This is a genomic window from Tateyamaria algicola, from assembly GCF_047715485.1.
GTDB lineage: Bacteria > Pseudomonadota > Alphaproteobacteria > Rhodobacterales > Rhodobacteraceae > Tateyamaria.
Window position 1 is genome coordinate 667130 of the sequence record NZ_CP180422.1, and the last position, 56895, is coordinate 724024.

53 protein-coding genes, 3 pseudogenes and 1 riboswitch (2 of these 57 only partly in view) are annotated in these 56895 nt (G+C 64.2%); of the genes and pseudogenes, 15 read left to right on the forward strand and 41 right to left on the reverse strand.

What is annotated here, in order from left to right; all coding sequences use genetic code 11:
- The 11 genes from ACMHLQ_RS05725 to ACMHLQ_RS05775 form a co-directional block, all read right to left on the reverse strand.
- Positions 1-452 carry the 5' portion of an MOSC domain-containing protein gene (locus ACMHLQ_RS05725; protein ID WP_415403832.1) on the reverse strand. 160 nt of this gene lie to the left of the window's left edge, so only the first 452 of its 612 coding nucleotides appear in the window; its start codon is at positions 450-452; the stop codon falls past the left edge of the window.
- 104 nt (positions 453-556) lie between these two features.
- A complete protein-coding gene (ftsH, locus tag ACMHLQ_RS05730; protein ID WP_415403833.1) occupies positions 557-2476 on the reverse strand; it encodes an ATP-dependent zinc metalloprotease FtsH in 1920 nt (639 codons plus the stop codon).
- A 78-nt stretch (positions 2477-2554) separates the two neighbouring features.
- On the reverse strand, positions 2555-3802 hold the full coding sequence (gene tilS, locus ACMHLQ_RS05735; RefSeq protein WP_415403834.1) for a tRNA lysidine(34) synthetase TilS: 1248 nt from the start codon (positions 3800-3802) through the stop codon (positions 2555-2557).
- A gap of 3 nt (positions 3803-3805) precedes the next feature.
- Positions 3806-4630, reverse strand: a complete 825-nt coding sequence (locus ACMHLQ_RS05740) for a tetratricopeptide repeat protein (protein WP_415403835.1) — start codon at positions 4628-4630, stop codon at positions 3806-3808.
- A 24-nt stretch (positions 4631-4654) separates the two neighbouring features.
- Positions 4655-5176, reverse strand: a complete 522-nt coding sequence (gene pal / locus ACMHLQ_RS05745; RefSeq protein ID WP_415403836.1) for a peptidoglycan-associated lipoprotein Pal — start codon at positions 5174-5176, stop codon at positions 4655-4657.
- An 88-nt stretch (positions 5177-5264) separates the two neighbouring features.
- Entirely contained in the window at positions 5265-6587 is a 1323-nt protein-coding gene (gene tolB / locus ACMHLQ_RS05750; RefSeq protein ID WP_415405235.1) for a Tol-Pal system beta propeller repeat protein TolB, read from the reverse strand.
- Positions 6588-6598: 11 nt separating this feature from the next.
- The gene (locus tag ACMHLQ_RS05755; RefSeq protein WP_415403837.1) at positions 6599-7705 is read right to left on the reverse strand and encodes an energy transducer TonB; all 1107 of its coding nucleotides are present in this window, start codon (positions 7703-7705) and stop codon (positions 6599-6601) included.
- A 3-nt stretch (positions 7706-7708) separates the two neighbouring features.
- Positions 7709-8179: a protein TolR gene (gene tolR / locus ACMHLQ_RS05760; protein WP_415403838.1), complete on the reverse strand. Its 471-nt coding sequence runs from the start codon at positions 8177-8179 to the stop codon at positions 7709-7711.
- 1 nt (position 8180) lies between these two features.
- Entirely contained in the window at positions 8181-8876 is a 696-nt protein-coding gene (tolQ, locus tag ACMHLQ_RS05765) for a protein TolQ (RefSeq protein ID WP_415403839.1), read from the reverse strand.
- A gap of 99 nt (positions 8877-8975) precedes the next feature.
- A complete protein-coding gene (locus ACMHLQ_RS05770; RefSeq protein WP_415403840.1) occupies positions 8976-9368 on the reverse strand; it encodes a YbgC/FadM family acyl-CoA thioesterase in 393 nt (130 codons plus the stop codon).
- A gap of 145 nt (positions 9369-9513) precedes the next feature.
- Positions 9514-10314, reverse strand: a complete 801-nt coding sequence (locus ACMHLQ_RS05775) for a hypothetical protein (RefSeq protein WP_415403841.1) — start codon at positions 10312-10314, stop codon at positions 9514-9516.
- Between the two features lie 393 nt (positions 10315-10707).
- Here ACMHLQ_RS05775 and ACMHLQ_RS05780 point away from each other — a divergent pair, with 393 nt between their 5' ends.
- Positions 10708-11154, forward strand: coding sequence for a universal stress protein (locus tag ACMHLQ_RS05780; RefSeq protein ID WP_415403842.1), 447 nt, complete (start codon positions 10708-10710; stop codon positions 11152-11154).
- Between the two features lie 174 nt (positions 11155-11328).
- Here the strand turns inward: ACMHLQ_RS05780 and ACMHLQ_RS05785 are convergent, their stop codons facing one another.
- From ACMHLQ_RS05785 to ruvC, 4 genes are read right to left on the reverse strand one after another with little or no spacing between them, the layout of a single operon-like run.
- Positions 11329-11952: a hypothetical protein gene (locus tag ACMHLQ_RS05785; protein WP_415403843.1), complete on the reverse strand. Its 624-nt coding sequence runs from the start codon at positions 11950-11952 to the stop codon at positions 11329-11331.
- Positions 11953-11964: 12 nt separating this feature from the next.
- Positions 11965-12999, reverse strand: coding sequence for a Holliday junction branch migration DNA helicase RuvB (ruvB, locus tag ACMHLQ_RS05790; protein ID WP_415403844.1), 1035 nt, complete (start codon positions 12997-12999; stop codon positions 11965-11967).
- Positions 13000-13002: 3 nt separating this feature from the next.
- On the reverse strand, positions 13003-13662 hold the full coding sequence (ruvA, locus tag ACMHLQ_RS05795) for a Holliday junction branch migration protein RuvA (protein WP_415403845.1): 660 nt from the start codon (positions 13660-13662) through the stop codon (positions 13003-13005).
- Positions 13659-14201 carry a crossover junction endodeoxyribonuclease RuvC gene (gene ruvC, locus ACMHLQ_RS05800; RefSeq protein ID WP_415403846.1) on the reverse strand — a complete coding sequence of 181 codons (543 nt, stop codon included), beginning with the start codon at positions 14199-14201 and terminating at the stop codon, positions 13659-13661. The genes ruvA and ruvC overlap by 4 nt, the downstream gene beginning before the upstream one ends.
- 361 nt (positions 14202-14562) lie before the next feature.
- Between ruvC and ACMHLQ_RS05805 the strand changes: the two genes are divergently transcribed.
- Positions 14563-14772, forward strand: coding sequence for a DUF1127 domain-containing protein (locus ACMHLQ_RS05805; protein ID WP_415403847.1), 210 nt, complete (start codon positions 14563-14565; stop codon positions 14770-14772).
- 93 nt (positions 14773-14865) lie between these two features.
- Here the strand turns inward: ACMHLQ_RS05805 and ACMHLQ_RS05810 are convergent, their stop codons facing one another.
- From ACMHLQ_RS05810 to ACMHLQ_RS05825, 4 genes are all read right to left on the reverse strand, one after another.
- Positions 14866-15216, reverse strand: a complete 351-nt coding sequence (locus ACMHLQ_RS05810; RefSeq protein WP_415403848.1) for a hypothetical protein — start codon at positions 15214-15216, stop codon at positions 14866-14868.
- 113 nt (positions 15217-15329) lie between these two features.
- A complete protein-coding gene (locus ACMHLQ_RS05815) occupies positions 15330-16196 on the reverse strand; it encodes a 50S ribosomal protein L11 methyltransferase (protein ID WP_415403849.1) in 867 nt (288 codons plus the stop codon).
- A complete protein-coding gene (locus ACMHLQ_RS05820; protein ID WP_415403850.1) occupies positions 16196-17593 on the reverse strand; it encodes an MATE family efflux transporter in 1398 nt (465 codons plus the stop codon). Before ACMHLQ_RS05820 ends, ACMHLQ_RS05815 begins: the two co-directional genes overlap by 1 nt.
- A gap of 1 nt (position 17594) precedes the next feature.
- Positions 17595-18827: an MFS transporter gene (locus ACMHLQ_RS05825; RefSeq protein ID WP_415403851.1), complete on the reverse strand. Its 1233-nt coding sequence runs from the start codon at positions 18825-18827 to the stop codon at positions 17595-17597.
- Between the two features lie 118 nt (positions 18828-18945).
- Between ACMHLQ_RS05825 and ACMHLQ_RS05830 the strand changes: the two are divergent.
- Positions 18946-19400, forward strand: a pseudogene (locus ACMHLQ_RS05830) (methylated-DNA--[protein]-cysteine S-methyltransferase).
- Between the two features lie 107 nt (positions 19401-19507).
- Here ACMHLQ_RS05830 and ACMHLQ_RS05835 read toward each other — a convergent pair.
- From ACMHLQ_RS05835 to fsa, 5 genes are all read right to left on the reverse strand, one after another.
- Entirely contained in the window at positions 19508-20197 is a 690-nt protein-coding gene (locus ACMHLQ_RS05835; protein ID WP_415403852.1) for a CDP-alcohol phosphatidyltransferase family protein, read from the reverse strand.
- Between the two features lie 104 nt (positions 20198-20301).
- Positions 20302-20883: a cytochrome P460 family protein gene (locus ACMHLQ_RS05840; RefSeq protein WP_415403853.1), complete on the reverse strand. Its 582-nt coding sequence runs from the start codon at positions 20881-20883 to the stop codon at positions 20302-20304.
- A 112-nt stretch (positions 20884-20995) separates the two neighbouring features.
- On the reverse strand, positions 20996-21916 hold the full coding sequence (locus ACMHLQ_RS05845; protein ID WP_415403854.1) for a tyrosine recombinase XerC: 921 nt from the start codon (positions 21914-21916) through the stop codon (positions 20996-20998).
- A complete protein-coding gene (locus ACMHLQ_RS05850; protein ID WP_415403855.1) occupies positions 21913-22620 on the reverse strand; it encodes a DUF484 family protein in 708 nt (235 codons plus the stop codon). Before ACMHLQ_RS05850 ends, ACMHLQ_RS05845 begins: the two co-directional genes overlap by 4 nt.
- 280 nt (positions 22621-22900) lie before the next feature.
- Positions 22901-23554, reverse strand: a complete 654-nt coding sequence (gene fsa, locus ACMHLQ_RS05855) for a fructose-6-phosphate aldolase (protein ID WP_415403856.1) — start codon at positions 23552-23554, stop codon at positions 22901-22903.
- Between the two features lie 90 nt (positions 23555-23644).
- Here fsa and ACMHLQ_RS05860 point away from each other — a divergent pair.
- Positions 23645-25836, forward strand: a pseudogene (locus tag ACMHLQ_RS05860) (primosomal protein N').
- Between the two features lie 166 nt (positions 25837-26002).
- Here ACMHLQ_RS05860 and ACMHLQ_RS05865 read toward each other — a convergent pair.
- Together ACMHLQ_RS05865 and ileS are read right to left on the reverse strand one after the other, a co-directional pair.
- Positions 26003-26257, reverse strand: a complete 255-nt coding sequence (locus ACMHLQ_RS05865; protein WP_415405236.1) for a DUF3253 domain-containing protein — start codon at positions 26255-26257, stop codon at positions 26003-26005.
- A 35-nt stretch (positions 26258-26292) separates the two neighbouring features.
- The gene (ileS, locus tag ACMHLQ_RS05870) at positions 26293-29199 is read right to left on the reverse strand and encodes an isoleucine--tRNA ligase (protein WP_415403857.1); all 2907 of its coding nucleotides are present in this window, start codon (positions 29197-29199) and stop codon (positions 26293-26295) included.
- Positions 29200-29452: 253 nt separating this feature from the next.
- Between ileS and ACMHLQ_RS05875 the strand changes: the two genes are divergently transcribed.
- Entirely contained in the window at positions 29453-30628 is a 1176-nt protein-coding gene (locus ACMHLQ_RS05875) for an FAD-dependent oxidoreductase (protein WP_415403858.1), read from the forward strand.
- On the opposite strand, the gene ACMHLQ_RS05880 is transcribed toward ACMHLQ_RS05875, so the two are convergent.
- The 5 genes from ACMHLQ_RS05880 to ACMHLQ_RS05900 form a co-directional block, all read right to left on the reverse strand.
- Entirely contained in the window at positions 30625-33306 is a 2682-nt protein-coding gene (locus ACMHLQ_RS05880) for a DUF2339 domain-containing protein (RefSeq protein WP_415403859.1), read from the reverse strand. The genes ACMHLQ_RS05875 and ACMHLQ_RS05880 overlap by 4 nt on opposite strands.
- 216 nt (positions 33307-33522) lie before the next feature.
- Positions 33523-35139, reverse strand: a complete 1617-nt coding sequence (locus tag ACMHLQ_RS05885) for an FAD-dependent oxidoreductase (protein ID WP_415403860.1) — start codon at positions 35137-35139, stop codon at positions 33523-33525.
- Between the two features lie 4 nt (positions 35140-35143).
- On the reverse strand, positions 35144-36154 hold the full coding sequence (locus ACMHLQ_RS05890; protein ID WP_415403861.1) for a YcjF family protein: 1011 nt from the start codon (positions 36152-36154) through the stop codon (positions 35144-35146).
- On the reverse strand, positions 36154-36603 hold the full coding sequence (locus tag ACMHLQ_RS05895; RefSeq protein ID WP_415403862.1) for a GNAT family N-acetyltransferase: 450 nt from the start codon (positions 36601-36603) through the stop codon (positions 36154-36156). Before ACMHLQ_RS05895 ends, ACMHLQ_RS05890 begins: the two co-directional genes overlap by 1 nt.
- Positions 36600-38012, reverse strand: a complete 1413-nt coding sequence (locus ACMHLQ_RS05900) for a YcjX family protein (protein WP_415403863.1) — start codon at positions 38010-38012, stop codon at positions 36600-36602. Before ACMHLQ_RS05900 ends, ACMHLQ_RS05895 begins: the two co-directional genes overlap by 4 nt.
- Positions 38013-38191: 179 nt before the next feature.
- Between ACMHLQ_RS05900 and truA the strand changes: the two genes are divergently transcribed.
- Complete coding sequence (truA, locus tag ACMHLQ_RS05905) at positions 38192-38965, forward strand: tRNA pseudouridine(38-40) synthase TruA (protein WP_415403864.1); 774 nt, start codon at positions 38192-38194, stop codon at positions 38963-38965.
- Here truA and ACMHLQ_RS05910 read toward each other — a convergent pair.
- The 6 genes from ACMHLQ_RS05910 to ACMHLQ_RS05935 all read right to left on the reverse strand — a co-directional run bounded on the left by ACMHLQ_RS05910 (position 38962) and on the right by ACMHLQ_RS05935 (position 45061).
- The gene (locus tag ACMHLQ_RS05910; RefSeq protein WP_415403865.1) at positions 38962-39483 is read right to left on the reverse strand and encodes a hypothetical protein; all 522 of its coding nucleotides are present in this window, start codon (positions 39481-39483) and stop codon (positions 38962-38964) included. The genes truA and ACMHLQ_RS05910 overlap by 4 nt on opposite strands.
- Positions 39462-41102 (reverse strand): hypothetical protein, encoded by a 1641-nt coding sequence (locus ACMHLQ_RS05915; protein WP_415403866.1) that lies wholly within the window; start codon positions 41100-41102, stop codon positions 39462-39464. Before ACMHLQ_RS05915 ends, ACMHLQ_RS05910 begins: the two co-directional genes overlap by 22 nt.
- A 159-nt stretch (positions 41103-41261) precedes the next feature.
- Positions 41262-42497: an acyl-CoA dehydrogenase family protein gene (locus ACMHLQ_RS05920; RefSeq protein ID WP_415403867.1), complete on the reverse strand. Its 1236-nt coding sequence runs from the start codon at positions 42495-42497 to the stop codon at positions 41262-41264.
- A gap of 134 nt (positions 42498-42631) precedes the next feature.
- The gene (locus ACMHLQ_RS05925; RefSeq protein WP_415403868.1) at positions 42632-43462 is read right to left on the reverse strand and encodes a 3-keto-5-aminohexanoate cleavage protein; all 831 of its coding nucleotides are present in this window, start codon (positions 43460-43462) and stop codon (positions 42632-42634) included.
- A gap of 88 nt (positions 43463-43550) precedes the next feature.
- Positions 43551-43910 carry a sulfatase/phosphatase domain-containing protein gene (locus tag ACMHLQ_RS05930; protein WP_415403869.1) on the reverse strand — a complete coding sequence of 120 codons (360 nt, stop codon included), beginning with the start codon at positions 43908-43910 and terminating at the stop codon, positions 43551-43553.
- The gene (locus tag ACMHLQ_RS05935) at positions 43847-45061 is read right to left on the reverse strand and encodes a sulfatase-like hydrolase/transferase (RefSeq protein ID WP_415403870.1); all 1215 of its coding nucleotides are present in this window, start codon (positions 45059-45061) and stop codon (positions 43847-43849) included. Before ACMHLQ_RS05935 ends, ACMHLQ_RS05930 begins: the two co-directional genes overlap by 64 nt.
- Before the next feature lie 151 nt (positions 45062-45212).
- On the opposite strand from ACMHLQ_RS05935, the gene ACMHLQ_RS05940 reads away from it, so the two are divergent.
- From ACMHLQ_RS05940 to ACMHLQ_RS05965, 6 genes are all read left to right on the forward strand, one after another.
- A complete protein-coding gene (locus ACMHLQ_RS05940; RefSeq protein ID WP_415403871.1) occupies positions 45213-45617 on the forward strand; it encodes a MarR family winged helix-turn-helix transcriptional regulator in 405 nt (134 codons plus the stop codon).
- A 1-nt stretch (position 45618) separates the two neighbouring features.
- Positions 45619-47880, forward strand: coding sequence for a sulfatase-like hydrolase/transferase (locus ACMHLQ_RS05945; RefSeq protein WP_415403872.1), 2262 nt, complete (start codon positions 45619-45621; stop codon positions 47878-47880).
- 95 nt (positions 47881-47975) lie between these two features.
- The gene (locus tag ACMHLQ_RS05950; RefSeq protein WP_415403873.1) at positions 47976-49403 is read left to right on the forward strand and encodes a circularly permuted type 2 ATP-grasp protein; all 1428 of its coding nucleotides are present in this window, start codon (positions 47976-47978) and stop codon (positions 49401-49403) included.
- A gap of 4 nt (positions 49404-49407) precedes the next feature.
- On the forward strand, positions 49408-50349 hold the full coding sequence (locus ACMHLQ_RS05955) for an alpha-E domain-containing protein (protein WP_415403874.1): 942 nt from the start codon (positions 49408-49410) through the stop codon (positions 50347-50349).
- Between the two features lie 9 nt (positions 50350-50358).
- Entirely contained in the window at positions 50359-51159 is an 801-nt protein-coding gene (locus tag ACMHLQ_RS05960; RefSeq protein WP_415403875.1) for a transglutaminase family protein, read from the forward strand.
- A gap of 41 nt (positions 51160-51200) precedes the next feature.
- Positions 51201-51938, forward strand: coding sequence for a peptidase (locus ACMHLQ_RS05965; RefSeq protein ID WP_415403876.1), 738 nt, complete (start codon positions 51201-51203; stop codon positions 51936-51938).
- A 6-nt stretch (positions 51939-51944) separates the two neighbouring features.
- Here the strand turns inward: ACMHLQ_RS05965 and ACMHLQ_RS05970 are convergent.
- The 4 genes and pseudogenes from ACMHLQ_RS05970 to cobO all read right to left on the reverse strand — a co-directional run bounded on the left by ACMHLQ_RS05970 (position 51945) and on the right by cobO (position 54917).
- Positions 51945-52336 (reverse strand): annotated as a pseudogene (locus tag ACMHLQ_RS05970) (5-carboxymethyl-2-hydroxymuconate isomerase).
- Between the two features lie 23 nt (positions 52337-52359).
- Positions 52360-53805, reverse strand: coding sequence for a cobyric acid synthase (locus tag ACMHLQ_RS05975; RefSeq protein ID WP_415403877.1), 1446 nt, complete (start codon positions 53803-53805; stop codon positions 52360-52362).
- Positions 53802-54260, reverse strand: a complete 459-nt coding sequence (locus ACMHLQ_RS05980; RefSeq protein ID WP_415403878.1) for a metal-dependent hydrolase — start codon at positions 54258-54260, stop codon at positions 53802-53804. The genes ACMHLQ_RS05975 and ACMHLQ_RS05980 overlap by 4 nt, the downstream gene beginning before the upstream one ends.
- A 45-nt stretch (positions 54261-54305) precedes the next feature.
- Entirely contained in the window at positions 54306-54917 is a 612-nt protein-coding gene (gene cobO, locus ACMHLQ_RS05985; protein WP_415403879.1) for a cob(I)yrinic acid a,c-diamide adenosyltransferase, read from the reverse strand.
- Positions 54918-55006: 89 nt separating this feature from the next.
- Positions 55007-55221: riboswitch (cobalamin riboswitch) on the forward strand.
- 100 nt (positions 55222-55321) lie between these two features.
- Here cobO and ACMHLQ_RS05990 point away from each other — a divergent pair.
- The 3 genes in view from ACMHLQ_RS05990 to cobN are tightly spaced (at most 12 nt apart) and all read left to right on the forward strand, a layout consistent with a single transcriptional unit that may run on beyond the window.
- The gene (locus tag ACMHLQ_RS05990; RefSeq protein WP_415403880.1) at positions 55322-55696 is read left to right on the forward strand and encodes a DUF1636 family protein; all 375 of its coding nucleotides are present in this window, start codon (positions 55322-55324) and stop codon (positions 55694-55696) included.
- A 3-nt stretch (positions 55697-55699) separates the two neighbouring features.
- Positions 55700-56755: a cobalamin biosynthesis protein CobW gene (gene cobW / locus ACMHLQ_RS05995; protein ID WP_415403881.1), complete on the forward strand. Its 1056-nt coding sequence runs from the start codon at positions 55700-55702 to the stop codon at positions 56753-56755.
- Between the two features lie 12 nt (positions 56756-56767).
- Positions 56768-56895, forward strand: partial view of a cobaltochelatase subunit CobN gene (gene cobN, locus ACMHLQ_RS06000; RefSeq protein WP_415403882.1) — the start only. The gene runs 3106 nt beyond the window's last position; 128 of the gene's 3234 nt are visible here — the first part of the coding sequence; the start codon lies at positions 56768-56770; its stop codon lies beyond the right edge, outside the window.

Genomic DNA, 56895 nt, shown 5'->3' on the forward strand with positions numbered 1-56895 from the left:
CCAAAGCCAGCCGCCTCCTGCTCGATCTCCTTGCCGGGAAAGATGCAGGGGCGGTTTTCCATGTCGATCGCGATGCCCACACCGCTGTCCGACATCAGCCGCGAAGAGGGCGGCACATGGGTGAAATCGGGAATGCCCTCGATGATCATCGAGGCCCCGACCCATTCCGGCGCAATGGTTTCAAGCCCCATCGCCTCGGCCGTTGCCGCCAGCTCTTCCGCGCTCAGGATCGTCAACTGGCGCACATTGCGTATCTCCGTACCCACAGGGTACTGCGTGCGCACCCGGCTGCACGAGGGACGGGTCGGCCCGCCATGGGCCTCGTGCGGAAAACCGTCCAGCGTCGCCTCAACCCGCTCCAGCGGTTCGGACCGTAGCGTGCCGCCATCCTGCTGGACCCGGCCCAGCCAGGTGATGCGGGCCGTATATGATGTGGGCGTCAATGCGGGCATGCGTCTCTCCGATCATGTGTGAGTCGTTCTGCGGATATAAAAAGGCCCCGCACGCGGCGGGGCCAATGACTTTTTGTGACCGTGAAGTCAGGAATGTGAATGGATCAGGCCGTCGGCTCCGGCTCCATGCCGCCATCGCCCGATGGGCCAGACTTCTTCTTGGCCTTGGGAATGGCTGTCAGGCTCGGCTTCTTGTCTTCGACCTTCGATCCGCCATCCTCATCATCGGGGCTGTGGGGCGGGTCACCGCGCATCACGCGCTCGATCTCTTCACCGGTCAGGGTCTCGTATTCCAGCAACCCTTGGGCCAGGCGCTCGAACTCTTCTTCGTTTTCGGTGATGATCTTGAGCGCCCACTCATACCCGTCCTGGATAAAGCGCTGCACTTCCTGTTCCACCAATTCCTTGGTGTTGGCCGAAACGGAGAAACCCGCCGTGTTGCCCTGATAGCCCTGGGCCGCTTCGGAGTAGTCGATATTGCCGACCTTGTCGGACATCCCCCACTGCAACACCATCGCACGCGCCAGGGCACTGGCTTGCTGGATATCGCCAGCCGGGCCGTTGGACACGGAATCGGGGCCGTATTTGTGGATCTCTGCCGCCTTGCCCGCCATGGTCATGGCCAGACGCTGGTGGCATTCGTCCTTGAACATGTTCAGACGGTCCATCTCCGGCAGGCTCATCACCATGCCAAGGGCGCCGCCGCGCGGAATGATCGTCGCCTTGTAGACAGGGTCACATTTGGGCAGCAGGTGGCCGACCAGCGCATGCCCGGCCTCGTGATAGGCGGTCATTTCCTTCTGCTCGGTCGTCATGACCATGCTGCGGCGTTCAGGCCCCATCATCACCTTGTCCTTGGCGCTTTCGAAATCGAGCATCGTGACAAAGCGCCGCCCGATCCGGGCCGCCATCAGTGCCGCCTCGTTCACGAGGTTCGCGAGGTCCGCACCCGAGAAACCGGGCGTTCCGCGCGCGATGATGCGCAGATCAACATCAGGGCCTAGCGGTGTCTTGCGCGCATGTACGCCCAGGATTTTTTCACGGCCTTTGATGTCTGGATTGCCCACGGTGACCTGACGGTCAAACCGGCCAGGGCGCAGCAGCGCGGGGTCCAGCACGTCCTTGCGGTTGGTCGCGGCGATGATGATCACGCCCTCATTCGCCTCAAACCCGTCCATTTCGACCAGCAACTGGTTGAGGGTCTGTTCACGCTCATCATTGCCGCCGCCATATCCGGCGCCACGGTGGCGACCCACGGCGTCAATTTCGTCGATGAATACGATGCAAGGCGCGTTCTTCTTGGCCTGTTCGAACATGTCACGGACACGGGACGCGCCCACACCCACGAACATCTCGACAAAGTCGGAGCCCGAAATGGTGAAGAACGGCACACCCGCCTCGCCCGCAATGGCGCGGGCCAGCAGCGTCTTACCAGTACCGGGAGGGCCGACAAGCAGCGCGCCCTTGGGGATCTTGCCGCCAAGGCGCGAGAATTTCTGCGGGTTGCGCAGGAATTCGACAATCTCTTCCAGCTCTTCCTTGGCCTCGTCGATGCCAGCCACGTCGTCAAAGGTCACGCGGCCATGCTTTTCCGTCAGCATCTTGGCCTTTGATTTGCCAAAGCCCATGGCGCCGCCTTTGCCGCCACCCTGCATCCGGTTCATGAAATAGACCCAGACGCCGATCAGCAGCAGGAAGGGCAGAAGCGAAACGATGAATGTCTGGAAACCCGATTGCTGTTGCTGTTCGGCGCGGACGGGAATGTCGTTGGCGATCAGCAGGTCGGTCACTTCGGCATCTTCGGGCTTGATGGTCACGAAATCCTCGGACCCACGGCGGAACCGCACCTGTTCGCCGTCCAGCGTGACGTTGCTGACCGATCCGTCCTCGACCGCGTCCACGAACTCCGAATAGCTGATTTCGCGGCTTTGGAGCGTGTTTCCTGACCCGCCGAACAGGTTGAACAGCGCCAGAATCAGCAGAAACAGAACAACCCAAAAGGCGATATTACGTGCATTTCCCAAGGAAATTCTCCCAATACAGACAGCCGTCAGGCCAGAGCCTACGGCGTTACCCTTAAGATAGAGAGGATGGCCGCAGGTTCAATGCGATAAAAGTGCGGCGAAAAAGGCATCATGCCCCCCATCCACTTCGGCGCGCCATTCCGGATCATTCCCGATGGCAGGGGCCGCGACGAGTTGCCCATCATACCACACTGCGGGCGATGCGGCGAGGGCCGCGCGCGGCAGTCCGACAGCGCGCCAGTTCTCGATCTCGGTCAGTGCGTCATAGCCAAGGGCACGCACTTCCAGATCGGGGTCATCCTCGGGGCCTGTGACGAGCCAGCGGTCGTCCCACAAGTCACCCACTTCGCAAATCACGTCCTCCAGCGCGCTCAACTCGCGAAAGACCCAGACGATGTGATCCTTGACCTGGATCTGGCAGCCATCAAGCGTGGCGCCGCGCCCCGCGCGCACAGCCTCGAGCGTGCGGGCGACAGCCGGTCCGCGGGGCGGATAGACGCTGCTGGAGGTCCAGGTCAGGGCATGGACCAGCAGGCGGCGCCCGATCTCTTCCGGCAACATGCGAAACTTGCGCAGATCAAGTGCGACGACGCCCTGCACCATCGTGGTGATGTCGCGCGCCGCCAGAAAGGTCTGCCAATCCAGCGCTTCGCGGGCCTGGCTCATGTGGTGGGCGACATCGACCAGCGTGTCGGTATGCACCCCGAGGCTGCCCAGCACGGTCAGGGCGTCGCGCACGCGCACCCGCTCGAAATCGCGGTTCTCGTTGCTGGGGTCCTCGCACCATTCCAGCTGCGCGGCGCGCAGGTAGCTGCGCAGGGCCGAGCGTTCGATGCGCAGGAACGGACGAATCCAGGTGATGCCAAAGCGCACGGTGCGGGGGGCCATGGCGCTCAACCCGTCGACACCGGACCCGCGCGCGAGACGCATCAGAAACGTTTCGGCCTGATCGTCGGCAGTGTGGCCCAAAGCGACATGCCCGATCTGGTTGCCATAGGCCCAGTCCGCGATCAGCTCATAGCGCGCGTCGCGCGCCGAGGCCTGCAAGTTCCCCTCGCCCTGCCAGCCGGTCCAGTACTCGACGTGATGGGGCAGCTCCCAGCGGGCGCACATGTCGGTGACCAGCGCGACTTCCTCGCGGGCCTCCGCGCGCAACCCGTGATCCACGGTGATGACATGCAGCTCGATCTCGTGGGTGCGGGCGTATTCGACCATCACAGACAGCAATGCCACGGAATCCCCGCCCCCCGACACCGCAACGCCCAAACGCTCCGGCGGCCGCCCGGACAGCTGCGCTTCGACAGCCGCGATCAGCGGGGAAATCATGTCTTAAACGCAGCCGATATTGCGCATGGCCGCATCCGCATCCGGGATCGAATCCGACCCGGGAAAGCGTACGGCAACTTCGCTCAGGGTCACGCAGGCCTCGGTGGTCTGGCCCAGACGGCCCAAAGCGGCCCCAAGGCGAAACAGCGCCTCGGCAGCGTTCTCGCCCTGCTGTTCCAGCGAAAAGGCCCGCAAATAGGCGCGCGCGCCCTCACGCACATCGCCCAGCCCCTCAAGGGCCTCGCCCCGGCGCAACTCGGCCTCGACGGCTAGCGGTCCGCCCGGGTAGGTCTCATTAAAGGTCGCAAACTGGTCCGCGGCGGCGCGAAAGTCACCGGATGCGAGCGCCTCCTGCGCCCGCTCGAAATCTGCCTGCTCCTGGGTCGCCAGTTGCGTTTCGGGTTGGGGGGTCGGGTTGGCAGCCGGGGCCACCGCGGGGGCCGCACCACCGCCCAATGTGGGCGTGTCGCCCAGGGTGGCAATGTCACAGCCCGCCTCCAGTTCACACAGGCGGAACTCCAGATCGCCCACACGGTTGGTGCCATCACTCACCACGCGGTCAATGCGAAACTCCAACTGCTCGGTCTTGCTGGTCAGACGCTGCAACTCGGACTCGATCGCATTGAGACGATCCAGCGATGTCGCACCGCCCACATTCGATCCCGCGCCACCGGTCGTGGACAACTCGCGCCGCAGCTTCTGAACCTCGACATAAAGCACGGTCAATTCCTGCCGGATGTCAGCCAATGTGCCCGCATCCTGCGCGACTGCGACACGCGGGCCCACCAGGGCCAGCGCCACCGCAAAAACGAAACCAAAGCGCACCATATACCGTTCCCCTTACCTTCTGACCTAGCTGGTCAGACCGCCCGCCAATACCGTGACCGCGCGGCGGTTCTTGGCATAACAGGCCTCTTCGCTGCACACCTCGATGGGGCGCTCCTTACCGTAGCTGACAACCTGCAAGCGGCTGGGCTGGACGCCCTGGCTCAGCAGATAGGCGCGGGCCGCATCGGCGCGGCGGGCGCCCAGCGCAAGGTTGTACTCGCGCGTGCCCTGCTCGTCCGCGTGGCCTTCGATCACGGCCGTGAAATCGGCGTTCTGCAACAGCCACACGGCCTGCGCATCCAGTGTCGCGCGGCCCTCGGGCGTCAGCGCGGATTGATCAACGGCAAACAGCACCCGATCGCCAACCGCCTGCTGGAAATAGGCAGGCGAGGCCGGATCGGATGCGCTGCCGGGCACGATGCCGCCGTTTGCGCCCAGCGCGTCGGTGCCGGCACCGGCCTCACCTCCGCCAAAGCGATCAGGGTTGGTACAGGCGGCCACGCTTAGGGCCGCACACAGCATCAAAATGGAAGATTTCAGTTTCATGGGCTCATGCCTCTCTTGGGTTATCGCGCCAAATTTCTTGGTCGTTAACGAATATGTATCACGAACGCCGCGCTATGAAAACGCATGCCTAGCGCTGCAATGGGCCCCAGGACGGGTCAGACCCGCCATCGGGGGTACGCACGGGGCGCAGATTGCGGCCCGTGATGTCGACGGAATAGAGGGTCGAGCGGCCAGCGGCCCCTTGGGTCTCGCGGGCGAACATGATCACGCGACCATTGGGCGACCAGGTCGGCCCCTCATCAAGGAACGAGGCGGTCAGCAGACGTTCTTCCGACCCGTCCACACGCATCACACCGATATGGAACCGGCCCTTGGACTGCTTGGTAAAGGCGATCAGATCGCCCCGCGGCGACCACACGGGCGTGCCATAGCGCCCCTCGCCAAAGCTGATGCGCCGCGCCTCACCGCCGCTGGATGCCATGACATAAAGCTGCTGTGTGCCCGACCGGTCGCTTTCAAACACGATCTGACTGCCATCGGGGCTGAAGCTGGGGGCCGTTTCGATCGAGGGCGCATTGGTCAGACGGTTCGCCGCGCCACTGGCAATGTCCATGGAAAAGATGTCGGTATTGCTGCCCTGGCTCAGCGAATAGACCACCGTGCGGCCATCGGGCGAGAACCGGGGGGCAAAGCTCATCACGCCCTGCTGGCTTTCCAGCACACGGCGCTGCACGCTGCCCACGTCCAGCACATAGATGCGGGGAAAGCCTGTTTCGTAAGAGGTATACAGCACACGGTCGCCCGTGGCCGAGAAACGGGGGGCCAGCACGATGGCTTCCGACCCCGTCAGGTACTGCACATTGGCCCCGTCATAATCCATGACGGCCAGACGCTTGCGGCGCTCGGCCTTCGGCCCGCTTTCGCTGACGAACACGACGCGGCTGTCGAAATACCCGCCCTCGCCCGTGATGCGGCTGTAAACGACATCCGCAACCTTGTGCGCGATGCGCCGCCAGCCATCGACGGTGCCTGCAAATTGCAGCCCCTCGCCCAGTTCGGCCCCGGAAAACACGTCATAGAGGCGGAATTTCACGTTGATCGTATTGCCCGACACGGTGACGGCACCCGTCACCAGCGCCTGCGCGTTGATCGCCTTCCAGTCGGCATATTGCACGGGCGCGCCAAAATCGCTGACCTGACTGATAAAGGCGCTGGCGGGCAATTCGCGGAACAGCCCGGTGCCGGTCAGGTCCGCGGCAATGACGCGGGCCAGTTGCGCACCCATCTCGGCGCTGCCGGGGGTTTCGGCCACTAGGTCGGGCACCGCCACGGGCAAGGGTTCGATCACCCCTTCGGTGATCTCGATCCTGAGGGGCCCACCTTGCGCCAAAACGGCGCTTGGGGTGGCGGCGGCCATCAGGGCCAGCACGGCGGCGACTATCGGGAACATCATGCGATACATCATTTGATACGCATCCTTTCGGGATTGAACGTCATCTCGATCTCTTTCCATTGACCGTATTTTTCAGCCGGCAGGCCATAGCCGTCGCGCGTGCAGCGGATAATGGCCCGGCGCGCGGCCTCGAATGCCTGCTTTGCCGCCGCTGTCGAACCGCCAGAGCTGGACAGCATGCGGATGGACGCGGTGATGGGTTTGGAGTCCTGGGTCATGTCGACGGCAACCACGACGGTGGTCTGCAACGCCTCCGACGACAGCGATCCGACATTCCAGCAGCTTGAGACGGCCACGCGCAACGCGTCCTTTTCCCCAGCGGACAGGGGCGGGCCTTGCGGCACCTCTTCCTCTCCACCACCCAAGGCTTCGCGCAGGGCGTCATTGACGGCGTCCGCCGTGGTGTCTTCGGGCTGGGCTGCCGGAGTCGGTTCAGGGGTCTCTTGCTCCGGTGCCTCAGCGGTGCGTGTCGGTGCGCTCGGGCGGCGCGCAGGCGGGCGTAGCGAGGTGTTGGGCGCGTTTGCAGGTTCTTCCGCCTCGGTCACGATCTCCGTCGCAGCTTCCTCGGGCGCGGTCGCTTCCTGCTCTTCGGCCGGGGTCTCTGCGCCCTCGTCCGGGGTCACGGCCTCTTGCTGCACGTCATCCGGCGCAGCTTCGGGTTCGGGCGGGGTCACGGCCTCGGGCGCGACACGCTCGGACGGGCGCGGGATCGGGCGCGGCGCGATCTCGGGAACCAGCACGACCTGCTCTTGCGGCTGGGGCTGTTCGGGGGCGACGTCCGCCACATCCGGGTCAGGCTGCGGTGCGGGCGGTTCGGGCAATGTCTCGGGTTCCGGTTCAGGCGCAGGCTCGGGCGTCTCCACCGCCACCGTCTCATCCGGCACAGGGGTGTCTACAGGATCAGGGGCCACCTCGGGCTGGGCGGGCAAGGCCACCTCGGTCGAGGGATCAAGCGTGGGCGCCGGGCTCAGCAACGCCTCGAACGCATCGGTCGAGATCACCGACACCTCGGTCACCTCGAACGGCAGCGGCTCGGACTGGAAGGTCCCGCCAAACAGGACCCAGCCGATCAGACCCACATGGCCGATCCCCGATATGACCTGCCCGGTGTTCACGAGCTACTGCCCCTCGCCGTCCAGCGTCGGCCCGCCAATATCCGTCACCAGACCGATGTTGGAAAAGCCACCCGCGTTCAGGGCACCCATGACCTCCATCACCTGCGCATAAGGCACCGCGCCATCGGCACGCAAAAACACCTGGTCACTCGCGCGCTCGGCGGCAATGGCGCGCAGACGGACAACCAACTGGTCGCGCGCCACATCCGTGGTCTGGATCTGCACCGCGCCCGCCCCGGTGATGGTGACAGTCAGCGGCTCCTCCTGATCGGCGTGCAAGGCACCCGCAGCCGTTTTGGGCAACTCGACAGGCACGCCCACTGTCAACAACGGGGCGGCCACCATGAAGATGATGAGCAACACCAGCATCACATCGACAAAGGGCGTCACGTTGATCTCGGACATGGGCCGCGTGCGCGCACCGCCTCGACGCCGCCGCTTGCCGCCCTCTTTCTGGATGACACCCGCGCCCATGTCAGCCGTCCAACTGGCGGCTGAGGATGGTGGCGAACTCGTCGGCAAAGGCCTCATACCCCGCCACGATGCGATCACTGTCCGCGCTCAGCTTGTTGTAGAAGATCACGGCAGGAATGGCAGCCAACAGGCCCAGCCCCGTGGCCAAGAGCGCCTCGGCAATGCCGGGGGCGACAACGGCGAGGTTGGTGTTCTGCTGCTCTGCAATCTCGATAAAGGCGTTCATGATGCCGATGACCGTGCCAAAGAGACCAATGAACGGGGCCGAGGACCCGACAGTGGCCAGCACAGTCAGCCCACCCTGCAAACTCTCAGCCTGCTTGGTGATGGCGACATCCATGCTGCGATCAATCCGGCTTGTGGCACCGGCAATCAAACCACCGTCATCGCGGTGCGACCGCTGCCACTCGATCATGCCGCTGGCAAAGACCTTCTCGGCCGCGCCATTGGGGTCCGGCCCGATCTGCTCGAACAACCCGTCCAGGGGCTCGCCCGACCAAAAGGCGCGGTCGAACCGCTCCGCCTCGGCCCGGGCGCGGCGATAGACGATCAGTTTCTGAATGATGATGCCCCAGGCCCAGAACGAGGCGACGATCAACATGATCATCACCAGCTTCACGACGAGGGTGGCACGTGCGAAAAGCCCCCACAGCGAGAAATCAATCTCCTGTGCCAGGGCGAGGGTTTCTGCTTCCATCTGCCTGCTCTTTGCTATGGGCCATTTTTGAGGCCCTTATTGCGCGCCAGCATAGGGCACGGCAAAGGGGAAAGCTATCACTTCGGCGTCAGAATCGCCTTATTTTGCGAAGATTGCGCGGATTTCCGCGGGAAGACGGGTGGGTTTTCCCGCCGTTGTCATGGCCACGGCAACCACATGCGCCCGGAAAATCACGGCCCCGTCGCGCTGCACCTCCTGATCAAAGGTCCAGCGCACCGGACTGGCCGCGCGGTGGGTTGTGACCACCTCCAGCCGATCCCCTAACCGGGCCGAACCGATGTAATCCGCCTCGACCCGCGTGACGGCAAAGACGATGCCATCGGCGCGCATCGCATTCTGATCCACGCCCACCTCTTCGACAATCTCGGACCGGGCCCGCTCGATATAGCGCAGGTAATTGGCGTAATAGACGATGCCCGCCATATCCGTGTCTTCGTAATAAACAGTCAGCGGAAAACGATGTGGGGTCATGATGGCCTCGCAACAGGGACGTGGCCTGTTAACCACGCGCTCACCCGCTGGGCAAGCCGGGGCGGCCGCAACACCGAATGTGCCTGAATGCGGCGCACATGCACTCAGGACGTCGTGGCCATCGCAGACCGATCATGCCTACCGATCAGGGCAGCACATCCGCGTCCAACCCATATGTTTCAACAACGTCCACCCAGTCCTGCGCGCGTTTCAAATCCGAAACGGCACCGCTGACAAAGGCATGCACAGCCTCCAGCTGCGGCTGCACCATGACATGACGTTGATAGCGGGCATGGAACATATCCGAGAAATGGACCCGGTCCTCCAACTCCAGCTCCTGCACGAAATACCGCGCGGCAGACTCTGCAACAATGGCAACGCGCCCACGCCCACTGGCAATGAACTGGACCAGGTTGCGTTCGGCGCGCACGTCGATCCGTTCGACAGACCCGTCTTCGATCAACCCCTCCACACCTTGATACCGGTGGCCCCTGACCCCAACCATGGTCATGCCCGACAGCGACTGCGGCCCGTCATATTCAAATGCATCCGCCTTCGGGGAAATCACCACGTTCGTGTCGCCCAGGATCGGCGTTGTCCATCGAAACCTGGTTCGGTCCATATCCGCAAACCAGGCCGGGTTGGCCCACAGGACAATCCCCGGTTCCCCCGACGACAAGCGCTGGTTCAGCCTTTGCCGTGGCAGCATGACAACGCGAAAATCATACTGACCGTCCGACATCTCGGTCAGCATCCGCGCAAGATCATAACTCAGCCCGCGCTGTTCGGATGCATCGACAATATAGGGGGGAAAGTTGTGATAGACCCAAACCGAAACATCCTCGGCCAATGCGCGGGACTGCCCTGAAACCGTTGCCAGAACACACAATGTGAGGCCAAACAGGAACCGGGCCACGGGGTTTCCAGAGCACTTGCCGATTTTCAAGCCCTCCAGATGAACCGCCCGCACTCTGGTGTCAGGTGCCATTCGGGATAGACCGCCAATCCTAACAAATCGTTTAAACAAGTAGAGGGCATGCCCGACCGCCTCCGGCATATTGCGCCTCTGCGCATCCCCGACATCCAGGGAACAGGAAACATGCGCCATGCCGTTGCAGAGGCCCGGTGGGGTGCGCCGATTTGCTTTCATTCGTCTCTATGTCCGTTTTTTGCGCCAAAAACAAAGCACAAGCGCCATGCCGGGGCATTTGACAGTCGGAAAAGGCGCGCCTGTTGCGCAGGCACCCAGTCGACCTCGGATCAGCCATTGACCCAGATCAAGCCCCCATTCCCATCAAGTCGTTAACGTACGACCCTCTCAATCAACGGAGGACTTGAGATGTTTCACACTATTGTCGTCGGTCTTGACGGGTCGCAAACATCTGACACCGCGCTGCGTCTGGCATGCGATCTGGCGGGGAAATATGGCTCGGATCTGCACCTCGTGCACACGCCCCAACCCCAGACAGTGGCCTTTGCGCTGGGGGCGGTGGCGGGATACCACGCCGTCAGCACCATGCCCTCGCCGCAAGAGGTGCAAACCGCCGGCAACAAGATCCTCGATGCGGGCAAAGCCATCGCGGGTGAATATGATCAGACCATCACGGGCACCCATATGGAGGTCGGCGATCCCGCGGATCACATCGTGGCCTACGCCAAAGAGGTCGGGGGCGACCTGATCGTGACCGGGCGGCGAGGTCTTGGGACCGTGGGCGCGCTGGTGCAGGGCAGCACCACGCAGCGGGTCAATCACCTTGCCGAATGCGCCTGTCTGTCCGTTGTCTGAAGGGTTGGGGGCGGGCCGGATCGACCGCCCGTCCTCGGCGCCAGCTTACGGTAACATGTCTTAAGATCGCCCTGCCCCACCGTCCCGCCACGCATCCCCTTGATTGGACGCGCGGAAGTCAGACAGGCTAATTTCCCGTGACGATAGCGCACAGCCTGTCCCCGCGGGGACAGATCACACCGTACGCCCCACCCGCGCACTCAACCGCAGCGCATGAGAGGCATCATCCGCCTGCCCCGGCATCACCGGATCATAGGCCGCGCGGATCAGCGCCGCGATGTCGGGCCGCAGCACCGTCGCCTCGCCCGCCACGGCAAGGGGGGACCGGTCGCGAAAGGCAAGGTCAGACCACAACAAAATGGACTGCACCACCTGGCTCAACGCAAGCGTTTCCGCAGGCACTTTGGACAGGTGCTTGTCCATGCGCAGGAATACGAAACAGGCCTTGATCGCGCCTGCCTCGTCAAAGCGGAAGATGCGGTACTGGTTCGCATCCGCTTGCCTGAGACGGTCCACCAGCGGGCCGAGGTCCGGCACCAAGCGGTCCAAGCCTGGCACCTCGGGCAGCTCCGTCCAGTCCTTGAAAAAGAACCACATGAAGTTGCTGCCGAGCTCCGGGTCCGTCTCGGCCACCTCGTGCCCGGCCAGTTGGCACACGGCCTCAACCGCGCCCTTGATCACCCCCAGCGTCGCGTCTTCAACGCCGAACACCACGGGCGCCAGCGGGCGTCCCCAGCGGGCGAAGGCATAGTCGCCGCCCGAACGGGTAAACAGCGCTTCGATGTCGTCCGCCGTCATGGCCCGGCCCCTTCAGTCAAACAGATCATCGCGCGTGCGGGGGGCGTCCAGCCCCAGATGCCGCCACGCGCGCGCGGCCAGCATCCGTCCCCGCGGGGTCCGCTGGATCAGGCCCTGCTGCAGCAGGTAGGGCTCGATCACCTCTTCCAGCGCGTCGCGGCTTTCCGACAGCGCGGCACTCAACGTCTCCACACCCACGGGTCCACCGCCATAATGCTCGCCCATCAGCGACAGGTAGCGCCGGTCTGCGCCATCGAGCCCCAGATGATCCACACCAAGCCGTGTCAGCGCGGCGTCAGCGAGGTCACGGGTGACGCGGCCATCGCCGTCCACCACAGCAAAATCAACGACCCTGCGCAGCAACCGTCCGGCGATCCGGGGGGTGCCGCGGGCGCGTTTGGCGATCTCGCGGGCGCCGCCCTCGTCGGCGGGTGCGCCGAGCTTGCGTGCGTTGCGTTCAACAATCGTGAACAATTCATCCTCGGTGTAGAACTGCAACCGAGTCGGGATGCCGAAACGGTCGCGCAGCGGCGTGGTCAAAAGGCCCATCCGGGTCGTGGCACCGACCAGCGTAAAAGGCTGCAATTCGATGCGCACGGTGCGCGCGGCGGGCCCTTCTCCGATCACGAGGTCCAGTTCGAAATCCTCGAGCGCGGGATAAAGCACCTCTTCGACCGCCGGGTTCAGACGGTGGATTTCGTCGATGAACAGCACATCCCGCGCCTCGAGATTGGTGAGGATCGCGGCCAGATCGCCCGCTTTGGCCAGCACGGGGCCGGAGGTCATGCGGAAATTCACCCCTAACTCGCGCGCCATGATCTGCGCGAGAGTCGTCTTGCCGAGGCCGGGGGGGCCATGAAACAGGGTGTGGTCCATCGCCTCGCCGCGCTGCTTGGCGGACTGGATAAAGACGCGCAGGTTGGCGCGCGCCTCGGCCTGACCCACGAAGTCCTCAAGAAGCTGTGGACGCAGCGCACGGTCAAAGGCGGTGGCGTCATCCTCGGGCAAGGCATCGGCGCGCAATGTGGGGTCGGAGGCGTCGCTCATCCCCTATCCTTTCGGGGCCAGCAGCTTGAGCGCTGCGCGGATCAGGGCGGGGGTGTCGGCATCGGGCGCTTCGCCCGCGGCCTGCGCCACGGCAGAGGCGGCGTCGGACGGGGCATAGCCCAGATTACCAAGGGCGGACAGCGCATCGGCCTGGGCCGAGGATGGGGGTGCGGCAACAACCACCGGTTCGATCACGGCGTCGTCGACAGCCGCCGGGGCATCCCCAAGCGCCTGCGCGACTGTGCCGCCCATGGCCATGACGCCGGGGGCCTTGTCCTTGAGATCGAGGACGATGCGCTGAGCGATCTTGGGGCCGATCCCCTTGGCGGCCTTGACCGCGTTCCAATCCCCCAGCGCGATGGCGCGGCTGACACCATCGGTGCCGAGCGTGCCTAGAATGGCCAGCGAGGCCTTGGCCCCCACCCCCTGCACGGACATCAACAGGCGATGCCATTCCTTTTCCGCCAGCGTGGGAAAGCCAAAGAGTTGCATCAAATCCTCGCGCACCACGAGGTCGGTAAACAGCGCGCAGACCTGGCCGACACCGGGAAGGGTCGCCAATGTCCGCTCAGAACAATAGACGAGGTATCCGACCCCCTGCACGTCGATCAGGATGTGATCGGTTGCGCGGTAGTCGATGCGCCCGGTGAGCTTGCCGATCATGCGCGCGCCCGTGCTTCGGCCCGCGCGATGGCCGCGGCAAGGCCGCCTGTGGCGACGAGATCATGGGTGCGTTGGCCCGACCCGTGATGCGCGTGACAAATCGCGATGGCCAAGGCGTCAGCCGCATCCGGTCCTGCGATATCAACGCCGGGCAGTTGCACGGCGACCATGTGCGCCACCTGCCGTTTGTCGGCATGGCCCACGCCCACGACCGTCTTTTTCACCGCATTGGGTGCATATTCCCCAACACTCAGCCCCGCCTGCGCTGGCGCCAGCATCGCGATGCCCCGGGCCTGCCCGAGTTTGAGGGTGCCTGCGCCGTCCTTGTTCACGAATGTCTGTTCGACGGCGGCGGTGTCGGGGCAATGCGCGCGAATGACAGTGCTGAGTTGATTGAACAGGCTGAGCAGGCGTTGGGCCAGATCATCGCCTGTCGAGTTGCACACACCATTGGCCACATGGCGCAATCGCGGGCCATCGGCGTCGATGATGCCCCAGCCCATATGGCGCAGACCGGGGTCGATCCCTAAAATTCGCATGTTTTCTGCCCTCGCCCGCTGCCTCCGCCTGATGCGGTTATGGCTTTTTCAACGGATTAGCACGAAAGGCGAACATCCGCCAAGTGTTAACCGCGACATGTCGTTTACGACATGGGCTGTCCCTTGCGCGACGATGGCGCGCGGATCAGGGAGGAAAACGCCATTGAGATGTCGAAAATCGACATGACAGAGGGCAAGATTTTGCCATATTTTACGGCGGGTTAACCACGAATTCGAGTCATGCAAAAACTGCATAGCACATATGATTTTTCACCGCTTGTCGGATGTTCTTTTGCTGCCTAAATGCGCAGCACAACGCCGAATGGTTCGGCGCTGACACATCGATAAAAGGACTGCTGCAATGGCTGCTTTCGACACCACCCGCCCCGCATATGGCGCTGCGCCCGTTGCAGGCCAATTCAAAGGCTTCGTTGCCAAACTGGTCGCCCAAGTTGTGGCCTGGAACGACGCCCGCGTGACCCGCAACGCACTCTCTTCGCTCACGGATCGTGAACTGGACGATATCGGTCTGGTCCGTGGCGACATCGACGACGTGGCCAACGGCCGCTAAGCCTTTCCAGCATGGAACGGTGCCCGTGAAACGGGTAAAGCCGCGAGACCGTACGGGTCTTCGCGGCTTTTTCATTTGGAGGGTCGTGTGGTTTTACTTGGTCAGCGGCTCGAGGAACCCGGACAGGAAGGCCGTGGCCGGGTCGATCTGCATCAGGTAGGCGCCGCCCTGTTCGATCTGCGTGCCTTGCTCCAGCTTGGCGACGCGTTCGTTATAGGTGATCTCGCCCAGCGAGGCGAGCATGAACGCCTTGAAGACGAAGAACCCCAGCACCAGCCCGGCAAAACCTTTGAGCGGGAAGAAGCGCGAACGCTTGGAGCGTTTGGCCTTGACGACGATCAACCCGTCGCGCCCCACCTTGGTGGAGTAGCCGTTGGCAAGAGCCGCGTGCTTGCGGCCAAGCGTGCTCAGACGCTTGTTAAAATGAGCTTGTGTTTCAACCATGGCAGCCTCGTTAAATCTCGAAACGGCCCCCACCAGTTTCGAGGATCACGGTGCGCCTGAAATGTGGCGAAATCTGGGCAATTGCGTCAAATACCCGTAAAAAACGCGCCTAATTATGGCTTTTTCTGAAGCGTCAGTGTGGTCCAGTCACCAATCTCTTCGCGGTGGGCCAGATTGTTTCCAAGCTGTGTATAAACACCGGCCACTTCGTCGGCCTGTTCGTTCAGGATACCGGACAGAATCGCGTAGCCCCCGGTTTCCAGCCGCCCGGTGACGTCTGGGGCCAGCGCGATCAAGGGCCCTTTGAGGATGTTGGCAAAGATCAGGTTAAAGGGGCCTGCGAGGTCGGGGTGGTCGAAGCCAGCCGCCTCGACCACGTCCACAGCCCCGCTCATGTTGTTGGCGGCGAGGTTGGCCTGCGCCACCTCGACCGCTTGTGCGTCGATGTCGCTGGCGATGGTGGTGCCGGGCCACAGGATCGCCGCCCCCATGGCCAGCACGGCGGTGCCGCAGCCAATATCGGCGACTTTTGTGCCGGTGAACCCCTGATCCGCCAGCCGGTCGAGCGCCTTGAGGCAGCCAAGTGTTGTGCCATGGTGGCCGGTGCCGAAGGCCATTGCCGCCTCGATCAGAAGCGGGTGTTTGCCGGTTGGCACCTTGTCCGCGTCGTGGCTGCCGTAAACAAAGAAGCGCCCGGCCTCGACCGGGGCGAGTTCGCGCCGCACATGGGCGACCCAGTCGGTTTCGGGCAGTTCGGAAACGGTGAAGGGTTTGGCATCGAGCGCGGTGGACAGCAGCAAAAGCGCGGTTTCGTCGGGTTTGTCGGTGAAGTACGCGCCAACCTCCCAGAGGCCGGAGCCGTCTTCGACCTCGAACACGCCTACGCCGGTGGGCGCGGGGTCGAGGTTTTCGAGGGCTGCGCCGATGGTTTCGCCAGCGGCTTTGCCGGGTACGGTGGTCAGGGCGGTCCAGGTGGGCATCAGCGGCTCCGATATCTGTCAGGGTTGGGCCAGGGGCGCGGGCGTGGCGGGCGCAGATCGCTGTCAGGCCCCAGGCGCGCCACATAGCGCCAGCCCCAGAGCGCCGCAAGGGTGCCTATGAGCACACCGGCCGCCGCCTGCCCGTAGATCACACCCGCCGCGCCGAACGGTGCAGCCATCAGCGCCGCCAGTGGCCAGCTGAACACGCCGTCCTTGAGCCAGCCGAGAAGGGTGGAGCGCATGGGCTGGCCAAGGTTGTTGAAGGCCGCGTTCGCCACGAACAACGCGCCCACGAAGATGAACCCGCCTGCCCCCACGAAGGTGAAGGCGCGCAGCACCTCGGCCCCCTGCCCCGTCAGCCCGAAGGCGTCGATCACAAGCGGTGTCACCGCCACCAGCACGCCCCATGTGACCACCGAGTAGACCCCGCAAAAGATCAGCGCGTCACGATAGGCGCTGCGCAGCCGGTCATAGCGCCCGGCGCCGAAGTTCTGCCCGAAGATGCCCCCCGTCGCACCCGACAGCGCAAAGATGCCGCCAAAGGCCAGCACGGTCAGCCGCCCCACCACCGCCCATGCCGCAACAGCATCATCGCCGAACCGCGCCATCACGATGGTCAGAAAGTAGTTGCCCGCAGGCGTGGCCAGTTGCGTTGCGATGGCGGGCAAAGCCACGGCCAGGTAGGGGCGCAACGTAGTGCGGACACCGGCCCAGTCGGGCCGCGCGATCAGGTCAAGCTGATAGGCGGCGAAGTACAGGGCCAGCCCCATCAGGCTGAGCCGGAACAGCACCAGCACGAACGCCGCCCCGTCGAGCCCCCAGCCCAGCCAGATGATGAAGATCGGATCGAGCACCATCAGCACAACGCCCGAGAACAGCGTCACATACATGGCCTTGGCCGCGTACCCTTCGGCGCGCAGCGTACCCGAGGCGGTCAGCGCTATGGCCATGGGCACCAGCGACAGGATCGTGGCGGCCAGATAGCGGGCGGCGAGTTCCGCGGTCTCTCCCGTCGCACCCGCGAGGGCCAGCAGTTCATGGCGAAAAGTGAGGACAGCAAAAGCGACGACTGTCTGGATGATGGCTGCGATGGCTGTTGCGGCCCCTGCCTGACGGCGCGCGGCGGCCTTGTCGCCCTCACCGATGCGGCGCGACACAAGGGCCGTCGCCGCGATCATCAGCCCCACACCGGAGGAGACGGAGAAGAACTGGATCGCATAGGCAAAGCCGATGGCCGCGACCAGTTGCGGCTGGCCCAGTTGGGAAATCCACAAAAGGTTGGCGGCGTCCACCAGAAAGACAAAGCTGACGCCGAAGGCCCCCGTCGCCGTCATCCGCACCACGTGGCCCATGGTCGATCCGGTGAGGAAGCGCCCTTGGGTCGTGAGCGTGGCCACCCTATTCCGCCGGGGCGGGCATGGGGCGCACAAGCCGCGTCTCGTATCCCGGCACCGGGTGACGCGGGATCAGCAGGGACAGGGCCAGCGAGGTCGCTGCCATGCCGGCGGCAAGGAAAAAGACAGCACCGGGCGAGACCAGCCACAACAGACCCAAAGGCAGCGGCAGGCCCACGGCGGCGATGTGGTTGATGGTAAAGGCCACGGCGGCGGTGGGTGCGATATCCTGGGGATCGGCGATCTTCTGGAAATAGGTCTTTAGCGCCAGTGCGAGACCAAAGAAGATATGATCAATCACATAAAGCGCGGCGGCCACCATCAGCCCCCAGCCGAGGAAATAGACCCCGCCATAGGCGAGGAACACCAGCACAAGGCCGGTATATTCAAAGGCCAGCGCCTTGCGTTCACCGTAAACCGCAACGATGCGGCCCAAAAGCGGGGCCACGAGGATGTTGACCATCAGGTTGATGAGGTAGAGGGCCGTCAACTCGTGCACCTCGAACCCGAATTTCTCGACCATCATGAAGCCTGCAAAGACCATGAAGATCTGACGCCGCGCGCCGGACATGAATTGCAGCGCGTAATAGAGCCAGTAGCGTTTGCGCAGCACGAATTGCTTGAGTTGGGGGTGCGGGGCCTCGAACTGCGGATAGGCGAGCATGGCAAAGACCGCGATGGCCGCCGTGATGCCGCCGCCTACCATGTAGACGGTGTTGTAGGTGAGGCCCAGCGGCTCCCACAAAACCATGATCACGAAATAGACGATGAAGGTGGCGGTGGACCCGGCGGCCAGCAGCCAGCCGAGCATTTGGGGCGCGCGGTCCTTGGCGATCCATTGCAATTGCAGGGATTGGTTGACCGTTTCGTAATAGTGAAAGCCGACCGAGCTGAGGAATGTCAGTATCAGGATGCCGCGCAATTCGGGGAATTGGGCGGTCACGGCGGTGGCAAGGCCCAGCAGTATAAGAGAGATCAGCCCCAGCACCTGCTCGCGCATGAACATGATGACGACGATGACACCCACGGCGAGAAAGCCGGGAATTTCCCGGATCGCATGCAACAGGCCGATGTCGCGCCCGTCGAAATTTGCCGCCTCGACCACAAAGTTGTTCAGCAGCGCCAGCCACACCGAAAAGCCGATGGGCATGGCAAAGGCCATGAGGAACAACAGGGCTGTCGGGCGGCGCCATTTTGGCAGGGTGCCGGCGTCAGCGAGGGGAACGAAGCGGGCCATGGGGATGCTTTACGCCTTTTGGCGGGCGCTGACGAGGGACCAAAATGCACATGTGCCATGACCCGGATGCACAGGTTCCGGGTTGCATGGGCGGGGTGGGGTCAGTCAGGATGTGGCCATGAGACAGCGCGATGTTCATACGCAATTTGGGGATCTGACCCTTGTTGAGGACGGCGGCGCGATTGTGCGCCTGACCTGGGGGTTTCGGGCTGCGCCGATGCCTCGGACGTGCTGGATGCGGCGGCGGCGCAACTGGCCGAATATGATGCGGGCACGCGGGAGGAATTTGACCTGCCGCTGGAGGTGCGCGGAACGCAGTTGCAGCGCGATGTCTGCGATGCGATGTCGGCCATCCCCTTTGGAGAGACGGTGACGTATGGCGATATCGCCAAGGCCCTGGGCGTGCCTGCACAGGCGATTGGACAGGCCTGTGGCGGCAATCCCATCCCGATCATCATCCCCTGTCACCGGGTGATGGGCGCCAAGGGCCTGACCGGGTTTTCGGGCGCGGGCGGGGTCGAGACCAAGGTGGCGCTGTTGCGCCATGAGCGTGCGGGTGGTTTCCTGATCTGAGGGGGCGGAAACCGACGCGGTTTCCGGCTGGTTTTCGACGCGAAAACCGGCGCGACGGTGGTGGAAACTGCGTCAGTTTCCAGCCGTTTTCCGCGTCGGAAAACGGATCAGCGTGGTGGGAAAAGCTGTTGCAGGATGCCCGCAAAGACGAGGTAGAGCGACGTGATCACCAGCCCCCAATGCGCCCAGCTTTCGGGATGGAAGTCGACCCAGGCCGCCCAGCCCGCAAAGAATGTCCAGGCCAGCGCCATGGGCAGGGTGATCAGCCGCCAGCGTTCCGTGCGCACCGGGTGGACGAATTTCAGTGGCAGGAACATCCCCACCGCCAGCACGCTGACCAGCGCGAGGCTGACCCAGAAGTTGGGTTCCAGCGCAAAGATCACCAGCACCACCATGTTCCAGCAGCCGGGAAAGCCTGAGAACGAGTTGTCCCTGGTCTTCATCCGCGTGTCGGCGAAATACATCGCCGAAGCAAAGGTGATCAGGATGATCGCCACCCAGCCCGTCCACCCCGCCATGAGGCCCGAAGCAAAGAGCGCGAAGGCCGGGATGAAGACATAGGTCAAGTAGTCGATGATCAGGTCGAGCAGGACGCCGTCAAACTCGGGCGCATTGGTCTTGACGTCGTATTTGCGCGCGAGCGGTCCGTCGATCCCGTCCACGAAAAAGGCGACGACGAGCCAGAGGAACATCAGATCCCATTTGGCATCAACGGCCGCCAGCATCGCCAGCATGGCAAACACCGCGCCCGTGGCGGTAAAGAGATGGACGCCGAGCGCGCGCAGTTGGACAGTCATGGCACCGTCATGCGGCATCGTGCGGGTGGTTGCAAATGCAAAACCGCGCCGAATGTATCGACGCGGTTCCAGTGGTGCAACGACGCCCGGTCCTGGTGGCGTCGTTATTGGCCGAGGCGGACTTCTTCCAGAGGATAGCCGAGATGGTCCTGCGCCTCCCACCCCACGTGGCAATCATGGCAGAAGGACTGTTTGACCTTCATCACCTTGCCGTTGGGCTGCAGCCCGGCATAGAGCCATCCGGCGGTGTCGGGCGCTTCCTCGAGGCCCACCTTGGTCATGATGAACAGCGGACCCGGGCGTGCGGCCTTTTTCTTGATCGAGACGGTGATCGATTCCTTGGCGAGGACGGAACCGACAGGCATCTCGACCCCTTCCTCTTCGAACTTGAGGTACTGTTCGGCGGCGATGTCATTGGCGAATGTGTTCAACAGGCGGTTGCCGTGGGGGCCCGCCACGCCGGGGCGTGTCGCTGTCGCGGCCCAGTTGCGGTAGTTCGCGCCGACCTCGTCGCCTTCCTTGGCGTAGCCGGTCGCCATTTTCTCTTGCAGGCAGTCATAGAGCACGTTGATTTGTGCCTCATCCAGATCAAAGGCGTCTTCGACGGTGATGGCGGTGCAGTCCTGCGCGTGGGCGGCGCCTGCGGCGATGGTGAGCGCGGCGGCGAGCGCGAATTTGCGGATCATTGTTGGGGTCCCCTCGGTCGTGTCATTTTGTATGCGGCGGTATGCCGTACGGCACCGTCGCATAGCATCCATGACAAGCCTCATCACCTTCGTGCACGTTTGCGTGAAGCGCTCAGGCCTTGGGGTGGGCCTTGGCGTAGACGTCCATCAGGCGGACTGTATCCACCGCCGTATAGGCCTGCGTGGTGGACAGGGACGCGTGACCCAGCAATTCCTGGATCGCGCGCAGATCCCCGCCGGCATTGAGCAGGTGGGTGGCAAAGCTGTGGCGCATCGCGTGCGGCGTGGCCGAGGACGGCAGGCCAAGCTGCATGCGCGCGCTTGCCATCATCTTCTGGATTGCGCGGGGGGCCAGTGCCCCGCCCCGGATCGCGCGGAACAGCGGCCCATCATCGGGCAGATCGTAAGGACAGGCGGCCATGTAGGCGTCAACCGCCATGCGCGCGGCATCGACCACCGGCACGATCCGTTCCTTGCCGCCCTTGCCCACGATCCGCAGCACCTGCGGCAAGGGCGCCTGCCCCGCTGTCAGCCCCAACGCCTCGGATATCCGCAATCCGCAGCCCCAGAGCAGGGTCAGCACAGCCGTATCGCGCGCACCCACCCAAGGTTTGTCCGATTGCAGCGATGCAATATCTAGCAGATCGCGCGCCGCATCCTCGGCAATGGGGCGCGGCAGTTTCTTGGTGAACTTGGGCGCGCGGGTGGACAACACGGCCGTGGGTTCGAACCCTTCCCGCCCGCTGAGCCACTTGTAGAACGCCTTGACCGCCGACAGCTTGCGCGCGAGCGAACGTGCGCCAACCCCGCCTGATCGCGTGCGGGCCATCCAGGCGCGCATATCCTGCGTGCTGATCCGGGCCAGCGCACCCAAACCCTGGGTCTGGCCGGAATGTTCGGTCATGAAGGCAAGAAATTCGGTGATGTCGCGGCCATAGGCCGTGATCGTGTTGTCCGCCGCCCCCTGAATGCTGCGCTGATGCGCCAGAAACTGTTCCAGCGCGTCACGAGCGGCAGGGGAAATCAGGCTCATCCCAGCCAGCGCCGCATGGCCCGTTCGAACACGCCGGTGAAAAAGGCCAACAGGTCCGTGCCCTGTTGCGGGCCGAACATGTGCGGATCTTCGGCGCCCATGACCAGAAGGCCGGGCAAGCGCCCGTCGCCAAAGTCGAGTTTCAGGCAGGCCTCGGACCGGATCCAGTTGCCATCGTCGCCGTAAACTTCTTCATCCGCGTCCTGCACCTGGCGCAAGGTGACCTGACGGACTGTGCCGCCCCGCCCCTGGGTCAGGTAGTCGTCGATAAAGCCGGGTTCGGCCACGTTCAGCACATCACCCAGACGTTGCACGGCGGGGTTGGAATCGTTCTGCACCGATTCAAGCACCAGTTTGACCGTATCCACGCGCAGGATTTCGGCCACTTCGCCGCCCAGATCACGTAGGAACGGTTCGAATTCGAGCGGGTCGAGCATGCGCAGGATCGCGCGGTGCACCTGATTGGTGCCTGCGAGGTTTTCGTAGGCCGCCGCAATGACCGAGCGGTGCGTGTCCTCGAGTCGGTCAAGCCGCGCCTCGAGACGTTCCATCGCAAGGCCGCGCAGGTCCACGATATTGCCGCCCATGGCCCGTTCATTGGCCGCAATCAGAGCGTGCATCAAATCCTTGTCGTCGAGGATGACATCGGGACGGGTAATAATCGCCTCTCGCAAGGCGTCGTCGATTTTCGGCTGGCTGCTCATACCGTACTCTTTTTTATTTGGTGCTTCTTAGCATGGCGGATCGTGAAAATCTGCCCCGAAGTTCGATAAATTGCATGCGTCTGCGCGGGCTGTTGCGCATCCGCGTCAGAGAGGGGGAAGGGCCTGCGTCTTCTCCCCGTGATCGGGCTGGGCGGCGCTGGCATATCGGGCCCATGAACACGACCGCGCAAGCCATCACTCACGGATCGGAGCCCCGGATTTTTCCTCTGGGGCCCCATGCTTTGCGCGACATGTTGAGGCGGGCTGGAAGCGCCTGATTTTACAGGATCTTCTGGCCCGTCTTGGCCCAGTCTTTCATGAACTGATCAAGGCCCGCATTGGTCAGCGGGTGGCCCGCCAGTTTTTTGATGACCTCTGGCGGTGCGGTGATCACGTCGGCCCCGATCATCGCGCATTGGGTGATGTGCCCGACCGAGCGGATTGACGCCGCCAGGATCTCGGTTTCAAACCCATAGTTGTCATAGATGGTGCGAATGTCCTCGATCAGGTCCATCCCGTCGATGTGGATGTCATCGAGCCGCCCGATGAAGGGCGAGATGAAGGTCGCCCCCGCCTTGGCCGCCAGCAGCGCCTGATTGGCGGAGAAGCAGAGCGTGACATTGACCATCCGTCCCTCGCCCGACAGGACCTTGCAGGCCTTGAGCCCGTCCCATGTCAGCGGCAGCTTGATGGTGATGTTGTCGGCGATCTTGGCCAGTTCGCGCCCTTCGGCGATCATGGCGTCCGCCTCGAGTGCGACAACCTCGGCGCTGACCGGTCCGTCGACCAGATCACAGATTTCCTTGGTCACTTCCATGATGTCGCGACCGGATTTCAGGATCAGCGAGGGGTTTGTCGTGACCCCGTCGACCATCCCGTAGTCGTTCAGTTCGGCAATTGCGTCGATCTCGGCTGTATCTACGAAGAATTTCATGTGCGGCCTCTCTTGATGGCTTGGCGTTTGCTTGATCAGCGTTTACCTCATGGCGGGTGATGCTGGAACCCCTGATATGTTGGCGCTAACATGAGCCCGTCCTTTTTCGACGAAGGGGCGTTGGTGGGCGTGCTGACCACGCAGCCCCTGGATCGTGCGCTGGATTACAAGGCGCCCGAGGGCGGCTGCCATCTGGGGGCCTTTGTCGAGGTGCCGCTGGGCCCGCGCAAGGTGCTGGGCGTAGTTTGGGGACCGGGCAAGGGCGATTACGATTATGCCAAGGTGCGCTCGGTGTTGCGTGTGCTGGATGTGGCCCCGATGCGCGACGAGATGCGTGTGTTTCTGGAAAAGGCGGCGGCCTATACCCTGACCCCCATGCCCGCGATGCTGCGCCTTGCGACCCGCGCGCCGGGGCTGGGCGATCCGCCGTCCATGCGCAAGGTGTACCGGCGGGGGCCTCCGAACCCGACCGCATGACCGATGCCCGCCGTCGGGTGCTGGAGTTTCTGGCCGAGTACGGAGATTTGTCATTTACTTTGAAAGAGTTGGCGGAGTTGTCCGGTGTGACGTCATCCGTCATCAAGGGGTTGGTGAAACAGGGGGCCGTGGCGGAAGAGGACAGCCCCCGCGATCTGCCCTTTGCGCCGTTGGATCCGGAGCGCCCGAGCAAGGAGTTGACCCCCGATCAGGCGCGTGCGGCAAGCCATATTGCTGGCGCAGTCAAGGCGGGGGCCTATGGCACCACATTGCTGCGCGGCGTGACCGGGTCGGGCAAGACCGAGGTTTACCTCGAGGCCGTGGCCGCCTGTCTGCGCGCCGGTCGTCAGGCGCTGGTGCTGCTGCCCGAGATTGCGCTGACGGCCGAGTTTCTGACCCGGGTCGAGGCGCGGTTCGGCGCGCGGCCCGCCGAGTGGCATTCCGGTGCCACCATGACCGAGCGCCGCCGCATCTGGCGCATGGTGGGTCAGGGCCAGGCGCAACTGGTGATCGGGGCGCGGTCGGCCTTGTTCCTGCCCTATCAGAACCTCGGGCTGATCGTCGTCGATGAGGAACACGACACCTCCTACAAGCAGGAAGACGGGGTGCTGTACAATGCGCGCGATATGGCGGTGCTGCACGCCTCGCTGCTGGGGGCGCAGGTGGTTCTGGCCTCGGCCACACCGTCGCTGGAGAGCTGGGCCAATGCCGAGAGCGGCAAGTACACGCGCCTTGATCTGGAGGCACGGTTTGGCCCTGCCGTGATGCCCACGATGAAGACCATCGACATGCGCGCCGAGAAGCTGCCCTCGGATCGCTGGGTGTCGGAGACGCTGAAACGCGCGGTCGAGGCGCGGCTGGAGGCTGGTGAGCAGGCGATGCTGTTCCTGAACCGGCGCGGCTATGCCCCGATCACGCTGTGCCGGGCCTGTGGCCATCAGGTGGGCTGCGATCAGTGTGACGCGCGCATGGTCGAGCATCGTTTCCTGAAACGTCTGATGTGCCATCAATGTGGTGAGACCAAGCCGATGCCGACCGTCTGCCCGTCTTGTGAGGCCGAGGATCGGATGGCCCCTGTCGGCCCCGGGGTGGAGCGGTTGGGCGAGGAGGCGGTGAAGCTGTTTCCCGACGCCCGTGTGGCTGTGCTGAGTTCGGACATGTATGGCAGTGCTCGCGCGCTCAAGGCCGAGATCGAGAGCATCGCGGCGGGTGGAGCGGATGTGGTGATCGGCACGCAGCTGGTCGCAAAGGGCCACAACTTTCCCAACCTGACTTTGGTCGGCGTTATTGATGCCGATCTGGGCCTGCAGGGGTCGGATCTGCGCGCGGCAGAGCGGACTTTTCAACTGATGCGGCAGGTGGCAGGCCGTGCGGGGCGCGCAGAAAAGCCGGGCACGGCGATGTTGCAGACCTTTCAGCCCGAGCACCCGGTCATCCGCGCCATTCTGGCGGGCGACGAGGAAGGGTTCTGGCGCGCCGAAGCCGCCGAGCGGGAGGCGGCCGGTGTGCCGCCCTATGGCCGCATGGCCGGGATCATCCTGAGCGGGCCGGATGTGGCGCAGGTGTTTGATGCGGCCAATGCGCTGGCGCGCAATCCGACCCCCCTGACCCGCATCGGCGCGCAGGTCTTTGGCCCGGCCCCGGCGCCCATCGCGCGGGTGCGCGGGCGGCACCGGGTGCGGTTGCTGGTGAAGGCGGGCAAGGGCGTGGCCCTGCAGGGCGCGATTGCGCAATGGGTGGGGCAGTTGCGCCTGAAGGGTGACTTGCGCCTTGCCGTCGATATCGATCCGCAGAGTTTTTACTGACAGGCGGGGCGCACCACAGGTGCGCCTTACGGGCGACATTTGCATGTGTAAGGCGGAGGTGTCCTCCGCCCTGCCCGACCGATGGGCTGGGCGCAGCAAGCTGCGCCTTACATTGGCAGTGGTGTTGGGGCTTTGCCCCCGTCTTGCGGACCCCCCCATGGTATTTTCAGTCAGAAGAAACGGGCAAGCCGAAGCGGATGGGACCTTTGGCCCGGGTTGCATCCACCGTCTGGCGCCTTTGCGTGACCGCCAGCTGCCCCTCGTCCGCCAGGATCTGGCCGATGCGGCGGATGTCTTGCATCAGGTCGCGCCAGTCATCGCGCAATGCGCGCGCAACCTCGGACGGGCAAATGGTCTTGCCCGCCCCGCGCGCGTGGACCGCGTCGAGGATCGCGGCCCGTATCTGCGCATCATCCATCATCACGGGCCGTGGCCTGGGGCGCACAGGCGCGCTGCCTAGGTCAGTGCCGCCTCGCACCGCCCGCACACGCCGTCATGACTGTGGGTGCCGACATCCGGCAGCACTTTCCAGCAGCGCGCGCATTTGTCACCAGAGGCCTTTTCGAACACCACGCCGATGCCCGCCACTTCGGGCAGGCGGAATGCCTCGGCCGGGGCCGGATCGCTGGTCACGCTGATCTGCGAGGTGATGCAGATATCCTCGAACGGCACGGCGCGCAGGGTTTCGGCAAGCTCCGTGTCCTCCACATGCACCACAGGTGCCGCCTCAAGCGAAGCGCCGATCACCTTTTCCGTGCGCTGAATTTCCAGCGCCGCCGTCACCGCCCGCCGGGCGGCGCGGATGCCGGACCATTTCGCCGCCAGCGCATCATCGCGCCATAAGCCAGGTGTTTCGGGGATGTCGACCAGATGCACCGAACTGCCCTCGCCCGGGAACCGTTCGAGCCAGACCTCTTCCATCGTGAAGACCAGCACCGGTGCCAACCAAGTGGTCAACCTGTGGAACAGGATGTCGAGCACCGTGCGCGCCGAGCGCCGCTGCAATGTATCGCCGTCGCAATAAAGCGCATCCTTGCGGATGTCGAAATAGAAGGCCGAGAGGTCCACAGTCGCAAATGTGAACACAGCCGAGAACACCCGCTGGAAGTCGAAGGCGGCATAACCGTCGCGCACCACCTCGTCGAGTTCCGCGAGGCGGTGCAGCACCCAGCGTTCCAGCTCGGGCATATCTGCGGGGTCCGTGCGATCCGCATCCGTGAAGTCCGCCAGCGAGCCCAGCATATAGCGCATCGTGTTGCGCAGCCGGCGATAGCTGTCGGCGACCCCTTTGAGGATTTCCGGCCCGATCCGCTGATCAGCGGTATAGTCCGTCTGTGCCACCCAGAGCCGCAGGATGTCGGCCCCGTATTGCTTGACCACTTCTTCGGGCACGATGGTGTTGCCGATAGATTTCGACATCTTCATGCCCTTGGCATCGAGCGTAAATCCGTGTGTCACCACATTGCGGAACGGCGCTTGCCCTGTGGTGCCGACAGATTGCAGCAGTGAGGAGTGGAACCAGCCGCGGTGCTGGTCTGTCCCTTCCATATAGACGTCTGCGATGCCGTCCTCTGTCCCGTCCGCGCGGTCGCGCAGGGTGAAGGCGTGGGTGGAGCCGCTATCGAACCACACATCGAGGATATCCGTCACCTGCTCGTAATCATCCGGGTTCACGATCCCTTCGAGGTAGCGCTGTTTGGCCCCTTCCTCGTACCAGGCATCGGCCCCTTCGGCCTCGAACGACGAGGTGATGCGCCGGTTGACCTGCGGGTTGCGCAGCAGGAAGTCGTCATCCGTGGGCAGCGCGCCCTTCTTGGTAAAGCAGGTGAGCGGCACACCCCAGGCGCGCTGGCGCGAGAGCACCCAGTCGGGCCGCGCCTCCATCATCGAATGCAGGCGGTTGCGCCCGGATTTGGGCGTCCAGTTGACGTTGTCGATTTCGGTGAGCGCGCGTTCGCGGATGGTTTTACCGTGCTGATCCAGCCCGTCGCCGACGGGTTTGTCGATGGCTGCGAACCATTGCGGCGTGTTGCGGTAGATCACCGGGGCCTTGGAGCGCCAGGAATGGGGATAGCTGTGCTTGATCTTGCCGCGCGCCAGCAGCCCGCCCACCTCGGCCAGCTTGTCGATGATGGCGGCGTTGGCGTTCCCTTCCTTCCCGTTGGGTTTCAGGATCGCCTTGCCGCCAAAGAACGGCAGGTCGTCGCGGAAACGCCCGTCGGGGTTCACGTTGTAGGTGATCACCTGTTCCAGCATGCCGAGGTCGCGGTAGAGCTCGTATTCCTCAAGCCCGTGGGAGGGGGCGCAGTGGACGAACCCGGTGCCTTCGGTGTCGGTGACAAAGTCGGCGGCGCGGAAGTCGCGGATGTCGTCCCATTCGCCGTTTGCACCTTCGGCCCCGCTGAGCGGGTGGGTCAGCGTGATCTTGGCCAGATCCTCTTGCGTGATGTCGCAGAGGCGGCGGTACATGGTGTCGTCAAGCCGTGCACGGCCCATGACATCCGCGGCCAGATTGTCGGCGAGGATGTAGCGTTCGCCGATGCGGGCCCAGCATTCCACGGGCCGCCCTGTCACTTCGTAGAGGCCATAAGAGATGTCGGGGCCGTATACGACGGCCTTGTTGGATGGCATGGTCCAGGGCGTTGTGGTCCAGATGACCACTTGCGCGCTGTCGAGGGTCATATCCCCCGTGCCGACCACCTTGAACTTCACCCAGATGGTGAAGCTGTCCTTGTCGTGATACTCGACCTCGGCCTCGGCCAGTGCGGTCTGTTCCACGGGCGACCACATCACGGGTTTGGAGCCCTGGTAGAGCGTGCCGTTCATCAGGAACTTCATGAACTCTTCGGCGATCACGCGTTCGGCGTGGAAATCCATGGTCAGGTAGGGCTGATCCCAGTTGCCGGTGATGCCCAGCCGCTTGAATTCCTCGCGCTGGATGTCGACCCAGCCGGCGGCAAAGTCGCGGCATTCGGCGCGGAATTCGTTGATCGGCACGTCGTCCTTGTCGCGCCCCTTCTTGCGGTACTGTTCCTCGATCTTCCATTCGATGGGCAGGCCGTGGCAGTCCCAGCCGGGGATGTAGCGCGCGTCATAGCCCATCATCTGGTGGGAGCGCACGATCATGTCCTTGATCGTCTTGTTCAGGGCGTGGCCGATATGGAGGTGGCCGTTGGCGTAGGGAGGGCCGTCGTGGAGGGTGAACGGCTTCCGCCCTTCCTTCTCGCGCAGGCGGTCATAGACCCCGATCTGCGCCCAACGCTCCAGCCATTCGGGCTCGCGCTTGGGCAGGCCTGCGCGCATGGGAAAGTCGGTCTTGGGCAGGTTCAGGGTGTGTTTGTATTCGGGGGTGTCGGCGCACATGGGTGGCGTCCTTTGTCGGTCGGTCTTTTTGGTCAATGGCATGGTGCGGTGCGAGTGGTCTCAAGCACCTTTACCCGGCGGCTCGAAGGTCTGTCAGAGCGCCGGGGACATAATTCGCTGAATGATGATCACATGCATCATGGCCGCCTTATAGGCGCGGGTTTCGGAGCCGTCCAGTGGGCCAAGATGCCTCATTTTCGCCAGATGGGGCATGTCTAAGGTGACGCATGGGGGCGTCAGATCGGGGCAGGACATGAAGATTGCAATTGCAGGGGCCGGGATCGGCGGGTTGGCGGCGGCAATCCTTCTGCGCGCGCGCGGGGCCGAGATCACCCTGTTCGATCAGTTTGCAGCCCCCGAACCCGTGGGATCGGGGCTTGTCATCCAACCTGTCGGACAAGCCGTGCTGGGGGCCTGCGGCGTGCTGGACACCGTCATGGCGACGGGCAACCGCGTGCACCGGATGCTGGGCCACGAGGCACAAAGCGGGCGGCGGGTGCTGGATGTCTGGTATGATCGCCGCGATGGCCAGCGGGTCGGGCTGGCCGTGCATCGCAACGCGCTGTTTCAGGCGCTGTGGGACGGGGCCGTGGCCGCAGGGGTCACGTTGCAGCTGGGCACGGCCGTGTCCGGCGCGGAGGACGGCGTGCTGGAGTTGAAGGACGGCACCAGGGTCGACGGGTTCGACCTGATCATCGACGCTTTGGGGGCCAAATCCCCCCTGACCCCGCTGCGGTCCAAGGACCTGCCCTATGGCGCGCTCTGGGCCAATGTGGATTGGCCTGCGGACACCGATCTGCCGATGGATGAGTTGCGCCAGACATACCGAAAGGCCAGCAACATGCTGGGCGTTCTGCCAATCGGAACACCGCCCGGTGCAGCGGGTCCGATGGCCGCGATCTTCTGGTCCCTGCCCCGGGACGGGTACGCGGCGTGGCGCAGTGCCGGGCTGGAGGCTTGGCGCGCGGATGCCGCAACCCTGTGGCCGGAATTTGCGCCCTTTGTCGCGCAAATCACCGACCCCGATCAGATGACCATGGCCCGCTATGCGCACGGAACGCTCGAAATTCCCTATGAGCGTGGCGTTGTCCACATCGGGGATGCGGCGCACAAGGCCAGCCCTCAATTGGGTCAGGGCGCGAACATGGCCCTGCTGGATGCCTATGCGCTGGCCCGCGCGCTGGAGGTCAACGGCCCTCGGGACGCCCTGCCCGCCTATGCCAAGGCGCGGCGCTGGCATGTGCGGGCCTATCAGGGGATGAGTTGGGCGTTCACGCCGCAATACCAGTCCGACAGCCGCTGGCTGCCTGTCTTGCGCGATCAGGTGCTGTTTCCCCTGTCGATGATCCCACCCGTGCCGCGCATTCTATCTCACCTTGTTTGTGGCACTTTGCTGCCTGCCTTTGCCAAGGGCGATCCGCTGCGCTAGCCCTCGGCGGCGGCCTTGCCCTGTGCCCAGCGGTTGAGCCAGGCCAGCGCGGCCAGCGACAGGCCCAGCACCACCAGCGAGAGCACGCGCGTCAGCCCGTCGAGCCCGGAGATGTCGATCAGGAACACCTTGGCCACCGCCAGCCCGATCACCACGAGGCCAGCGCGCCGCAAGGGCACGGAGTTGCGCGCCAGCGACTGGTAGAACAGAGCCGCCCCAGCAATCAGCAATGCAACAGTGTAGCTGTAGAGTTCGCCTTGCAGGAAGCCGTCCGACAGCTCCATCCCGTCTGGCCCCTGCCACAGATGGCGCAGCGCCATAAATGCCCAGAACACGGCCAGTGCCGCCGCAGCGCCGCCAAAGGCGCGGCGCACAATGGGGTGGCGCAGGCGGTAGGCGGCCAGCGCCAGCACGGCGGCGGGCAGCAGATAAGCAACCAGCAAGGTGTTGAGCAGCGGTGGCCCCGCCACATCCGGCCCCCAGCCCGTCAGCAAGGGCGAGAGCAAGGTGAGCGCCACGGCCAGCGCGCCGAACCCGATCAGGCCAAAGACAGCCGCCAGTGCCATACGCACCCAGTTCAGCAGCCCGCTCAACCGCTCGAGCCGTACCAGTTGCGCCAGCATCAGGCCCAGCCAGATCACGGCATACAGGCCAAAGCCCCAGTGCGAGAACGTCCCGTCCTCGCCCAGCAGCGCATCCAGTGCACGGAACAGCAAGAGTGAGACCAGCACGCCGCCCGTCGACCACGCGGCGGTGTCCAGCATCAGTTGCGCGGTGGGGCGCCCCTTGCCGCGCAGCGCCCAGAGGCTGGCGCAGAACGCGCCCAGCGCTCCGGCATAGGCCAACAGCATTTCCCAGAGCGGCGCATCCAGCGCCCAGCCGAGCCCCGGATCAGCGATCAGGCGGGTGCCCACGGCCGCGACCCCGATGGTGATGAAGATCTGCATCAGCGGCAGATCAAAGCGCCGGTCGAGAAGGGCCGCCACCAGCACCGTCACAGCCAGCGCCACGGTCAGCGCGGCCAGCGACAGGATCAGCACGAGGCCAAAGGTGATTGCGGCCAGCGCCGACAGCACAAAGAGCGAGGCGCGCGTCTTGTCCGCCTTGTCCGCCTGAGCAAAGCGCAGGGCAAGTCCCACCATCACTGCCGCCATGACCATGGCGTGCAGGGCCCAGGGGTAGGCGCCGATCACCTTGGCCGGGGCCCATGTCACCTCGAGCGCCACGGCCATGACCGGCGCGATCAGTGCGGCGGCAATTGTCCAGGCCAGCGTTGCCCCGTCCCGCATGGCGCGCCCCGCAGCCATCAGGCTGAGGCCCAGCCCGATGCCCCAGAGCACGCTCACCGCGATGGGAAAATTGGCCTCGGGGTTCTGGGCGTAGGCATCGGCAAAGGCACGGACAACCGGCCCGCCCTGCACGCCCTCGAGCACCACGCTGACGCCCAGCGCTAGTGCGGGCAGAATGGCGAGGTCCTGTAAGGCGCGCGCCGAGACCGACCAGAGCGCAAGGGCCGCCGTCAGGATCACGAGGCTGAGGATCGCCATCCAGAACTGCTCTGTCCCGATCACGCTGGTCCAAGCCAGCCCGATCGAGGCAAGCGCCACCGAGGCCGCTGCCAGATATGTGGGAAAGCCGGGGCGGTCGCCCTTGATCCGCACCACCCACCGGGACAGCATGACGCCCCCATGATCGGGCCAGAACGACCGGGCCGGGATCAGGATCGCAAGCACGGCCATCACCATCACATGCGCCTGAAAGCCGAGCGTCAGATCGACCCCTCCGCCCTGCACGACCGCCCAGCCTGCGGCAAAGCCGAGGCCGACGCTGAGTGCGGACACCCAGGCCCAGCGGCGCAGCGTGTCGATGCCGAGGCCCAGCGCGGTGATCACCGCGAAGTAGAGGTAAAGCCACGCGCTTGCGGGCACGGTCGTGCTGACCAGAAACGGCGCTGCGAACGCGCCCACAACCCCGATGGTCGCCAGCAGCGGGCCGTGCAGCCAGCCAAGCACGACGCCGATCACGCCGACTGCGGCCATGCCGATAAAGGCGGCCTCGGGCCCGACCAGATCATAAAGCAGGTGCGCCGCCGCCACGCCCCCGAACAGGGACACGAGCCCCGCCCCGGAAAAGACCGACGGCAGGTAGGCGGTGCTGTGCTCCGGCGTGTCGCCGAACCGGCGGCGGATCACCTCGCCCCCCACGATCAGCGCGCCGCCAAAGCCCAGCGCTGCCAAGACCCGCGCCGTGGGCGGGAACAGGCCGTTTTCTACCCCGTATTGCACGAGGAACAGACCGGCCAGCGCGAGGGACACGGCAGAGACCGCGTAGAACCAGTTGGCCATCAACCACGGGATCAGGCGTGCCAGTGCAGAGGGTTCGGCAGGGGGCGCCTTCGCCACCTCTGCCTGTCGATTTGCAATCACGCGCGCAGCAGCGGGCGCGGGCTTGGGCGTCTCTTTCGGCTTTGCCTCTGCCTGCGTTTGCCAGGGGGCGTCCTTGGCCGGTGGAGCCTTGGCGGGCTCTGCTGTGGGGGTCGGCCCGCTGCGCAATTGGGCAAGCTCGCTCTCCAGCGTGGAGACCCTGGTGCGCAGGCCGGATTGAGAGACCAGCAGGTAGATCACGGCAACGGGAATGGCCAGAACCACCACACCCAAGAGCACCAACATCGCTTCCATCGCCTGTCTCCCTACTCTGCAGGTAACTTAGTTGCGCGGAGGCACCGGTAAAAGGCAAGGTATTCCAGACCCTTGCGGGAATGAGCGGAGATTGGAGCAAGACAGGAGGCGCACCTCCGCACACTCCGGCGCAGTTTTCTGACGCAGATGAAGGCGCGGAACGTCGCGGAAACCGTGTCGGTTTCCTGCCGGTCTTTGCATCAAAGACCGCAGCGCCTAGCTGTTGATGTGGTTCCAGACGGCGGACATCACAACCGACCCTTCGCCCACGGAACTGGCCACCCGCTTGACCGATCCCGCACGCACGTCGCCCACGGCGAATATGCCCGGACGCGAGGTTTCATAGGCGTCCCGCCCGCCCACATCGCGACCCGTGCGCACAAATCCCCGGTCATCGAGTTCGACCAGCCCTGACAGCCACTCGGTGTTGGGGGCGGCCCCGACCATGACGAACAGCGCCTTGGTGTTGATCTGCCAGTCCTGCCCGCCCTTGCGATCCCGCACCGTGATCGCCGTCAGGGTGGTGTCGCCGTGCAGTTCCTTGACCTCGGTGCACAGGTGGATCGTGATCCTTGGATGGCTTTCCAGCCGTTGCAGCAGGTAATCCGACATCGACGCCGCCAGCCCCTCGCCACGCACCAGCACGTGCACATGTTTGGCAGTGCGGGTGAGAAACATGGCCGCCTGACCGGCCGAGTTGCCCCCGCCGATGATCGCGACCTCGGTATCGCGGCAATAGCGCGCCTCGACATCTGTTGCGGCATAGTAGACGCCCGAACCCTCGAGCGCTTCGAGGTTGTCGAGCGGCAGGCGGCGGTACTGCACGCCTGTGGCCACGACCAGGGCCTTGGCCGACACCCAATCCTCGGTATCGAGCTGGATGTGAAACAGGTGCTTTTCGCATTGTTCGAGGTGCTGCGCACGCACAGGCACGGCAAATCGTGTGCCGAACTTCATCGCCTGCACTTCGCCCCGCCCCACGAGGTCGCCGCCCGAGATGCCGGTGGGAAAGCCCATGTAGTTCTCGATCCGGGAGGAGGTGCCCGCCTGCCCGCCGATGGCCAGATCCTCGAGCACGACGGCGCAGAGCCCTTCGGCCCCGGCATAGACGCCCGCAGCGACACCCGCCGGGCCGCCGCCCACGATGGCCACGTCATAGACGTCTTCCTTGCGCAGCGCCATGTCGAGGCCCAGCGTCTGCGCCACGCCGCGCGGGGTGGGCGGGTCGATCACCTGATGCTTGGCAAAGACGACAGCCGGATGGGCGCGGTTGATACTGCATTGGGCGGCCAGATCGTTGCCTTCGCTGCTGTCGAGCCCAACCTCGACAAAAGGGATGCGGTTGCGCGCGGCAAAGCTGGCGATGCGGCGGACATCCCGGTCGACCTCGCCCCCGATCAGGGTCAAGCCACCCTCGGACAGATCCAGCATCCTGCGACGGCGCGCGGCAAACACGGTGATGATGATATCGGACATCTCCGGCATGTCGGACATGAGTTTCAGCATGTCATCGCGGCGTACGCAGAGCAGTTGCGTGTCCTGCACCGCCCGCGCGCCCATGAACGCCCGCCCGCCAGTGAGAAAGGCCAGTTCGCCAAAGAACTGCCCCGGCCCCAGCGTGGCATTGCCATAACGTTTGCCGGTGGCCGCATTAACCGCTTCGGTCTCGCCCGAGAGCAGGTAGTGGAACGTGTCGATACGCTCGCCCGCCTTCTGGAACCACTCCCCGGCCTTGACGTCGATGATGGTGCCTACGCGGCGCATGGCGGCGACATGGTCCGGGGTCAGGGGTGTGCGCACCATTGTGGTGAGGTCGGCGGCGAATGTTTCCATCAGATCACTCCTGTGCTTGGTTGCTTTGGCTTTGAAATAGTCCACCCAGCGCCTGTTTCACCAGTCGCCGCGCCTTGGGCCGTTTGCCGGGTGCAAAGGCGAGCGGGCGGCAGACCTCGATCGCGGCGACGCCCACGCGCGCGGTCAGGGCGCCGTTGACCAGCCCCTCGCCAAAGCGGCGCGACAGCTTGCCCAGTATCGAGCCGCCCAATAGCGGTTCCAGCATGTCATCCCCCACGGCCACGGCGCCCGTGGCCACAAGGTGGGTCATCACGGCGCGGGTCAATCGCCAACTGCCCAAAAGGCCCCCGCGCCCGCCATAGACCTCGGCAATCCTGCGGATCATGCGCAGATTCGCGGTGAGGGCCGCCGCGACATCCGCCAGCGCCAGCGGCACCAGCGCCGTGACGGTCGCGACCTGCCGCGCGGCGGCTTCGACTTCACGCTCTGCCGCCTGATCGAGCGGGGACAGAAGCGTGTCATCGGCCAGCGCCAGCAGGCCCGCCGCATCCATCTGATCGCCGCGCAATTCGGCCAGCCGGGCGCGGGCCCAATCGGTATCGGGACGCGCGCGGTACAGCGTATCGAGCCGGTCCACGACCTTGCGCGCAGCACCCAGGTCCTGCGCTTCGAGCGCCTGTGCCGCGCTGTGGCGCAACCCGTCGATCCGCGTGAGGCGGCGCAGGGCCGCGAGTTCGCGCAGCGCCATCACCAGCAGGATCGATACGAACCCAGCGACCAGCGCGGCAAAGGTCCACCCCACAACCGGCGAACGCGCGATCCAACCGTTGATGAAATCCCAGGCCGCCGCGCTGATCACCGCCGTCAGCAGGGCGCCCGTGACGGCCCAGAACAGCCGCGCGATGCGCGATGGTTTGCGCGCAACCACGCGCGCCGCCACCTGAAGCGAGGCGTTGGTCGGGCCTGGCATGCCGGTGTCCGGCACGGGCGGTGCGTCTGCCACGGGTGGGGCCGCTTCATCTTCGATTTCAATCAGAACCGGGCCTTTGGCCATCAGGTACCCTCCCTTTTCCAGAGCAGCCGGATATCGGGCAGGCCCTCGTCATTGCGCGCACCGTCCGTGCGCTCGACCTCGGCAAAGCCGTGTTTGCGATAGAACGCCTGCGCGCGGGTGTTGGCCTGAAAGCTCCACAGATCGAGCGTGTCCGACTGCCCTTGCGCACCCTGCAACAGCGCTGTGCCGCACCCCTGCCCACGGGCCGTAGCGGCAATATAGAGCGCATGAACAAACGCATCGTCCCGCGCGATGAAACCTGTGATCTGGCCATCGCTCTCTGCCACCGTCACCCAGCCCTTGTCGATCATGTGGGCGGCAAAGCCGACATCTTCGGCGCGGGTGTGCAGGCGCGGCATCCAGTCGTTTTCGTCAATGAAGGCGGACAGGATCGCACCTACTTTGCCCGCATCCGTACTGCGGGCTTGGCGCAGGGATGGCGCGCTCACAACCTGTCCCCGAACAGGAACTGCGCGGCGCGGTCGATGCGGATGTGGGGCGGGCCATCGCCCGGGCGCAGGGTCAGCGGCGCGGGGGCAAAGCGCATGACGCGGTAGTCTTCGTCCAGCCAGCTGTCGGCCCCCGCCTTGGCCGGGTTCAGGATGTGGCCCGGATCATCGGGCAGCGCGCCGGGGTAGAAAGCCGCCTGCTTGCCCGTATCGAGCAGCGTGCCGCGCACCACGTCGAGCGGCGCGCCGTCATGGGTCATCGTTTCCTCGGTCGTGGCGCGTAGCGCGGCAATGGCAAGCGCCTGTGTGTCCGCCCCGGCAAAGCGCGCGCGGTCGCGGGCATCGCGGGTCAACGCCTCCATGATCGCGGTCAGCTTGCCGTGCTGGGAGTGGTGCAGGTGGTCGGCCTTGGTCGCGGCGAACAGGATCTTTTCGACCCGTTTTCCGCGGAAAAGCTGGGTCAGGAACGCATTGCGCCCCGGCCGGAAGGCCGACAGGATTTCGGTCATCGCCGCGCGCATGTCTTCGACCGCCGCCGGGCCGGAATGGATCGCGCCCAGCGTGTCGACCAGCACCACCTGCCGGTCGATGCGGGCGAAGTGGTCGCGAAAGAAGGGGCGCACAACGCGGGTCTTGTAGGCCTCGAACCGCCGGGCCATCTCGCGGCGCAGGGATCGGCGGGGGGCATCGCCTGTGGGCAGCGGGGCAAAGGTCAGCACTGGCGAGCCTGCAAGGTCCCCCGGCAGCAGGAAGCGCCCGGGTGTGCAGTCATAGAACCCGGCGGCGCGCGCGGCGTGCAGATAGTCGGTGAAGCTGGCGGCGAGCGCCTTGGCCTGCACCTCGTCCAGTTTGGCGGTGCCATCTATATCCCGCACGGCACGCGCATATTGTTCGCCGACGGCGCGGTTTTGCAGCCGTGTCAGGGTCGCGGCGGACCAGTCGTCATAGGTTTGATCCAGCAGCCCGAGATCGAGCAGCCATTCCCCCGGGTAGTCGATGATGTCGAGGTGGATCGTGCGCGGCCCCTGCAGACCTGCCAGCAATCCGTTGGGTTTGACGCGCAGTGACACGCGCAGCTCGCTCACCGCGCGGGTGCTGTCGGGCCAGCTGGGCGGCTGTCCGGTCAGCGCGCCGATATGCGCCTCGTAGTCAAAGCGCGGCACGGTGTCATCGGGCTGGGGTTGCAGGTAAGCAGCAGCAATGCGCCCCTCGCTCGCCGCCAGCAGGTGCGGCATGCGCCCCCGGTCCAGCAGGTTGGCCACAAGCGAGGTGATGAACACCGTCTTGCCCGACCGCGCCAGACCCGTGACGCCCAGCCGGATCGTGGGTTCGCCCAGCAGGTCCGCGCCGGTGTCATAAATGCCCTGGGTGACGTTGAGTACCCCGTCGGCGAGTGTTGTCAGAACCACGAGGGGCCTCTTTCCTTGAATGGGTGCAACATAGGGTGGGCGGCGGTGCTGTACCATAGGCGTGCGCGCGGGCTGTGGGTGCGGGAGCCTCCGGCGGGGATTTTTGGAACAGAGAAGAGACCCGTTGCGCGGCACCCTGAGCGTTGCCCCGGCTGCGCTTTGGCGCTAGGAGCGGCCGCATGCCGCGCTATGCACTGAAAATCGAGTATCACGGGGGCCCCTTCGTTGGTTGGCAACGCCAGACCGCGCAGGTGTCGGTACAGGGCGTGATCGAGGCGGCCCTGGCCAAGCTGGAGCCCCGTGTCCACAAGATCGCCGCCGCCGGGCGCACCGATGCGGGCGTGCACGCGCTGGCCCAGGTCGCCCATTGCGATATGGAGCGTGACTGGGACCCCTTCCGCCTGTCCGAAGCGCTGAACTATCATCTGCGCCCCAACCCGGTCGCCATTCTGGCCTGCGCCCGCGTGGCGGGTGACTGGCACGCCCGGTTTTCGGCGCGCGAGCGGCGCTATCTGTTCCGCATTTTGATGCGGCGTGCCCCTGCGACCCATCTCAAGGGGTTGGTGTGGCGGGTGAACCAAAACCTCGACGTTGCCGCCATGCAGGCCGGTGCGGCGCATCTGATCGGAAAGCATGACTTTACCACCTTTCGCTCGACCATTTGTCAGGCGGACAGCCCGGTCAAAACGCTGGATGTTCTGGATGTGACCCGCGTCGATGGACCTTACGGCCCCGAAGTACAGTTCGACGTGCGTGCGCGGTCATTCCTGCACAACCAGGTGCGCAGCTTTGTCGGATCGCTCGAACGTGTCGGGGCGGGATCCTGGCAACCGGGGGATGTTGCGGCAGCGCTTGCGGCGCGGGATCGTGCGGCCTGTGGCCCTGTCAGCCCGCCGACCGGGCTGTATCTGGCAGGTGTCGGATACCCGGACGACCCGTTCGCGGGGGGCTAGTCAAGCTCCATCAGTCCGGCCCCGGCACCACTGGCGCGCGACGTTGCACTGTCGGGCACATAGGTGCGGGCGGCCAGACCTTTCAGTTGCGTGGCCAGTGCGCCGCTGACTTCGATCCGCGTGGGGCGTGAGCGGCTGCTGGGCGCAGCAAGGGTAAGCTGCGCCGTAATCTCGTGCCCTGACACGGTGATGTCTGCCTGACAGGGCAAGCCGCTGAGCCAGCTGACCAGCAGGGCGCGGTGGCCGCTGTCGGGTTCCCGCACCGACACGCTGCGTTGGTTGATCGACGCTGTTTCCACCATCTCTTCGACCCGGTGCGCAAGTCTGAGGATCGTGTGCGGCGCATCGAGCGCGTTTGCAATCGGCCCCTCGCCGCCGCCATCGGCAAGGTGACGGGCCAGCATCGCACCAAAGGCGAGCGCCTGCGCCGGGGGCACACCGGCCCCTGTCGCCGCCTTGACGCTGAGCGCCTGTAGTTCCGTCCACGACCAGTCCATCATCCCAACACCGGCAGCCACCAATCATCCGCATCACGCGACAGATCGTCCGCCAAAGGGGCACCCTGGGCCAGAGTGATCCGGGTCCACAGGTCCGACTTTGGATCGAACTTGGTCGCACCAAAGAAGCTGAGCTTGCAGCGCAGCATATCAATGGGGCGACACGTCGCAGCAATGAGGTTGTCGCGGATTTCCGAATAGGGGTAGCGGGCGAGGATCGCGACACGATTGGCAGCATGGGCGTGTTCGGGATAGGCCGCCAGGAACGCGGCAACAGACTGGCCCGTGTCCGGCAGGTCGGCATGCAGCGCTGCGACCCTGCGGGCGATATCAAGCGGGGTTTCCAGCTCGGCCCCCGGTTCGGCAAAGCGGTCGCCAAGGCGCGGTTCCAGCTTGGCCTCGCTCACATACCAGAACCGGCGGCAGTGATCGGGATCGCCGTAGTCCTGCGCCAGCGCCCAATCCCAATCCTGTGCGATGGCGGCGCGCAGCGCATCGGTGCCGCTGAAGGGTGCGACCAGTGGGCCAAAGGGATCGCCCATGCAGTCGGTCAAGCCGTCGACCTGTTCGGGAAAGGCTTCGATCAGCAGGGCGGCGAGCAGTTCCTGCAACGCAAGGCTTTCGGTCTGGGCGGCCTGCCACAGGGTTTCGATGGGGTCGGTGCCATGCATGTCGTCGAGGTGTTTGGCAAAGCGCACCCAGTCCTGTTCCAACTGGCGCAGCGTAGCATCGTGATCGGGGGCGGGCACATGCCATTCGGCCAGATGCGCCGCTGCCCGCTGCGCCAGGGCGCCAAGGCGGGCGCGCTGCGCATCGCTGATCTCGGCCACTGCGCGCACCCGCGACAGCGCTGTTTCGCGCGCAATGACCCAATTGTTCAACAGCACCGGATGCGTCACCAGAAACGGGGCCATGCCCAGGCCGGTCGCATTGCCGATGCCCAGATGGCGGGCCAGGCGGCGGTCGAGGCGGGCACCGCCCACGTGCTGCACAAGGTCCAGCGTGAAATGGCGGATCAGGTAGACGGCCAGCATCTCGGCGGCAAAGGGGCCGTTCATGCCCGGACGATCCGCGATCAGATGGCGGTCGGCAATCCCGAACTTGCCGTTGCCATAGACGGCCGTGGTGCGCATCAGGTAGCCGATGTCGCGGATCATGTGCGCGTCGGGCTGGTTGCCCGATTTCAGGGCCGCGACAGTCGCCTCCCACATGCGCACCGACTTATTGGCACGGCTGAGCACGAGGTCGCGCGGATCGAACCGCCCTGCCTCCTGTTTGGGGGCCTGTTCGGCGATCCGGTCGATGTCACCCTGGGCCGGCACGCCGTCAAACAACACAAAGGCCGCGTCCCACGCCGTGGCGATCACCCGGTCGCTGCGCTGGTCATCGGGCAGGTCATTGGAAATCGCGACAAGGGAATAGGTGTGGCCCGCAAAGGGGATGGAGTAGACTGCACGCCCATGCCCGGCCTCGGACATCTGCCAATGCGTGCGCGTGATCTGCGCGCCTTCCGTGCACAGCCTGCGGATCAGAGTGCGCAGAAAACTGAGGCGGGTGGGCATCATCGCGCCCATGCGCGCAAGGCGCATGACCTCATGAGGCGGGCGCAAGGCCGCTGTCTGGGGCGCGAGGTCTTTCATGGGCCGCAATTAGGGGCGGATCGGATGCGCGATGCAAGCGTTTTCCGACGCGAAAAACGGTTGGACAGCGCCGCGCTTTCTTTTTGGCGCGACGCTGTGAGTTGCGCGCCGGTTTCTGCGTCAGAAACCAGCCGGAGACCGTGTCGGTCTCCGCCCGGCCTACATGGGGCGCTGGGTGTACTTCTTGAGCTCCGCCCGGGCCACCTGGCGGCGATGCACGGCGTCCGGCCCATCCGCCAGCCGCAGGGTGCGCTGGTGCGTCCACGCATTGGCCAGCGGTGTGTCCTGGCTGATGCCCTGCCCTCCATGCATCTGCACGGCCTCGTCAATGACCTTGAGCGAGACACGCGGCGCGACCACCTTGATCTGACTGATCCACGGGGCGGCGGCCCGCGCATCGCCCTGATCCATCATCCACGCGGCCTTGAGACACAAAAGCCGCGCCATTTCGATATCCATCCGCGCCTCGGCGATGATGTCGTAATTCGCACCCAATTGGGCCAGCGGCTTGCCGAATGCTTCCTTGGACAGCGAACGCTTGCACATCAACTCAAGCGCCGCCTCGGCCTGGCCGATGGCGCGCATGCAATGGTGGATACGTCCCGGCCCAAGGCGGCCCTGGGAAATCTCGAACCCCCGCCCCTCGCCCAGCAGCAGGTTTTCGGCGGGCACGCGCACATCCGTGAACCGGATGTGCATGTGGCCGTGCGGGGCGTCGTCATGGCCATAGACCAGCATGGGGCGCAGCACTTCGATGCCCTCTGTCCCCGCGGGCACAACGATCATCGACTGGCGCTTGTGCTTGGGCAGGTCATCGCCGCCGGTCTTCACCATCACGATGTAGACTTTGCAGCGCGGATCCCCTGCGCCGGAGGCCCAGTATTTCTCGCCATTCAGCACATAGTGATCGCCGTCCCGCACGCAGGACATCGAGATATTGGTGGCATCTGACGAGGCCACATCGGGCTCGGTCATCAGGTAAGCCGAGCGGATCTGTCCCTCGAGCAGGGGCGCCAGCCAGTCCGATTTCATCTGCTCGGTGCCGTAGCGCTCGAACACCTCCATGTTGCCGGTGTCGGGTGCAGAGCAGTTGAACACCTCGGCCCCGAGCGGCGTTTTCCCCATCTCTTCGGCAAAGTGGGCATACTCGACGGTGGTCAGCCCAAAGCCCTTGTCGCTGTCGGTGAGCCAGAAGTTCCACAGGCCCGCCGCCTTGGCCTTGGCTTTGAGGCTTTCGAGTATTTCGGTTTGGCGGTCGGTGTATTGCCAGCGATCGCCCTTGGCGACTTCGGCGGCATATTCATCTTCCAGGGGCATGATCTCATCCCGGATCATGGCAGACACACGGTCCAGCAACTCGCGGTTTTCGGGGCGCAGCGTAAAAGACATATCCATGATGGTGATCCTCCCTGTTTGGCGGCAGGGTGGCGGATCGTGCAGCGGGTGTCCACCGCGCCCTCGCGTGACGCGGGGACATTTTCTGACACAGAAAATGTCCCGATTTCCTGTTTCAGGAAATCGCGCCCCTGTCAGGCCGCGCGCAGACCGAGGATATCGCGCGCTTGCGTCGGCGTTGCCACGGGCCGCTCGTATTCCGCACATACATCAACCAGCCTGCGCACAAGGGCCGCGTTCGACGGGGCCAGCGTGGTCTTGTCCAGACGCACATTGTCTTCGAGTCCCGTGCGTGCGTGCCCGCCTGCCGCCACAGCCCAGTCGTTCAGCACGATCTGGTTCGCGCCGATCCCCGCCGCGCACCACGGTGCACCGGGAAACAGGCGTGCCACGGTTTGCACATAGAAATCAAAGACATGCCGATCCGCAGGCATCGCATTCTTCACCCCCATCACAAATTGAATGTAAGGCGTGTCCGCGATCTGGCCCTTGGCATGCATCTCGGCGGCCCGCAGGATGTGGCTGAGGTCGAACGCCTCGATCTCGGGCTTGACCCCGTGGGTCACCATCTCTGCCGCCAGCCAGTCCACAAGGTCCGGCGGGTTCTCATAGACCCGCGTGGGAAAGTTGTTGGAGCCGACAGACAGGGACGCCATATCGGGTTTCAACGGCAACATCCCGCCGCGTGTCCTGCCCGCGCCCGACCGTCCGCCCGTCGAGAACTGGATGATCATGCCGGGGCAGTGGGTTTCCAACCCCTCCTTCAGCCGCGCGAACTTGCCGGGATCGGAACTGGGGCTTTCGTCATCATTGCGCACATGGGCGTGGCAGATAGCGGCCCCCGCCTCGAACGCGGCATGTGTGCTTTCCACCTGCTCGCTCACAGAAATCGGCACAGCCGGGTTGTCGGCCTTGCGCGGGACCGAGCCTGTGATGGCGACGCAGATGATGCAGGGATCGGACATGGGGGCCTCGTTTCAGGTGGCAATGAGATATCGTTCCGCAAAGCGCTCCAAAGGTCCAGTGCATCTGCGCACGGCCCCTGTGGAGCGATCAGGCGATACCGACCTGGGTCTGAATGGGCCGCATGTCGTCGGGGCGGCTGTGGATCATGGCCATCAGTTCGGCCTGAACGCCGCTTGCAACGGATCTATCCCAAAGGTTGGTCAATTCGTGCGGGTCGGCCCGAAGATCGTACAATTCACCCGCGCCCGAGCGCAGATCGACCGTCAGCTTGTGCGTGGCCGTGCGCACAGTGCGCAGGGACAGCGCGACCCCGGTTCGGGTCGGCAGCAATTCCCACTCGTTCAGGGCAAAGTCGCGATGCCCCCGCCCTTCCCACAAGGGTTTCAGCGACGCGCCGTGCACCGTTTGCAGAGGTGCTGCGCCCGCCAACTCGGCAAATGTCGGCAACAGATCGAGGGTCGAGACCGGATCATCGACCCGCCCCCCGCAGGCACACCCGGGCCGCGCACGATCATCGGTACCTTCAGCAGGCCGTCATAGTGCATGGGCCCTTTCAGGATCAGCCCGTGATCCCCCAGCCAATCGCCATGATCGGAGATGTAGATGACGATGGTGTTGTCAGCGAGGCCATTGGCCTCGAGCGCTGCAAGTATCCGGCCCACATTATGATCGATCAGCGCAATCTGTCCGTAGGTGTTGGCGATGATCTCGCGCAGCTGTTCATCGCTTTGGGGTGGAATGCGGCTGTAGCTTTTGCGGATGTCCGCGCCCACGCCTTCGGGTTCTGCCGTGAGCACCTGTTCGTGCCACCATGGCCTGCCTTCGAAATTGCGGGTGCGGTGGTCGGGCAGATCGACCTCGGCCGGGTCATGCAGGCGCGACCAAGGCTCGGGCGCGTCAAAGGGGTGGTGGGGGTCGGGAAAGCTGACCCAGGCGCAAAACGGATCCGTATGCCCCTGCCCCAGCCAGTCGATTGCGCGGTCCGCCGTCCAGGTCGTGTTGTGCCACTCGACCGGCAGGCGCGAATGCCAGGTCTGCGCCGCCCCCTTGGTGTCGCCGCCATTTTCCCACATCAGCCTCGTCTTTTCATCGCCCTGCCCGTCGGCGTGGTACCAACGTTCATAGTGCTGGCCCGCGGGCGGTTTTTCCGGGGCCCACCAGTTGTGTCCGACCAGCATCATCTCGACATGATCAAAGCCCATGTAGGGCCCGTGCCAGTCGTCGGGGTAGATGGCCGAGGATTTCAGGCACTCGGGCGAACCCGTGGCCTCGAACGTGTGATAGGTCGAAAAGTGCGCCTTGCCGAAATAGGCGGTGTCATAGCCCGCCTGCCCCAGCATGCCGGCAAAGCCACGCGCGCCGATGGCCGGGTCCAGATCGATTCCGTTGTCATGCACGCCATGTGTGCGCGGCAATTGCCCTGTCAGGATCGACGCACGCGCTGGCTGACACACGACGCAGGGCGTTATACAGGCGTCAAAATGTGTTCCGGCTGCCGCCAATGCGTCCAAATGTGGTGTTTTTACCTTGCGCCCTTTAAACCCTATGCAATCCGCCCTTTGTTGGTCCGCAGAGATCAGGAGAATGTTGGGTCGCATTGCGCCTAAGCCCCTTTCTGGCACGGTTGAAGGATACGGAAAAGAGACCGAAAATTTGTTGACCCGTCAACCAAAATTGACACACTAGAGCATGAATAGAGCGATGGCAGAAAATTACCCTTTGAACCTACGTGCATTTTTGACGTTCCGCTTGACCCGGTTGCAAGCGCAGATCAACAGCCAGGCGCAGCACATCCTGCGCGCCCACTGTGATGTGGGCCAGACCGAGTGGCGCGTGATGTTCATGGTTGCCGATCTGGGCGAAGGGACGATGGCGCAGGTGGTGCGTGACGGCAAGATCGACAAGGCCCAGGTCAGCCGTGCGGTCAAGTCGCTGGTCAAAAGCGGGTATCTCAACAGCCGCGTGGATGCGGCGGATCATCGCCAAAGCATTCTCAGCCTGACCGATGAGGGCCGTGCCGTCTATACGCGCGTGTTGCCACTGATGCAGGAACGCCAGCGCCATCTGATGTCCACCCTTGCGGATGACGAGATCGACAAGCTCTACGAGGTTCTGGACCGGCTCGAAGAGGCGGCGCAGCGCCGGGATTTCTGAAATGGCGCCCCCCGGTTCAGCGACGCGCAGCCGGAACCTGCTGGTGATCCTCTCGGACGAACATCAGGCCCGCGCCATGGGCTGCGCTGGCCATTCCTTTGTCCAGACCCCGAACCTCGATGCCTTGGCGGCGCGGGGCACGCGCTTTGCCAACGCCTATACACCCAGCCCGATCTGCGTGCCTGCGCGGGCCAGTTTTGCCACCGGGCTGCCGGTGCATGAAACGCGCATGTGGGACAATGCGATGCCCTATGACGGGTCGATCCCCGGCTGGGGCCATGCGCTGCAAGCCAAGGGCGTGCGCTGTGAAAGCATCGGCAAGCTGCACTACCGCGCACCCGAGGACCCCGCGGGCTTTGACGTCGAACACATGCCCATGATGGTGGCCGATGGTGTTGGGATGGTCTGGGCCAGTATCCGGGACGAGGCCACGCGCAAGATCGGGACGGGCCGGATGCTGGGCGATCACATCGGCCCCGGTGACAGCCCCTATACCGACTATGACGCCGCCGTCACCCGCCGCACCTGCGACTGGCTGACCCACGAGGCCGGTACCGCCCCCTGGTGCCTTTATGTCGGCCTTGTCGCGCCGCACTTTCCGCTGGTGGTGCCGCAGCCGTTCTACGACCTCTATCCGCATGACAGCCTGCCCGAGCCCAAGCTGCACCCGACCGCAGGCTATACCCGCCATCCGTGGGTCGAAAAACAGAATGCTTTCATGGACAGCGAGGCCAAGTTTCGCGACCCGCAAGAACGGCGCGCAGCCATGGCGGCCTATTATGGCCTGTGCTCATGGCTGGATCAAAATGTCGGGCAAATCCTTGCCGCGCTCGAGGTGGCGGGATTGAGCGATGACACTACCGTCCTCTACAGTTCCGATCACGGCGACAATGTGGGCGCGCGCGGGCTGTGGGGGAAATCGAACATGTACGAGGAAAGCGTGGCCGTTCCACTGATCATGGCAGGGCCCGATGTGCCGCAGGGGGTGTGCGACACGCCGGTCGATCTGCTGGACGTCTCCGCCACCATTGCCGATCATTTCGGAGCCAAGGCGACGGGCACCGGCACCCCGCTGCCCGATCTGTTGCACGACCCCGACCCCGAACGCGCGATCCTGAGCCAGTACCACGCGGCGGGCGCGGTGTCGGGTGCGTTCATGCTGCGCAAGGGGCGCTACAAACTGATCCGCTATGTCGGGTTCGAGGACGAGATGTTCGATCTGCACACCGATCCCGAGGAAACGACCAACCTCGCCACGGACCCGCAATACTTTGCCATCCGCACCGCCCTGCGCGCCGAGATGGAAGCGCTGTGCGACACCTCTGCCGCCAATGCCCAGGCCTTTGCCGACCAGGCCGCACTGATCGCGCGCCATGGTGGACGCGAGGCTGCCCTCTCCCTTGGCGCACCGGGGGCGACCCCCGCCTGCATCATGAGGCTGACGATCCTAGGCTCAGGCTCGCCCGAAGCCTATGCGCGCCGCGCCTCGTCCGGTTACCTGCTGGAGGTCGGGGGCGATACGGTGCTGTTTGATTGCGGGGGCGGTGTCTTTGACAACCTTCTGCGCGCAGGCAAGCGGCCCGGCGATGTCACCCATCTCTACTTCACCCACCTGCACAGCGATCACATGATGGACTATGCGCGCCTTGTGCACGCAGCCTGGGACGAAGGGGCGCCGCCGCTCAAAGTGTTCGGCCCCGCCCCGATTGCCGAGATCACCACGCGGCTGTTTGGCCTCAACGGCGTTTTTGCCCATGACCTGATCGCCCGGACCGAAGTGCCGCAAAGCAAGGAAGTGTGGGTCGCGCGCGGCGGCAGCCTGCCCCGGGAATGGCCCCAGCCCGTGGTGACCGAAATCGGCGCGGATCACCGCATGGATCACGGCGGCTGGCGCATCACCACCTGCGAGGTGCCCCATGCCCAGCCCTATCTCAACTGCTTTGGTTTCGCGGTCGAGGCGGCAGGGCGCAAGTTTGTCTATTCGGGCGATGCGGGGCCTTGCGCAGCACTTGCCAATATGGCGACGGGCGCGGACTTGTTGCTGCACTGGTGCTACCGTCTCGACACGGATGCGGCCAGCCCGGAGATGGTGGCCCTGTCCCCCAGCCCGCAGCAGATCGTGGACATGGCGGCCGACGCTGGCGTTCCCCGCGTGGTTCTGACCCATTTCCGGCGGCACATGGACGATGCATTTGATCCCGCATCCGTGCAAACGACGCTGGACTGGCGTGTCGCCGAAGACCTCGACCAGTTTGACATCTGACACCAACTGCCTGTTTGTTAAGCATAAATGACGCAATATCCCAGCCGGTTTTGCAAGGCTGTTGCGGGCGGGCCAAGAATGTGCAGGCTGAAAGCATGGCCAAGACCACGAAGTTTTTTGACGAGATGTATGGCCGCGGCACAGCGCCCCGGTCCCCTTACGAAGACTACAGCGCGTGGTTCAATGGCGAAGACAACGCCCGCCTCCTGCAAAAGTCCGAAGAGGCCGAGGCCCTGTTTCGCCTGATCGGCGTTACCTTCAATGTGTACGGCGACCCGGACGCTACCGAACGGCTGATCCCCTTCGATCTGGTGCCCCGCATCATCGCCGCGCGCGAATGGGCCAAGGTGGCCAAGGGGATCGAGCAGCGCGTGCGCGCGCTGAACGCCTTTTTGCACGACATCTATCACCGGCAGGAAATCGTGCGCGCCGGTCGTGTGCCCGCCGAGATGATCGCCCGCAACGACGCGTTCCTGCCGCAGATGATCGGGGTGTCCCCGCCCGGCGACATCTACACCCACATCGTCGGCACCGACCTTGTGCGCACCGGCGACAACGAATTCTACGTGCTCGAGGACAATGCCCGCACCCCGTCCGGCGTCAGCTATATGCTCGAAAACCGCGAGACGATGCTGCACATGTTCCCCGAGCTGTTTTCCAAGATCAAGGTACAGCCCGTCAGCCAGTATCCCAACAGTTTGCGCCGCTCTTTGTCCGCCTGCGCGCCGGATGCCTGCAATGGCCGCCCAACGCTGGCGGTGCTGACGCCCGGCATCCACAACTCGGCCTATTACGAACACGCCTTCATCGCTGATCAGATGAGCGCGGAACTGGTCGAGGGCCACGATCTGCGCGTCATCGACGGGCGCGTCGCGATGCGCACCACTCAAGGGTATAAACCGATTGATGTGCTCTATCGCCGGGTGGATGACGAATACCTCGATCCGCTGAACTTCAACCCCGACAGCATGTTGGGCGTGCCCGGCATCATGGATGTGTACCGCGCAGGCGGGATCACGATCGCCAATGCGCCCGGCACCGGCATCGCCGATGACAAGGCGATCTACAGCTACATGCCCGACATCGTCGAATTCTATACCGGCGAAAAGGCGATCCTGCAGAACGTGCCCACGCATCGCTGTTCGGAACCCGATGCGCTGAAATACGTCCTCGATAACCTCGCTGAACTGGTGGTCAAAGAGGTCCACGGCTCGGGCGGCTACGGCATGCTGGTTGGCCCTGCCGCCTCGAAAAAGGAGATCGAGGCCTTCCGCGCCAAGCTGACCGACAACCCCGGCAACTACATCGCCCAGCCCACGCTGGCCCTGTCCACCGTGCCGATCCTGACCGAGGCGGGTCTTGCCCCGCGCCATGTCGATCTGCGCCCCTTCGTGCTCGTCTCGCCCAATCGGATCGAGATCACGCCTGGTGGCCTGACCCGCGTCGCCCTGACCGAAGGGTCGCTGGTCGTGAACTCGTCACAGGGCGGAGGCACCAAGGACACCTGGGTGCTGGAGGAGTAACACGATGCTGGGCAAAACCGCAGGCGGGCTGTTCTGGATGTTCCGCTATCTCGAACGGGCCGAAAACACCGCACGGATGATCGACGCGGGCCTGCGCATCTCGCTTACCCGCTCGAGTGCGGCGGAAAGCGAGTGGACCTCGATCCTGTCCTCAACCGGGCTCAAGGGCGCCTATGAGGCTGCGCATGGCGCGCCGGACGGGCCGAAGATCATTGATTTCCTGCTGCGCGATCCGAACAACCCCGGCAGCATCATGGCCGGGATCGAAGCCGCCCGCATGAATGCCCGCGTGGTGCGCACCGCGCTGACCCGCGAAGTGTGGGAGGCCGTGAACGAGTGTTACATGGTCCTCAAGAAGCTGCTGGCCAAACCGATTGCCGACCGCGATTTGCCACGGGTGCTGCAGGTGATCCGGCAGCGCAGCGCCTTTGTGCGCGGGGCCTGGCACGGGTCGATGGTGCGCAATGACATGTACAATTTCGGGCGCATCGGCACCTTCTTTGAACGGGCCGACAACACCGCGCGCATTCTCGATCAGAAATACTACATCCTGCTGCCATCCGTGCGCTTGGTCGGCAGCCCATCGGACAACGTGCAGTGGGATACGATCCTGCGGGCCACCTCGACCACGCGCGCCTACCAGACCCTGCACGACGGCGATATCGACCCGCGTGCCATTGCGCGCTTTCTGATCCTCGATGGCCGCCTGCCCCGCAGCCTCGCCTTTTGCTATGGCAAGATCGGCGAAAACCTCGGCTATCTGCAAATGGAATACAACACCCGGCACAGCTGCCATGACCTTGTCGATGACCTGTGCAGACGGTTCAAGAGCCATGACATGAACGCGATTTTCGATTATGGACTGCATGAATTCATCACCGACTTCCTGCGCGACAGCACATCCCTGGGTCGCCAGATCGAGATCGACTACAGGTTCAGCGAGTAAAGACAGACCATGCGCCTGACAGTCGAACACAAGACCCATTACACCTACAACGCTCCTGTGCCCTACGGACTGCAACAGGTCCGCCTGCGGCCCAAATCGCGGCTGGGCCAGTTGGTCGAGGACTGGGCCATCGACGTTGTCGGCGGCCAGGTCGAAGTGTCGTTCGAGGACGAACACGCCAATTCCGTGGACCTTGTCAGCTTTACCCCCGGCCAGACCGAGATCGAGATCACCAGCCGCGGCACCGTCGATGTCGAGGACCGCGCGGGCGTCGTCGGCCCCCAGGGCGGGTTTGTTCCGTTGTGGCTGTTCCAGCGCAGCACTTTGTTAACGCATGCCGGTGCACAAATGGCAGAGCTGGTTGCCGAGGTGCCCCGGATGGAATCGACATTGGATCAACTGCACGCCCTGTCCGCCCACATCCTTGCGCGGGTGCCCTATTCCACCGACCAGTCAGCCCCGGACCTGACGGCCGAGGATGTGCTGAGCGCAGGCCACGGGGTCTGCCAGGATCACGCCCATGTCTTTATCACCGCCGCCCGCGCGCTCGGCTATCCGGCGCGCTATGTGTCGGGTTATCTGATGATGGATGATCGCGTCGATCAGGACGCGAGCCACGCCTGGGCCGAGGCGCATGTGCCCGATCTGGGCTGGGTCGGCTTTGACGTGTCCAACGGCTATTCCCCCGATGCCCGCTATATCCGCGTCGCAACCGGCCTCGACTACCGGGGCGCGGCCCCGATTTCGGGGCTACGTTACGGCAAAGCGGGCGAAGCGATGTCCGTGTCCTTGCAGGTTCAGCAACAATAGCGCAAGAATTTGGGTGAGTCGGGCAAGGAAACCACAAGATCATGACCTATTGCGTTGGAATGCGTCTCAAGGCGGGGCTGATTTTCATGTCCGACACGCGCACGAACGCCGGTGTCGACAACATCTTTACCGTGAAAAAGATGCACAGCTGGGAAGTGCCGGGCGAGCGCAGCATCGTGATCATGACGGCGGGCAACCTTGCGACCACGCAATCCGTGGTCAGCCTGCTGGACGAACGCACAAAGGCCCCCGAAGATCGCAAACCCTCGATCCTTGAAGCGCCGTCGATGTTCCAGATCGCGCGCGAGGTGGGCCGCACCCTCAAGGAGGTGATCAGCGCCAATGCCACAACCGGGCAAGAGGCCGATGGCGCCTTTGGTGCGACCATGATCGTGGGTGGCCAGATTGCCGGGTCCGAACCACGACTGTTCCTGATCTATCCCGAGGGGAACTTCATCGAAGCCTCTGATGACAGCCCGTTCTTTCAGATTGGCGAGACGAAATACGGCAAGCCCATCCTGGTGCGCGCCCAACATCCCGACATGTCGTTCGAAGAAGCGATCAAGCTGCTCATGGTCAGCTTTGATTCCACGATCAAATCCAACCTCTCGGTCGGTCTGCCGCTCGACTACATCACCTACGCCAATGACAGCCTTGCCATCGGGCACGCCGCGCGGGTCGAGGCGGACGATCCCTATTTCCAGACGGTATCGAATGGGTGGGGTGAGGCGCTGAGCCTCGCCTTTGATCAGCTTCCCGATTTCAAATTCAGCGGCTGACCCGCCTCAATGCATCTCGGGCGGCAGGTAGTCGCGGATCGAACTGGCCTTGCGGCTGAATGCGGCGTCTATCTCGCGCAACTCCAATGACAACATGAAGGGCGTTTTCGCCATCAGGTCGGCGGTGTAGGCCTGCGCGGCGTCGAACACGGCGTCTGTGGCAAGCGTTTTCGCCTCGGGCGTCCGCCCCGCGGCCAGGCGCAATGTGATGTCGATGAACCCGTGTCCCGGATCACCGTCCGCGATCACCACATGGTTGGCCGCAAAGGCGCGCACGCGGATACCAGCAGGGGGAAGACGCCGGTAGCGGCGGCGGCATCCTTCAGCGCGTGGCACAGGCCCGCCATGTCGATGCGCTCTTCGAGGTTGGCGGAGTATTCAAGGATGATGTGCGGCATGGGGCTGACTGTTCCGCACGCGCCTAGCGCGCGCAAGCCAAAATCGCGTCCACGTCCAGATGGGTTTCCAGATGATCGGCCAGGGCATCCAGCGTCGCCTCGACCGTGTCGGCATAGGATGCATTGCCCGGCGCGACGCCAAATCCCGACAGCCACGCCCGCCGGAACCCGTCATCGCGGAACATCCCGTGCAGATAGCTGCCCGCCACGCGCCCATCTGCGCTGATGGCGCCCTCATCCTGCCCGTTCACCCGCGCAAACGGGCGCGCCCGATCCGGCCCGACGCTGCGCCCGATATGGATTTCGTAGCCGTCAAAGCCTTGCCCCGATGGCACATGCACGGCTCGCACTCTCGTCAGCCGCTTGTCATCCGTCATGGTGGTTTCGACGTCCAGCAGTCCGATCCCGGCGGTCGCACCCGCCGCCCCTTCGATGCCATCCGGGTCATCCACGACATGCCCAAGCATCTGAAATCCGCCACAAATTCCCAGCACATGCCCCCCACGCCGGTGATGGGCGCGCAGGTCTTCGTGCCAGCCCTGCGCCTTCAGAAACTCCAGATCACCGCAGGTCGACTTGCTGCCGGGGATGATCACCACATCCGCATCGGCGGGCAGAGGCTGGCCCGCCTGCAACATGGTCAGCCGCACACCCGGCTCTTGCGCAAGGGGGTCCATGTCGTCGAAATTCGCGATGCGCGACAGCTTGAGGCAGACAATATGCAACCCGTCGGCGCGTTGAGGTGTGCGGATGTCCAGCGTATCCTCGGCCGGCAATTTCCACGCATCCGCGAACCACGGCACAACGCCAAAACCGCGCCAGCCGGTGCGATCCGCGATCATCTTGTACCCGTCATCAAACAGGCGCGGATCGCCACGAAAGCGGTTGATGAGAAAGCCCGCGATCATCGCCGCATCCTCGGCCTCAATCACCGCCTGCGTGCCCACGATCTGCGCAATCACCCCGCCGCGGTCGATGTCTCCGGCCAGAATGACAGGCGTGTCAGCCGCGCGCGCAAAGCCCATATTGGCGATGTCACCGGGGCGCAGGTTCACCTCCGCCGGGCTGCCCGCGCCCTCGACCAGCACCAGATCGTGCTGCGATTTCAAACGGTTGAAGCTGTCGAGAACAGCGTCCATCAATCGCGGCTTTAGCGCTGCGTATTCACGTGCCTTCACGGTGGTCAGGCGCTTGCCCTGCACCACGACCTGGCTGCCCACATCGGTTTCAGGCTTGAGCAGGACAGGGTTCATATCAGTATGCGCATCCAGCCCGCAGGCCATGGCCTGCAACGCCTGCGCCCGCCCGATCTCTCCCCCATCCGCCGTCACGGCGGCATTGTTGGACATGTTCTGCGGTTTGAACGGGGCGACAGACAGACCGCGCCTCACGGCGGCCCGACACAGTCCCGCAACCAGCATGGACTTCCCCACATTCGAACCGGTGCCCTGGATCATCAGCGCGGTCATGAGCGACGCCTGCGACGCCAGAAGACAACCAAGGCCATGCAGCAGATCACAAGTTCAACTGCAAAAGTCCAATGCAGCAGAAAGGACAGTATCCAGTGGCTTTGCGTCGCGGGCACCTCAACCAAGGGGCCTGTCCATGAGACCTCGGCAAAACCCCAGGTGACAGCACCCGCGATGCTGTCGAGCGCCACATGCAAAACTGCACCGGCACCAAGACCAGTCAACAGACGCGACGAGACTGCCAGACCAAACAGCGCTGTGACCGCCCACAGCGCAGGATTGTGCGTTGGATAAGTGTGATGATGCACTGTGCCCTGGTCGACGAGTGCAAACCAGAACATGTCGATGTCCAGCAGCACCGCGCCCGCAAGCATGGCCCACCAAATCACCGTGTCGCGGGTAAAAGAGCGTTCAAGGGAACAAGCAGCGAGATACCCGGCAGGCAGATGACCCACAATCATGTCACATGTCCCGCAAGGTGGGCGCGTTCTGCGCCATCCCTAAAACTCCACACCCTTCTGCGCCTTCACGCCCAGATCCTTGAACGGGTGTTTGATCAGCGTCATTTCCGTCACCAGATCCGCCGCCTCGATCAACTCGGGTTTGGCGTTGCGGCCCGTCAGCACCACGTGGGTCATCGCGGGTTTTTCGGTCATCAGGAAATCCACCACCTCGTCGATGTCGAGGTAGTCATAGCGCAGCGCGATGTTGATCTCGTCCAGCAGGACGAATTGGATGTCCGGGTCCAAAATCTGTTCCTTCGCAATCCGCCACCCGTTCTCGGCCGCCGCAATGTCGCGCTCGCGGTCCTGCGTTTCCCAGGTAAACCCCTCCCCCGACACGAAAAACCGGCACTCATCGGCAAAGCGGTCCCGCAGGAACGTCTTTTCGCCCGTGTCCCAATTGCCCTTGATGAACTGCACCACGGCACAGGGCATCCCGTGCGAGATGCAGCGCATGATCATGCCGAATCCGGACGAAGATTTGCCCTTGCCTGGCCCGGTATGGACCATGATCAGACCTTTCTCTTCGGTCTTGGTCTCCATCATCTTGTCGCGGGCGGCCTTGATCTTTTTCATCTTGGTGTTGTGGCGGGTCGTGACGTCGTCCATGGGGTCCTCCGGGGTTGTCGCCCACTTTGGTGCCACGGAAATCAGCGGCGCGCCAGAGGTGTTCGTGCTTGACTCGGTCGGGCGCCGGGCGCACTACGGAATGCGCTGGTGCCCGGGGCAACGCTTCGGGTGAAAAGGGAATGCAGAGGGCCCGCAAGGGTCCGAACGCAGCCGCCCCCGCGACCGTGACCGGAGAGGGTGCCCCCGCACCACTGGCCCAAGGGCCGGGAAGGTAGGGCAGCCGCCAGAGCATCGGCTCTGACATCCGCAAGCCGGGAGACCTGCCAGCACCGAGACGTGACGAAACCGGACGGGGTGTTCCGGGTGTCGGGACACGCGGCCCCCGTTGCACATCGGGCCGCCCCGCCATCCCTGCCCCGCTCCTAGACAGATGGAACACGAGGATGCGCGAACTGCCACCGGTCGAGTTGCTAGTATGCGTCAAATGCCGACGCGAGTTGGAGGTGCCCGACGGCGGCATCCGCCCCGGCGAAGCCTTGCATGCCGAACTGGCCGCGCGCGTCATGCCCGAGGGCGTGACGCTCAGGGCCGTCGAATGCCTGTCCAACTGTTCCTCGGGCTGCTCGGTCGCTGTGCGCGGAGGCGGGCAGCGCTGGACTTACGTCTACGGCAACCTCATGGAAGACCGCGACGCCGACATGGTCGTCGAAGGTGTGGGCAAATATGCCGCCACGCCCGACGGCCTTGTCCCCTGGCGCGAACGCCCCGAACATTTCCGCAAGAACTGCATCGCCCGCATCCCCCCGCAGGAGTTTTGAGATATGGCAAACCTGAACAAAGTCCCCGTAACCGTCATCACCGGCTTTCTCGGCTCGGGCAAGACCACCCTTGTCCGCCACCTGATGCAGAACCCCCAGGGCAAGCGTCTGGCCATCGTCGTGAACGAGTTCGGCGATGTGGGGGTGGATGGTGAGATCCTGAAATCCTGCGCCATCCCCGACTGCCCGGCGGAAAATATCATGGAGCTGGCCAATGGCTGCATCTGCTGCACCGTGGCCGACGACTTCATCCCCACAATCGAGGCGCTCATGGCCCTCGACCCACAGCCCGAGCACATCCTGATCGAAACTTCCGGTCTTGCCTTGCCCAAACCCCTGCTCAAGGCCTTCGACTGGCCCGACATCCGCAGCCGCATCACCGTGGACGGCGTGATCGCGCTGGCCGATGCCGAGGCGGTTGCGGCAGGCCGGTTCGCCCCCGACGTCGCCGCCGTCGATGCGCAGCGCGAAGCCGATGACAGCCTCGACCACGAAACGCCACTGTCCGAAGTGTTCGAGGATCAGATCAGCTGCGCCGACATCATCCTGCTGACCAAACCCGACCTTGCAGGACCCGACGGTGTGGCCAAGGCGCGCGAAATTATCACCGCCGAGGCCCCCCGCCCCCTGCCCGTCGTCGAAGTCGCCGAAGGCGTGGTCGATCCCCGCGTGCTGCTCGGCCTCGAGGCCGCTGCCGAGGATGATATGGACGCCCGCCCGTCGCATCACGACGGGCACGACGATCATGAGCATGACGATTTCGAGAGCGTCATCATCGACATCCCCGAAGTAGCCGACCCCGCCGAGCTGGTCGCCCGGATCGAGGCGATGGCCAAGGCCCAGAACATCCTGCGCGTCAAAGGCTACGCTGCCGTCACCGGGAAACCCATGCGCCTGCTGGTGCAGGCCGTCGGCGCACGCGTCCGGCACCAATTCGACCGCCCCTGGGGTCCGAATGAGCCGCGTCAGGGCCGTTTGGTCGTGATTGCCGAACATGACGACGTGAATGCTACAGCCATTCGCGACGCGCTGATCCAAACTCCGGCAGCCGCCGAGTAGACAGGACGCCAGATGCACGTCGTTTTCCGCGAAAGCCACGGGCTCGAAGAGACCGAGACGCCGACCGATCTGGGGCAGACGCCCGCAGATCTGGTGGTGCTGTCGTTCTCGGACAGTGACCTTGGCGCGTTCGGAGCGGC

Bases quoted from the DNA above. Each gene is read 5' to 3' on its own strand.
- ACMHLQ_RS05740 (WP_415403835.1), bottom strand. From the start codon at position 4,630: ATGGTGCGCTTTGGTTTCGTTTTTGCGGTGGCGCTGGCCCTGGTGGGC.
- ACMHLQ_RS05925 (WP_415403868.1), bottom strand. From the start codon at position 43,462: ATGTCCGATCCCTGCATCATCTGCGTCGCCATCACAGGCTCGGTCCCG.
- cobW (WP_415403881.1), top strand. From the start codon at position 55,700: ATGGCAAACCTGAACAAAGTCCCCGTAACCGTCATCACCGGCTTTCTC.
- ACMHLQ_RS05815 (WP_415403849.1), bottom strand. From the start codon at position 16,196: ATGCCCACCTGGACCGCCCTGACCACCGTACCCGGCAAAGCCGCTGGC.
- ACMHLQ_RS05780 (WP_415403842.1), top strand. From the start codon at position 10,708: ATGTTTCACACTATTGTCGTCGGTCTTGACGGGTCGCAAACATCTGAC.
- ACMHLQ_RS05805 (WP_415403847.1), top strand. From the start codon at position 14,563: ATGGCTGCTTTCGACACCACCCGCCCCGCATATGGCGCTGCGCCCGTT.
- truA (WP_415403864.1), top strand. From the start codon at position 38,192: ATGCCGCGCTATGCACTGAAAATCGAGTATCACGGGGGCCCCTTCGTT.
- ACMHLQ_RS05890 (WP_415403861.1), bottom strand. From the start codon at position 36,154: ATGGCCAAAGGCCCGGTTCTGATTGAAATCGAAGATGAAGCGGCCCCA.
- ACMHLQ_RS05975 (WP_415403877.1), bottom strand. From the start codon at position 53,805: ATGACCGCGCTGATGATCCAGGGCACCGGTTCGAATGTGGGGAAGTCC.
- ACMHLQ_RS05835 (WP_415403852.1), bottom strand. From the start codon at position 20,197: ATGACTGTCCAACTGCGCGCGCTCGGCGTCCATCTCTTTACCGCCACG.
- ruvC (WP_415403846.1), bottom strand. From the start codon at position 14,201: ATGCGAATTTTAGGGATCGACCCCGGTCTGCGCCATATGGGCTGGGGC.
- ACMHLQ_RS05920 (WP_415403867.1), bottom strand. From the start codon at position 42,497: ATGGATATGTCTTTTACGCTGCGCCCCGAAAACCGCGAGTTGCTGGAC.
- ACMHLQ_RS05810 (WP_415403848.1), bottom strand. From the start codon at position 15,216: ATGGTTGAAACACAAGCTCATTTTAACAAGCGTCTGAGCACGCTTGGC.
- ruvA (WP_415403845.1), bottom strand. From the start codon at position 13,662: ATGATCGGCAAGCTCACCGGGCGCATCGACTACCGCGCAACCGATCAC.
- tolB (WP_415405235.1), bottom strand. From the start codon at position 6,587: ATGTTCCCGATAGTCGCCGCCGTGCTGGCCCTGATGGCCGCCGCCACC.
- ACMHLQ_RS05945 (WP_415403872.1), top strand. From the start codon at position 45,619: ATGGCGCCCCCCGGTTCAGCGACGCGCAGCCGGAACCTGCTGGTGATC.
- ACMHLQ_RS05850 (WP_415403855.1), bottom strand. From the start codon at position 22,620: ATGAGCAGCCAGCCGAAAATCGACGACGCCTTGCGAGAGGCGATTATT.
- ACMHLQ_RS05960 (WP_415403875.1), top strand. From the start codon at position 50,359: ATGCGCCTGACAGTCGAACACAAGACCCATTACACCTACAACGCTCCT.
- ruvB (WP_415403844.1), bottom strand. From the start codon at position 12,999: ATGAGCGACGCCTCCGACCCCACATTGCGCGCCGATGCCTTGCCCGAG.
- pal (WP_415403836.1), bottom strand. From the start codon at position 5,176: ATGAAACTGAAATCTTCCATTTTGATGCTGTGTGCGGCCCTAAGCGTG.
- tilS (WP_415403834.1), bottom strand. From the start codon at position 3,802: ATGATTTCCCCGCTGATCGCGGCTGTCGAAGCGCAGCTGTCCGGGCGG.
- ACMHLQ_RS05880 (WP_415403859.1), bottom strand. From the start codon at position 33,306: ATGGAAGCGATGTTGGTGCTCTTGGGTGTGGTGGTTCTGGCCATTCCC.
- ACMHLQ_RS05840 (WP_415403853.1), bottom strand. From the start codon at position 20,883: ATGATCCGCAAATTCGCGCTCGCCGCCGCGCTCACCATCGCCGCAGGC.
- fsa (WP_415403856.1), bottom strand. From the start codon at position 23,554: ATGAAATTCTTCGTAGATACAGCCGAGATCGACGCAATTGCCGAACTG.
- ACMHLQ_RS05885 (WP_415403860.1), bottom strand. From the start codon at position 35,139: ATGGAAACATTCGCCGCCGACCTCACCACAATGGTGCGCACACCCCTG.
- ACMHLQ_RS05875 (WP_415403858.1), top strand. From the start codon at position 29,453: ATGAAGATTGCAATTGCAGGGGCCGGGATCGGCGGGTTGGCGGCGGCA.
- ACMHLQ_RS05935 (WP_415403870.1), bottom strand. From the start codon at position 45,061: ATGCGACCCAACATTCTCCTGATCTCTGCGGACCAACAAAGGGCGGAT.
- ACMHLQ_RS05865 (WP_415405236.1), bottom strand. From the start codon at position 26,257: ATGATGGATGATGCGCAGATACGGGCCGCGATCCTCGACGCGGTCCAC.
- ACMHLQ_RS05770 (WP_415403840.1), bottom strand. From the start codon at position 9,368: ATGACCCCACATCGTTTTCCGCTGACTGTTTATTACGAAGACACGGAT.
- ACMHLQ_RS05990 (WP_415403880.1), top strand. From the start codon at position 55,322: ATGCGCGAACTGCCACCGGTCGAGTTGCTAGTATGCGTCAAATGCCGA.
- ACMHLQ_RS05955 (WP_415403874.1), top strand. From the start codon at position 49,408: ATGCTGGGCAAAACCGCAGGCGGGCTGTTCTGGATGTTCCGCTATCTC.
- ACMHLQ_RS05785 (WP_415403843.1), bottom strand. From the start codon at position 11,952: ATGACGGCGGACGACATCGAAGCGCTGTTTACCCGTTCGGGCGGCGAC.
- ileS (WP_415403857.1), bottom strand. From the start codon at position 29,199: ATGTGCGCCGACACCCCCGAATACAAACACACCCTGAACCTGCCCAAG.
- ACMHLQ_RS05915 (WP_415403866.1), bottom strand. From the start codon at position 41,102: ATGAAAGACCTCGCGCCCCAGACAGCGGCCTTGCGCCCGCCTCATGAG.
- tolR (WP_415403838.1), bottom strand. From the start codon at position 8,179: ATGGGCGCGGGTGTCATCCAGAAAGAGGGCGGCAAGCGGCGGCGTCGA.
- ACMHLQ_RS05845 (WP_415403854.1), bottom strand. From the start codon at position 21,916: ATGAGCCTGATTTCCCCTGCCGCTCGTGACGCGCTGGAACAGTTTCTG.
- ACMHLQ_RS05965 (WP_415403876.1), top strand. From the start codon at position 51,201: ATGACCTATTGCGTTGGAATGCGTCTCAAGGCGGGGCTGATTTTCATG.
- ACMHLQ_RS05825 (WP_415403851.1), bottom strand. From the start codon at position 18,827: ATGGCCCGCTTCGTTCCCCTCGCTGACGCCGGCACCCTGCCAAAATGG.
- tolQ (WP_415403839.1), bottom strand. From the start codon at position 8,876: ATGGAAGCAGAAACCCTCGCCCTGGCACAGGAGATTGATTTCTCGCTG.
- ACMHLQ_RS05950 (WP_415403873.1), top strand. From the start codon at position 47,976: ATGGCCAAGACCACGAAGTTTTTTGACGAGATGTATGGCCGCGGCACA.
- cobO (WP_415403879.1), bottom strand. From the start codon at position 54,917: ATGGACGACGTCACGACCCGCCACAACACCAAGATGAAAAAGATCAAG.